This window comes from Nostoc sp. DedQUE05 (assembly GCF_034530955.1).
Taxonomy (GTDB): domain Bacteria; phylum Cyanobacteriota; class Cyanobacteriia; order Cyanobacteriales; family Nostocaceae; genus Nostoc.
Genome location: NZ_JAVRCB010000025.1, coordinates 1 through 57,671, shown reverse-complemented (window position 1 = coordinate 57,671; position 57,671 = coordinate 1). Strand labels below are relative to the sequence as shown.

Below are 57,671 nucleotides of genomic sequence, written 5' to 3'. Positions count from 1 at the left end.
AATGCTTTACCAAGTGACGCACAAAGACGGGGAAAATATTCGACCAGTTTTATACCGCGCTAGCCTTTCAGAAATGGTAGTACCTTATGGCGATCCTCAGCCTACTTGGTCGTTCAGAAATGCCTTTGATGTTGGAGAATACAACTTAGGTTTACTAGCAAATACGATGGAATTAGGTAAAGAAATTCCCGAAAATGGCTTGTTGTTAAATGCTGTATTTGCTAATGAGCAGGGAGAACCTTATCAAATGCCAAAGGTTATCGGTATCTACGAGCGCGACAACGGAATGCTGTGGAAACATTATGAATATAATACTCAGCGTAATGATGTCCGTCGCAGTCGAGAATTAGTGATGAAGATGACGGTAGCCATTGACAACTATGATTACAGCATCAATTGGATCTTTCACCAAGATGGGACTTTGGAAGTCCAAAATGAATTAACGGGTATTGTATTGGCGCAGGGAACGGCTGCCCAAAAGCAATCTGAGGATGATTCTTATGGTCGGTTAATTGCTAAGAATATCTTTGGAGTAAATCATCAGCACTTTTTCAATTATCGCCTAGATTTCGATGTCGATGGTCAGGCTAATTCTGTGATGGAAATGAATGTGAAAGCTTTGCCGATGGATGAGAAAAATCCTTTAGGAAATGCGATCGCACTTGCAGAAATCCCACTAGTCAAAGAAACGGCTGCTGTGCGCGATTTGGATATGAAAAGCAGTCGAGAATGGATGATTGTTAGTGCAGACAAAAAGAATGCTCTCGGTGCTGCACCTGGATATATGCTGATGCCTGGTGGAAACTCGATATTTTTCCCTGTGGAAGGCTCAAAAATCCGGGAAAGGGCAGAATTTGCGACTCATCACCTCTGGGTAACAAAATATAAACCTACTGAACTTTATGCTGGCGGCGATTATCCCAACCAAACTCAACCCGAACAGGGTTTACCAAAATATATTGCAGACGATGAAGCCTTGATGGGTGAAGATATCGTACTGTGGTACACAATGGGCGTAACTCATATTCCGCGATCGGAAGATTGGCCGGTGATGCCTGTTCACGAAGTTGGCTTTAAGCTAGTCCCTAGAGGATTCTTTAGCCGGAATCCAGCGATAAATTTACCAGAGTAAAATATTTGTTGGCTCAAGTTTCCTTACTAAAAGGCAGGAGTTAGGAGGCAGGGGGCAGGAGGTTAGGAGTATCAATTAAAACTTTAGTTCTGGGTTTAGAGCCACGTTTAAAGAAAGAATTATACTCAGACGTGCAGCGCGTTCGCGCAGCGTCTCGCAGAAAAGTATAAAGCGTCCTTGCTTCAATTCCACTATAAGGGTGGGTTCCTCCTGCCTCCTGTTTCCTGCCTTCGACCTCCTGCTTCTTGAATTCAGGTTTTTTTTCATGTCTAAAGGCGGTAACTTGAATGCTGATAAACTTGTATAGTTCAAATACTGGCACTGGTTAAAATAGGATATCTAATGAACTTTCCAGAAATTAATATTCCCGGTGATGGAACACTGCACGCTCGTTTAATTACTTCCTTGGGTGAAATTGTAGTTCGTTTGGAAGAAGAGCGAACCCCCAACACTGTCAAAAATTTTGTCGGTCTAGCAACAGGAACAATCGACTGGAAAGACCCTAAAACTAATGCATCTGGTAAGGGAACTCCAGCTTACGATGGAGTTCGCTTTCACCGGGTCATCCCTGATTTTATGATTCAGTGTGGCGATCCTCTGAGTCGTTATCTAGATACAGCTAGCCGATGGGGTACTGGTGGCCCAGGATATCAATTTGAAGATGAGTTTCATCCTGAATTGAGACACACTCGTGCAGGTATCTTGTCGATGGCTAATGCCGGACGCGGTACTAATGGTTCGCAATGGTTCATTACAGAAGCACCAACGCCTCACCTTGACAACAATCACAGTGTTTTTGGTGAAGTTGTCCAAGGTCTAGATATAGTCAGCAAGATTGCTAATGTGCCTACAACTAGAGATCGTCCAAATCAAGAAGTGGTGTTACAAAAAGTAGAAATTTTTCGGCAGTAATTAACACTTCGATTTGTAGTAAGCACTTTAGTGTTTAGAAAATAAGGACTAAAGTCCTTACTACAAACTTGCTTATCCATCAAGATTTTGCAGCCCCATCGCAATCTTACTGTGTTTTTCAATTTGCCCCATGACTTGTTTTGCCCGTTGAATAACTACGGCTGGTAAACCTGCCAATCTCCCCGCTTCAATTCCATAAGATTTATCAGCACCTCCTGGTTGAACTTGGTGCAAAAAGATAATTTGGTCGGGTAATTCTTTCACTGTCACTTGATAGTTAGCCACATTCGGGATAATGCTAGCCAGTTCATTTAACTCGTGGTAATGGGTGGCAAAAATTGTGCGCGATCGAATATCCACTGCTATATATTCTGCCACCGCCCAAGCTATGGAAAGACCATCAAATGTTGCTGTCCCGCGACCAATTTCATCTAACAGTACCAGCGATCTAGATGTGGCATGATTGAGAATATTTGCCGTTTCATTCATTTCTACCATGAAGGTAGATTGACCAGTTGCTAAATCATCTACTGCACCGACACGGGTAAAAATGCGATCGCATATTCCCAACCTGGCAAATCTTGCTGGTACAAAACTACCAATTTGTGCCATTAACTGAATCAATCCCACCTGACGCAAATAACAACTTTTGCCACTGGCGTTTGGCCCGGTAAGAATAATTAAATCGGGATAGTCATTTGTCATTTGTCCTTTGTCACTTGTACTGAGCGTAGTCGTTGGCGCAGCCTCTCCAAGAGTTGTATTTGTTATTTGTTCTTGGTCATCTACTAATGACAAATGACTAATGACTAATGACTCTTGACCCAATTGCGTTGAATTTGGCACAAAGAACCCCGCAGGTAAAGACTGTTCCACTACCGGATGACGACCATCAACAATATTTATCTCCCTCCCTGGCAATATTTCGGGACGACAGTAACCTTGATGTACCGCCAATTCAGCCAAACCACACAACACATCCGCCGCCGCCACTGCACGAGACAGATTGCGAATTACTTCCGCCTCTTGTGCTACCTCTTCTCGCAATGCTGTAAAAATCTCATATTCCAACTGATTTAAATCATCCCGCGCCGTCAAAATTCGGGCTTCTCGTTCCTTCAAATCTGGGGTGATATAACGTTCCTCATTAGTCAGAGTTTGCTTGCGGATATAGTTAGCGGGTACTTGGTCGGCTTTGGTGCGAGAAATACTGATGTAATAACCAAAGGTTTTGTTAAATCCTACCTTGAGGGTGGAAATTCCTGTTTTAGCTCTTTCATCAACTTCCAAATTGGCAATCCATTGCTGGTCTGCTTCTACAGTCGCTTTTCTTTCATCCAATAGGGGATTTACACTAGGGCGAATCAATCCACCTTCTTTAATTAGTATAGGTGGTGACTCTACAAGATGTGCGTGTAACTTTTGTGCTAATTCTTCCAACACACTTGGGACTTTCTGCAAAGCTTTGAGAAATGGAGAACGCGTCTCAACTACTAAGTTGGATAATTCCGGTAAACGTGAGAGGGAATCTGCCAAAGCTACTAAATCTCTAGCATTAGCTGTACCAGAACCCGCCCTTCCTGTAAGGCGTTCTAGATCGTAAATTTGCCTTAATAAATGCCGCAAATCTTGACGCAGGGGCGTATTTTCCATCAATTCTTGGATGGTATCTTGTCGTGCCCGAATGCCTTTAATATCGAGTAGAGGTTGCAACAACCACCGCCGCAGAGCACGCCCACCCATTGCTGTACTAGTTTTATCTAACGCCCAAAGTAGGGAACCGTGAAAAGTGCCATCTCGAACGGTTTGGGTAATTTCTAGGTTACGGCGGGTTTGATTGTCAACAATTAGGTAGTCGGTGACAGTGTAGCTGCGGAGTCTCTGAAGGGTGACAGGGTTTTCTTTTTGAGTATCTTCCAGGTATTCCAGAAGACCACCAGCCGCACGGACGGCGAGAGGAAGACGATCGCAACCGAGTCCTTCGAGCGATCGCACCTTAAATTTCTGCAATAATCTCGGTCTAGCTTCACCTTGGGAAAAGGGAAGTTGCGATCGCAAACTATAACAAAATGATGGTGGCAAACACTCAGGAAGATGTGGCGAAGTTTCTCCCGGACGCAGCAAACTACCCAAATCGGGCGCATTTGTCGGAACTAACACCTCTGAAGGTTGCAAGCGCATTAATTCTTGGGTCAAATGTTCTAAATCGCTACCTTGAGTGGTAAGAAATTCCCCTGTGGAGATGTCTGCATAGGCTAAACCCCAATGATTTGCGGCAATTACTACTGCTGCTAAGTAATTATTGCGACTGGATTTGAGCATTCCTTCTTCTAGCAAAGTACCGGGGGTAAGAATGCGCGTTACTTCCCGCCGCACCAATCTCCCAGCAGCTTCAGAAGCATCTTCAACTTGATCGCAAATTACTACTGCATAGCCTTTTTCTACTAGCATTGTCGCGTAGCGTTCCCAAGCGTGATGTGGAACACCAGACATCGCCACCCGTCCTTGTTCCCCAGCTTGCTTACTAGTGAGAACTAATTCCAATTCTTGCGCTAGTTTTACAGCATCTTGGAAATAGCATTCAAAGAAATCTCCTACCCGATACAGCAATACCGCGTGAGGATATTTATCCTTCGTCTCGACATAATGCAAGTACATTTGACTTAGCTTACTGCGATCCACCTGTAGATGGTCAGAAATAAAAGTACTTGCATCGGGCTTGGTAGATGGAGTTTCGGAGTGAGAGGCAGTCATAGATGCTATCGAGTTATGCACGGAAATTCCCCAAGATCCGATGATAACGTGATGTGAAAGTTGAATGGCGATCGCTCAAGGATATTTTACTTTTATCTGACAAATGTTAATTTTGATACAATGCAAAATTCCCAACTTCTTCATGAAGCCGGGAATCTGAACAACTTAACCCAAACAAAATTATTTCATATTCTAAATTAGCAACCTCAAATTAAAGATAGTAGATGACTGAGGTTGCAAGTCAATAAATATTACTCCTCTTCCTCTTCTTCTTCTCCGAACACTGCGTCTATGAGTTCTTGTGCGCGTTCGTCTGAAATATTTAAGGCTTCTTGAAGTTCAGAAATATAATCTTGTTCGTGTTCGGGTACTTCTTCATCAATCCCTACTACTAAGATAGCTGTGATGTATGCAGCTTCGCGATAATTTCTATTGGGTAAGGATTCGATAGACTGGGCGATTAAATCTTCTGGTTCTTCTTCTTCAATCAAACTGACGACTTTTTCGGTCAATTCTTCAAAGTCTTCTTCAGAGTAATCTTCAAATAAGTCAACCCGACCGAGAAATTCACTCAAAGCATATTCTTCTGTGGAAGAAATACCCTCACCATCAGCCGCAGCAGAAAATAACCCAAGAATTGCGATCGCAACTTCTGGTTCTATAGCAACTGAACTAACACTACGGCCTTTGGGCAACTTGCGTTTAGACATAATTATCCTCTAAAAGTTACGTGATATTTCAGGAAGTCATATTTTGCGGTTTATCATGCTTCCTCGATTTATGATTCCCAAAATAATGCGGAAATATACATTGGGATGAATCTTTTTTTCATAAAAAATACGCAGAGAATATATTCATCTGCGTATAAAAACGGTTAATTTTCTTTAAGCGATAAGATTTTTAGTACTTGTGTACCCTGCGTAGCCTAAAAGGATACTGTGTACACACAAGTCTGAAATAGCTGAAAAACCCAAGGTTTTACCCCACCCTAACCCTCCCCTTATAAAGGGGAGGGAACTAGATTTTTCCCCTTTCTAAGGGGGGATTAAGGGGGTAATTCGACTTGTGTGTACACATAATGTTATTTTGGCGATCGCATTTATTGATTTAGCGATCGCATTTGCTGATTTCATTTATTCTCAAATAACAAATAGATATGAAAAATGAGTAAAAATACAGACAAACTCGTAATTATTTCGTTGAAGTTTTAATGAAATAAATCTACAAAACTGCTGTAAACGCTAGGATTAAAATTTCTGGCTTACAGTGGAATGTTAAGAGTGTCAACCAAATTGTTTCTATTTGTTGTTGCCAAAACCGGATGCTCCTCATTCACACCCCCTATTTTTCTTGAAAATATCTGAAAATATATGAAATTTAGAGCCTGCAAATATCCTTTCGCACTCATCCTAGTCAGCTTCGGTTTTGTGCAGATAGCTGATGCTCAAACTCCTGTAGCTGAAACCTCCAAGCTATCTCAAGAAGTTTCTGTACTTCGGAAACAGGGCCCAAAAGGGTTAGAAGTATTTCTTAAATCCCATGCTAATACGTTAAATACCGCTTCTTCAGGAGCAGTTCTACCTTCCCCTGCACTTCGGCTAGCTTTAGACGAACTTTGTCAACAACGCGACTGTTACGCCTCTCGTTTGTATTGGTACACTGATATAGAACAAGCCAAAGCTGCTGCTAGAACCAGTGGTAAACCTATTCTATCTCTGCGGTTATTGGGTAGGCTGGATCAAGATTTGAGTTGTGCTAATAGTAGGTTCTTCAGGGTAGCACTGTATCCGAATGTGGAAATTTCTAAACTGCTTCAAGACCGTTTCATTTTGCATTGGCAATCAGTGCGTCCTGTACCCAAAGTAACTATTGATTTTGGCGACGGACGCAAGTTGGAGCGAACGATTACAGGCAATAGCATTCATTATGTATTGGATGCATCAGGTCGTCCAATCGATGCTATTCCAGGGTTGTATAGTCCCAAAGCATTTTTGCGTCAGCTAGAGCAAGCTGAATTAGCAGTAAAAAATTACAGTAAACTTACACCAAGCGATCGCGAGTCTTATTTAAGAAAATACCACAGCGATCGCTTAAATTCTATTCAAGGCCAATGGGTTGCAGATTTATCCCGCCTGGGTATCCAGTCTCCCCCTAAGTTGGTAGAAATTCCGAACAATCGCAGTCAACCACCGACAGCAGAAATAGCAAGCTCTCTAGCAGTTTCTAAAATGAGAGTTGAAACGCCAATGTTAACTGCTCTCCAGTCTGATGCTGAACGGAATCAAAACGCCTTAGCTGAAATTACTGACCAGAAAGTTTGGGACAAAATTGCTCAACTTTATGCCGCCGATGTCAAGCTAGATCGAAACAGCATCTCTCTAATTAGAGCTAAAAAATCTCAATCTGCCAACACTGAAGAAGATAATTTGCCGATAATAGTGAAAAATTTTGAAGCCACAATGGCTTTAGATACAGTTAGAAATGAATATATGCTGCATAGCCAAATTCATCAATGGTTTATGCAGGGTAAGCAAACAAGGAGTGTGGAAGCGCTCAATGAACAAGTATACGGACAACTATTTTTAACTCCTAGTTCTGACCCTTGGTTGGGGCTTTTCCCTAGCGACAGTTACAGCGCCATTGATAATGATGGTATTCGTTAGTAGCTCATAAACCAATACAGTTCAGTTAAGAAAAATTGTAGTGGCGTGGCAAGCAAAAAAATTGTGCATTAAAGGTAGGTTGGGTGGAGCAAAGCGCAACCCAATATATATCAGAATGTTGGCTTTGGCAAAGCCTCCACCCAACCTACTAGCGCTACTACATAGTTTAAGGTTTTTGGGGCTAACCCAAGCCTATTGGCTCATAAACTGATGTAAGTAAAAAGGAGTGATGAGATTTTATTGCATTGACACCTCACTCATCACTCCTTGTAACTTGCGCGTTGATTAGCTGTTACGCATTGTTAAATTACACCAGCTTACTACTTCATTTATCCTCTAACTAAAGAGACGGATAATTATTAAGTTCAGATGTGATTGGCTATACAAACCTTTTTAACTTATTAATATTTATCTTTGCAATTCTAGATATAGAAGTTCGACCATTGCTTGTTCTCAATAGTTTTACTCTTACCCGTGTCAGATAGTTTTATAATGAATTTGAAGATGGAAAGGCTTGGATTCCCAACTTTTTAAAGAAATTGGAAGGTCTTCGCTAAAGGAGAAGTACCTAGCGTAGACATGAAATCTAACCCCTACAAAGGAGTAAGGTTTAGATTTCTAAGCTTTTGGTGTTAGCAATAATACTTTTAAAACATCCTCTTAAAGAAGTTGGGAATCTTGTTATGAATTTTATTAATAGGCAAAGTATTCAGAATCACCCACAAACTTAACTTAGATTCTATATCTTTGGTAGTAGTTGCTTAATTCTTGTGATGGAAGTTGGGGAAAGTCTTATCAGTTATTCTTAGAGGATGTTTGAAAAGTGTCGTATAGCATATTAAATTTTGACATTACCCCCCAACCCCCCTTATAAAAGGAGGCTTTGAGAGACTATTTCCCCCCCCCAATACATCGGGGGGTTAGGGGTGATATTAGATACTTTGGATAACAAACATAGCTTTCCAAACATCCTCTTAGTAATAAACGGAAACAATTATTATTAGCACTAAATTATTTATTGGGGGAATTACAAAGCGGATTCAACAATAATAGTCAAAAATTAAAGTTGAAATGTAGGGTTTTCCGAGTGTAGTATCTGCTCTTTGCTAGTCATTATTTTGACTTACTTATCAGTTTAGTCAAAAATTAGCATAATCTTAGATGGCAGATTTGGTACTCGTATTTAGCTAAGTTAACAGAATTTTACCACCAATGGTAGAAGTAATACTTAACAAAAGCCAGTAAAATTTTGGCTAAATAAATATATAAGTGGATGCTTTGTAATTTGCTAGATTCAATTTACTTTAAGCATTTAGGTTGAATGGTATATGTGTCATTTAAAAACTGGCTCATTTGTAGCGACTATATGATAAAAATTGTCAAAAACCCAAAATAAATCTAACTTTATTACTTCAATTACGTGAAAATTGCAATTTACAACCTATTAAATTTATAACTCAATAAAATTAAGTATACTGCAATTTTCTCAAAGATTTACTTACTAGGTTTTTTTGCTTAACTTTTGCAAGCAAATAGCGGGAATTTAAAGTGAACATAGAAAAATTTGTCCAACGTACAGAAATATTGCACAAGCGTTTAGCAGATTTATACCAAACTGCTAGTTTATTACCTTGGATTTCCCCTGATTTGTTGCCAGAAGCTTTTAAGGAACTCCATAATACCTCAAAGGTAGCACAGTTAGCGGCAGATGAACTTTATCAGCAAAACGAGGAACTAATAAAAACACGGAATTGGTTAGAAGCAGAGCGCCATTACTACCAAGATTTATTCGAGTTAGCGCCAGACGGCTATTTAGTGACTAATACAGAAGGAATTATCCAAGAAGCTAACCTCACCGCAGCTAAGTTGTTGAATGTTTCCAAGCATTTTTTACTGGGAAAACCAATAGTTAACTTTGTCCTTCTAGAAGAACGTCAGCAAGTTCGCAACGAACTGATACAGCTATCGCAATCAGACAAAGTTCAAGAGTTATTGGTACGTTTGCAACAACGTTATGGCGAGTTATTTTATGCAGCTTTGACAGTAACAGTTGTCCGCAATCAGCAGGGTAAGGCAATTTCTCTGCGCTGGATGGTGCGTAATATAACCCAGCGTCAGCAATTAGAATCAGTAAAAGTTAAAGACAAGAATGACATTTTCAACAATCGCCCCCTACATAAATATGATAAAGGAGAAACTATTCCCCTCAACCCATTAGCAATTTGGTATGTTTCTCAGGGTTTGGTTAAACTCAGTACCTACTGTGAAACGGGTGAAGAAGTGCTGATTGGATTGGCAACACCAGGAATGGTTTTTGGTTCTAGTTTGACATCTTTAGACATTTACCAAGCAACAGCGCTTGCTGATGTTGAGTTAGTGTCAGTTTATGTAGCAGAAGTATCAGCTTCTGCAACACTGAGTCATACACTTCTACCAAAAATTAAGCAGCGATTACAGCAAACAGAATCTTTTTTAGCTATTTCTGGTAGACGGCGAGTACAAGATCGCTTACAGCATCTATTACAACTTTTGAAACGAGAAGTGGGTGAAACTGTACCAGAGGGAACTCGCCTAAATGTTCGCTTTACTCACGAAGATATTGCTAGCGCCTGCTGTACCACTAGAGTAACAATTACACGATTGATGGGGAAATTACAAGAAGAAGGTAGAATCAGTTTCGACTTAAAAAAACATATTATCTTGAGAGATGTTGATTGATTACATTTTTCTTAAGCAAAGATCAGTTGCCAGCCAATCAGGAAAATTGCTATATCTGCAAAAATATGGCTGATGTATCCAGGCCAAATCGAGCAATAATTTAAGTAGCACCATGACCAAACCGCCCCTGCTATAAATACTCCCAATGAGCATAATGTTGTCGCACGCCAGTCAAAGTAAGCTGCTAAACCAACAACATGATGAATCGTAAAAAATAGTGCAGACAGTACTACAGCTAAAGGACTTGATACCAAAATTTCACATTTACGATAAACAAACCAACGCCAGACAAATTCCTCAAGTAAAGAGTTAACAAATATCCAATACACTGCACCTACTAAGTAAATTGCAAAACTGTTCAATCCAACTTGTGTTGCGCGATCGCGAACATATTCAATATCTATCCATTTTGCGCCCAGCAGCCAATAAACAATCAAAATGATGCCTAGCATTAATAGCCCTAATCCAACTCCAGCGAATAAATCGCGTCTTTTAGGATATTCAAATTTTAAATTCTCTTTATCAACAAATAACAACCAAATAATGGGTACTAGCAATAACCAGATTTTAGCTAATAAAGCTACTAAATGTCCTTGGAAGCCAGGGAGTATATATAGCTGAGTTGCAATACCAATGCTTGGAACTGGCACAAGTAACAACAGAGCTAGTAGTGCATTTTGATTTTGGTTAGCTTTTAACATGGGGAGACTTTGTTATATTTTGATGGTTTTAACTTTTAAATCCATAGTTTTTAGATCGAGTTAGGATAATTAATTGTAATAAAATCTATATTCACCAGGTTTACTATCAATACTATTGGTTAAGGCAAGAGACGCGATTAATCGCCGTCGCTACAATAGACCTCTTGCATAAGTCGAATAGACCTCCCTTAATCCCCCCATATATTAGGGGGAAACTTAAAATCTTGCCCCCTCTCCTTCATAAGAGGAGAGGTGATTAAAGGATTTTTGTAAGAGGTCTAATAATTAGTCTTTTGTGAAGATGGCGATTTGTATTTTTATGATGATTTTTCACATCTTGGTGAACCGGATTGAGTTACTATGATTAATTTTTATATGCAAAATATAAAACATGAGTATCATAATCAGACTTGAATAAGGTGACACTTTGTATATTGCCACATAAATTTAATTCTAAAACTTCTATGAATTTGTGTGTAATATTCCTTTGAAAGCAGCATTTTGATAATTATTTACTGTGCCAATATACTTACTTAGACATAATTCAAATGCACAGCGTCTTGTAATGTTGTGAAGGTCTGGGATTTGAGACGGACATCAATACCCATTGTGCTAAGTACAAATTTGCATAAACCTGTAGCTTTTTAAACTTACAGAGACGTAACGCTATCCAAACAGGAAATTCAAAATGTACCCAAAATAATGTATATGTGATTGAAGGCGTATTGCTAAAATCGCGATGTCTAGGTTGGGCTACGCCTACGCAACATTAAAAGCGGTTATGCACACACTTGGCAAAAAAACTCTATCATCGGGCTATATCTTAGCACTAGATTTAGGTACGACAGGCAACCGCGCCTTTGTATTTGACGCAGACGGCAAGCTTGTTGGGCAGGCATATAAAGAATTAACTCAGTATTATCCTCAGCCAGGATGGTTAGAACATGACCCTCAACAAATCTGGGAAGATACCTGTTGGGTAATGCAAACCGCAATTGCAAATGCCCAGATTGTACCATCAGCGATCGCAGCCTTGGGACTAACTGTACAGCGCGAAACCTGTTTAATTTGGGACAAAACTACTGGTAAACCACTCCATAAAGCGATCGTCTGGCAAGATCGCCGCACTGCTCCCCTTTGCCACCAGTTACAAGAGCAAGGCTACGCTGATGAAATTTACGATCGCACCGGATTAATCATTGATGCTTACTTTTCAGCTACTAAGCTCAGATGGCTATTAGATAATGTTACTGGTATCGATATAAACAATGTCTTAGCAGGTACTATTGATAGCTGGGTGTTGTGGAATCTCACAGGTGGAAAAGTCCACGCCACTGACCACAGCAACGCCAGCCGGACAATGTTGATGAATCTCAAAACCTGTGAGTGGGATGAGATTTTACTGGATCTGTTTCAAATTCCAGCGCATATTTTGCCCCAGATTCAGCCGAGCTTAGGAGTATTTGGAGTTACCGATGCGACTTTGTTGGGTGCGGAAATTCCGATCGCGGCCATTTTGGGAGATCAGCAAGCGGCTCTATTTGGTCATGGCTGCGATCGCCCCGGTTTGGTAAAATGCACTTATGGTACTGGTAGCTTTTTAGTAGCTCACACAGACGCTCAAATTGTGCGAACGCATCATCAACTCATTTCGACAGTGGCATGGACACAAGCAAATACCAGCGATACTTTAGATGTCGGCTATGCTCTAGAAGGTAGTATGTTTACTAGTGGTGCTTGTATTCAATGGTTGCGCGATCGCCTGAAGTTGATAAAAACTGCTGCTGAAACTGAAGCGATGGCCAATCAGGTAAAAAATAATGGCGGAGTCTATTTTGTGCCAGCATTTAGTGGACTGGGCGCACCTTATTGGGATATGAGCGCCAGGGGAGCTTTTTTCGGCATTACCGCCAGTGTACAACCAGAGCATCTAGTTCGCGCCGTGTTGGAAGCGATCGCTTATCAAGTTCTGGAAGTGGTGCAAGCGATTAACGCATCTAGTAGTACTCCAGTTGGGCGATTAACCGTAGATGGTGGTGCTTGCGAGAATAATTTTTTGATGCAGTTCCAAGCTGATGTGTTAGGTATTCCAGTTGAACGCCCAATAATGCGCGATACGACCGTTCAGGGTGCAGCATTTGCGGCAGGTTTAGCTGTAGGATTTTGGCAGAGCTATGAAACACTAGTGGAACAACGGCAAATTGAGCGTGTGTTTGAGCCGAAGAGTGATTTCCCCTTATCCAAATTTGGTACTTGGCAAAAAGCAGTGAAACGTACTCTAGCTTGGGAGGAATAGCCAATCCAAAAACGAGTTAAAGCGAAATCCATATCCTGAAACGGGGAAGGCGAAGGAACAAATACTATTACAATCAAGCAAATGGATGGAGTATTGATTTATCATGCCCTACAGTCAATTTAACATTGACCGAGTGAAACAAGATTTTCATCTGAGTACTGTCGAAGGAGTCCGCTTTTTCCCAGACTCGATTGAACCCATTACTCCAAGCTTCAGACTGCAAGGTATTTTAGAGGATCTACCGTGGGCGATCGCAGTAGATACAGAAAAAGCTCGTTCAGAGGCGATAATTAATCCTATCTTACTGAAAGTGCGACGCATCTTCAATTCCACAATTAGCGTATTTTCAGGGGAAGAGTTTAACGTTGATCCGAGTATTGGACTCAACGATGTATGTGACTTCCTACTTTGCCGTTCACCTGAACAATTAACGGTGGAAGCACCTGCAATTGTCATAGTTGAAGCGAAAAAATCAGATTTAAAATCTGGATTGGGACAATGCATTGCAGAAATGGTAGCTGCACAGCGATTCAATCAAGCAAGAGAACAACCCTTAACAGCAGTTTACGGTACTGTAAGCAGTGGAACCCAATGGCGATTTCTGAAACTAGAGGGTCAAACAGTCACAATTGATTTAATGGATTATTCTCTTCCTCCTATCGAACTAATTCTGAGCTTTTTGGTGTGGATGGTGAAAGCAGGTTAATTTCATTCAAAAATCGCTCGTTAAAATAACTCTTACTTTGTCAAAATATCACTCTCACATAATAAAAAGCGCATGACTACTAAACCGAAGATTTTCATTGATGGGGAATCAGGAACCACAGGCTTACAAATATACTCACGCCTGAACCAACGGGATGATATCGAGTTAGTTAGCATTGAAGCATCTAAACGTAAAGATGCAAATGAGCGAACCAAACTAATCAATGCTGTTGATGTTATCATTCTCTGCCTGCCTGATGATGCGGCTCGTGAAGCTGTTAGCTTAGTCAGTAATAATAGGGTTAAGATCCTTGATGCTAGTAGTGCCCATCGCACAGCTAAAGACTGGGTATATGGTTTCCCTGAACTAAATCCAGGACAGCGAGAGAAAATCGCCAGCGCGCAGTTTGTCAGCAATCCGGGCTGTTATCCCACAGGATTTTTAGCTTGTATCCGTCCGTTAATTGCTAAAGGACTCCTGAACAGTAACTTTCCCATCACCGTTAATGCAGTGTCAGGTTACTCTGGTGGCGGAAAGAATCTGATTAAACAGTATCATAGCTTCCACGAGCAGCAAGCCGGAGCAGAATCACTCTATCCTTATGGAATCTACGGTTTGCAGTTTGGGCATAAGCACGTCAAAGAAATGCATGAGTATTCAGGGCTAGCATCACCGCCGCTGTTCGTACCAGCTGTGGGAGATTTTGAGCAGGGGATGCTAGTACAGATACCTTTACCACTGGCAACTTTGGATAATCCACCATCAGGTAAAGTTATCTATGAAGCGATCGCTGACTACTACCAAAGTGAAAAATTCGTACAGGTTGCTCCATTCCAAGATTCTACACTGCTCAGAGACGGAACATTTCTGGATGCAATCGCACTGAACGGGACTAATATTGTTCAGGTTTTTGTATTTGCCAATGACACCACCAAAGAAGTCTTGCTAGTTGCTCGTCTTGACAATCTGGGTAAAGGCGCATCAGGAGCCGCAGTCCAAAACCTAAACATCATGCTCGGTTTTCCAGAAGAGTTGGGATTGTCATGAAAAAGGGTTAAGGGTGGGGAGTGGGGAGCAGGAGAGCAGGGGAGCAGGGGAGCAGGGGAGCAGGGGAGCAGAGGAGAAGTTACAGTAAGTTTTTCCTCTGTGCCCCATGCCCAATGCCCATTATCTTGATTTTTCTTTCAGTTCTTCAAGCAATTGAATTACGTTATGCTCAAATGCTTTGTTCCGCTCTTGAACTGATTCAATTAACGGTTTATCAAAAAGATTAACGACATATTTAGCTAGCTGAATACCTAAAGGTCTTAAATGTCCACCTGCTACAGTGTTGCGAAAATTTTGCGGTGGCTTTTGCAGAATATTAGTAAACCATTCACAGGTTGATTTAGCAATATTGTCTGATTTAAAACAGACTAAACCCATAATATTAAATAGCCCACTATCCTTGATTAAATAATGAGTTTCTTCAACAGTTGGTTTCACACCCCAACCAAGATTGTCGATGATATCCGCTAAAAATTGAGGACGAATTGCACTCCCTGTGTCAGCAATAGCAGGTGCTAAGAGGATAGAAACCTGTCCTTTAATGAAGACACTGTTAATGTTGATATTCTTATGTACATAAGTGTAAATTAATGTTTTAACTTCATCCCTTTTCCGCGTTAGTTCATCAAAGAGAATGTTAATGTCTGCAATCACATTTTCTATCTGTGACTCATCGGAAGTTTTAAATAGTAGCTTCCGAATAAACTGCTCTCTATCTTGAGCATCTGGAGGTAGAGCAGTAAATCCTTCTAACAGCGAGATATATTTACAGCCAAGGCTATGCCCAATCCAAGAAAAGTTTTTATCATCTAGATAAGCTTCATAATCATATTCTGCAACACTTGCCATTTTCACAAGCTCTGGCAGAATTTCATACTGTTCTCTCATGAGAAAACCAGCTTCTACATAATGGTTAAAAGTAAAATTAAATGGCAAAAGAATAATTGTATATCCCTGCTCAAATAGAGATTGAAGCAGATAACGATAAAAAAGCATAGGGCCAAATGTACCAAAGAAAGCCCCAGCAATAAATTGAATTACCCCTTTAGGCTTTGGATGTAGAGCAACCCAACTGTGAGAAACTGGTTTAAATCTCAGTTTTAGATTCATATTTACCATGACTTATTTGTAGGTATATGCTGAATCTCCAAACTGAAGTTATTGCTTTTCGGATTATTCAAAGGATATTTTTACAAAACTGTGATCGCTTTGTTACCGTACAGCCAAAACTCTCCTAATGGCCTTAATTCCACTAGTTAGCCGTGGTTAAAACTATTTCACCTTAGCGCGGAAGCGGACAAAACCATAAGAATTCGCTGGTGTGCCAGATCCAGTAGCTGCGGGTAGATTGGGAAAACTTGGGACTGTAATATTGACCACTACTGCCCCATTGGTGTTAGTACCACAGTATGATGGTGTACCTGCTTCATTAACTGTATAAAAATGTCCGCGATCGCTATCTCCTACATTAGTGAGATAAAGGGTAGGTGTAGTAGAACCAATAGCTAGGGCAATTCCTCGATCTGCTCCTGGTAAGCCACCATCACTAGGAGTCATACCATTAAAAGCAGTAGGAATAAAATTAACATTAGTCGGAACTAAGTCACAGAATTTTACATTGGTTGCATTACTAAGACCATTGGAAAGGAAATATATAGTGTATTCCAATTCATCTCCCGGTTTGACAGTGCCAGCATTAATTAATCCTCGCAAGTAGCCAGCAGGCCATTTAGGATCGCTATCATCAGTAGCATAAGGTTCTGGTACATAGTTACTGGCATTAGTAGCAACGTCACTGCGACCATCCACAATATTAGTTAAATCTTGGTTATTGAGGCGGGTAATGCGTTTAATTAACAGCAATTTAGGATTAGAACTAACAGTATTTAATACTGTAAATAAAGTGGGGTCATCATCTGCCGTACTGGCAGGATTATTACCGATATTTACACCATTATCAGTAATTTGTAAGAACGAATTACCAAGAGTAGGTGGATTATTGGTAGCACCAGCAGAGTCTGCATCTGTGAACACTGTACCAACAGTTCCTGTAGGATTATCAGGTGTGTTAAAAGTAGCATTTGCTTGGTTACTAATTGGATTACCGCCATTGGCATTATTAATTGTGGCAGTAATTTTAATGGTAATCGTATCATTTACACGGAGAATTCCAGAATTTGTCACAGCAACAACACTAGCACCGTTGTAACTGGGATTGAGTGTAATGTTATTCCCTGAAGTTGCAGCAGTAATCACTGCACTCACAAAGGTTAATTGTGAGGATAATAAGTCGTTAATGGCAAAGTTAATTGCATTGCTATTACCTGGATTTAGGTTGGAGTAAGTGATGGTATATTCGATGCGATCGCCTACAGTCACTGTTCCACTAGTATCATTGTCTGCGAGGAAGCGAACAGATTTAGTTCCTATAACATTTGCTTGAGTGTTAGTAGTAATGACCAAGGGAGTAAGGATTGCTTGACTTGGGAAATATGTCCAAGTATCGATTCCCTTAAAGTCACCATAATTACTACTAAATTCATGCTCTCCCGTCGCACTATTGATCCCTCTAGCAGCATTACGCGGATTAGTAGCTCCCGTACCATTTAAGTTAATCGCCGTGCCGTTAGCGGTAGTATAGTTGTTGTCGTTGTAATAAACGGTAGTCGATCCAATCTGCTGTCCATTTTGATCTACAAGGTTAGGAAAAGCAGCAGGAGGGTTTTCCATTGTGATTTTAAACCCCAGTGGATTATTTTCAGCATCCAACATGGGAAAGTGATATTCACCCGATCGCGTTGTGATTATGGCATTGTATGCTGCATTTCCTGGTAGAGGTTGGAGATTTACCCCACTTGCATTCTTCCCATCCCAAAGCACCACATTTGATCCGACAGACAGCACATTTTGTATTACTCTATCGCTACTAGGGTCAAAAATGCCATCATTGTTGGTGTCAATAATTATTTGATAGCTACCAGTTGAGGCAGCATTGAAACTAAAATTGCCTCCCACACCCACAGAAGTTTGGTTCCCACTACCTCCATTACCCCCAGTGAATTTGAACGAAGTCGGTACTGTGGGAATCGTCGCGGCAATAGGAATACTCAAAGAATTGAGAGTTGCCGTGTCGGGTCGATTGAAGAAAACTAGGTGGGTAATGTCTGTTGTAGTATCAGAAACATTTGGATTTTGAACTTGCACATTGCCGGGAAAGATCAAACTATTATTACTAGCACCGCCAGCAGAATGATAAAGAGTGCTGTTATTTGTTGTGTCAATATATCCCCGGTTATTAGCAAAAAAGATGAAGCCAAAAGGATCGACTCCATTCATGTCAGTTTCGTAACGATACCCATCTTTGGTTTGAATATAAAGCTTAGAGTTGAGTCCTACGGGAGTACCACCACTGGCATTTGCCCCCATATTCATAGCAATATAGCTAGTAAATACTCGCCCTTTTTTGGCAACACCGTTACTATCTCGAACTGTGATATCCCAAGCAGCTACCCCCGAACGTTGGTTAATATCTGTAGGAAATGCCGCCGTTGTCGTTCTTGGTGGCGGATTATTTGCACCACTTGTATCTGGAGAATGAAACTCAACTTCGTAAATACCTGTTTCTATAGCGACGAAAGTACAAGGGGTATAGCCATTGGTATTAGGCAAAGGGCCGGCCGTTTCTTTGACAACAGTGTTAATCAGACCAAAGCCATTCGTTAGAACATCACAAGAGCCATTTTGACTACTAAAGGGACTGCGGTAAACAATATCTTGTGGGTCTGAAAAACTAGTAATCACACTAGAGCCAAGATTAACTGTTTCTCCTTGTTGAACATAAACTTTGAGTATGGTTTTCCGAACAATACCTGCCAGTAGTAAATCTGACCATTCCAGGTAAGGTCTGTATCCGCCATCAGAAACTAACTCTTTGCTGCCTTCAGCCCAGCTAGGTTGGATACTATTCCCTAAAATACATAAAAAAAAGCCCAAGCTACTGAGCCATCGTTTTTGGCGGCTGCTTGTTAATGACTTTTCCATAGTTTTTTTTACTGGGTTGTCCGCAGTCAGAGAAAATTTATCATTGTCATCAATATTTACTGTGGCGATCGCTCTTAATTTCTTAAATAAAGATTTCATTATTTAGTTCCAATAAAAATACATAATATGTAAGTAATGATATTGAGTTTATAAATATACAAATACCAGAATGAAAATCGAAACGTTTTTGCACTAGATTCAAAGCGGATAAAAATCGTTACGACAATAGTATTCCCACAAGAAAGGGTTAAATTCGTAACAGAGGTTCATTCAACGTCTTTACATCAAATAACCCTTTTATATTTCACGCTTTTGCATCCCCCTCATTGCAGCCTTGAGTTTACCGACCAAAGTTTTCATCGCTGATTCTTGTGGTTGGCGCGCTACAGGTTTTTGTTGTCCAAAGCCGTCAAACAATTCGTTGAGCTTAACCGTAAAGCCTAAGTACGCGCCTCCCGCAGAACGTGTGCCAGAAAAATCCTGGTCATCAACTTTCCCAAAAACGTAACCAGCCGAAACGCGCAGATTGGGCGTGAGGTAGTAGCCTGTTTCCAGAACAAAGCCTGTCTCACTGTAGCTAGACTGACTAATTACACGAGCCTCACCCACCAAATCCCAGCTATATCCCAAACGATAGGTAGCGCGTACTTGGGCCAGATTTACTGTGCTAGTACCGGCTAAATCGTTAGCTATGTAAGAGGTACTGTTACGCAAAGCATACTTCCCGTAGAATTCCCATTGCCAGTTAGGAGCGTAAATCGCTTCTAAAGCAAAGGTATGGTCTTGAGAACCCGTACCACTTCCTAACAGGATAGTGTCAGGGATGGTTGATGGATTTTGGCGATATTCATAACGCAATAAAGCATTAAATTTATCGCTATTGGGGTCGCGGTAGGCTAAACCCAGCTTGAGGTTAGCGGTATCTCCCAATCCTGAAAGCTTTTGATTGGAAGAACCGGCTTGTTGATAACGTACTAAAGCTGTGAGAGCCGGAGAAATTTTACCCGCAGCACCTGCGGTAATTACTGTATTACTACCACCAGAAGAAGAACGATGTTCATAACGGACGCTAGCTTGAAACTGCGGATTATCACTGTATTCCAGCCCGACACTGTAGCTATCGCCACCATCAAATCCGATCGCAGATGCAGCTTGACCAAAGGCGTAGGGTTGGGCATATTGTTGACCTGCCAAAGTGCGTCCGAAGAAGTTGCCAAATACGTGTTCGTAAGCAACGTTCAGTCGCAATCCCGAAGCAATAGTCCAACGGTTATTTATCCCAATTGCTCCTTGAGTAGTCATTTCGTTAGCACCACCCAAAATTGAGTAACGACCAGTCAAGGTAGTATCCGATCCGAGTTTGTGTTCGCCGTTGACACTCAAGCTAGTGATGGAATTACCCGAATATTGACCGCTACTGTAATACTGTTGGGCCAGACTGACGTTGACACCAGGAATTACTGCCCAATTCAACCCCAAAATGGTACGGTCTGGGTAAATAGCATTTTTTTGGGAAGATAAGCTGAGTTCATTTTGGGCTTGGAAGGTCAGGTTTTTAGCTAGAGGAACTGAAAAACGCGATCGCAGTTGATCGGAATTACTACTTAGGGTACTGTCGGGGATACGGTCTTCCAGACGACGGTGAATCCAATCCAGATCGATAGTGGCGCTACCCAGACGTTGTTGAATCCCAGCAGAAATCGTTGTCAGTGAATTATTAACCTTACTACCAGGTATCGCCTCATAACGCGGTGCAAATAGTTCTTCAAAAGTGTCTAGGGGTTGGGGAGCAATCCCAAAATTGTCTTCGCGATCGTATTGCGCTCTGACGTTGGTAGTTGAGGTGAGTTTAGCTGTAACCTGCGCTCCATAACGGGTTTGTCCTGGGACAAAACTGATAGTGGCATTATTGGCAAAACCTGTATCAGCAAAGCGATAATAGGCTCGACCTTGAATCCCATTAGCAATCTTTCCTTCAGCTTCTAAACGGTAAGCATCACCTCTAACTTTTCCCAAAACATCAGAATCATTAGTGGAATGAGCATATTCTGCGATTAACTTACCGTTGTCACCCAAAGCAATCAGCGCATCTGCGCCGTAGAGTTGAAAGTCGCGCACCCCGTGATTTTCTTGAATGTAAGTTGCTCCTATCCAACTTTCTTGGTTAAGTTTGCGGGAAAGATTATATTGCAAACGACCAGCATAGATGCTCCCGTCAGAGTCTTCGCTGTCATATTGATAGCTAACAACAATCCGACGCACCAATACTTGTCCGGTTCGATCGATATCGGTACGAAGAATCGGTTCGCGGAATAATAAAGTACCGCGATCGTAGTCGATTTCGTAGTCTGGGCCTCGGTTAAGTTGTTTGCGTTCTAATACAGTCCCAGGACGATTGAGTTCTTCTAACTCGATAAAGACATTTTCACTACCGGCTTGTAGTAGTCTGCGAGAGAGGAAGTAATAGCCACTAGTACCATCGGGAGCAATAGTATCTCGTTGAAACCCTTCTAAGTGGTCGCCATAGAAACCTGTAATTTGTAGATTTCCTAAGTTGTAATTAGCTTTAAAACCGTGGAGTTGACGAGTGATAGAAGTAAATTGCTGCGATCGCCGCGCAAATTCTTCTGTGTTATAGTCACCCCACATCGCATAATCAGGATCGGAGCCGGGGGTACGAGCTGAACGCTCAAAACGCAAAAATACACTGTCAATGGAAGGAGCGACTACATCAACTTTCGAGCTATCGCCGTAGACAGGATAGTTTTGCTCGCTGAATTGGTAAGTTCTAAACAGGCGATTATCGCAGTTGCAATCTTCATTGAGGCTACGAGAACTATTGTATGCGCCTGTAAACAACCATTCCCCGATCGCACCAGTGGCAAATATCGCTGAATGGAAATCTAATTGCGTTCCATTGTTTTTGTCAGGAGGGAGGAAATCACGGAAACTGCCGTAATAATTTGTACCTCTAGCACCCAAACGTAAATCTATGACTCCAGTAACTAAACTCGGACGCAGTGCCGTTTCAAATTGTAGTTGGGTGAAGGCTTCTAAATCATTAGCGATCGCGCGAATTGTGACAGTTTCGGCTTTTAGCTGCGATCGCAACGTCGCTGTAAATTGCCCCGCTTTCGCCTCCACTTGAAATCCGGGTTCATCGGGTTTAAAGTCTTTCCCAATCAACTCCCCAGCAGAGGGTATGAGGGTGACAACAGCATCACGATTCGAGCGATTGCCACTTGCATCGGTGAGTTGACCCCGGATTGTAGCCGTAGAACGCCCATCCGCCGGGATACGAGACTCAACTGTTTCTAAAGTTAATTGCTGTGGCGCTCCCCGCACTGCAACTTGCACTGTTATAGGGGGTTCTGTTCCCCCAACAACCTGTGCAGAAATGGTGTTTGTACCTTCTTTTAACGAGACACCATACCATGTCTGCGTTACTAAATTGGTGGTAGCATCAGTTTCCGTCCGTCCTACTAAAGAAGGGTCTACCAACGCACCATTTACCCGCAATTCTACTTGACTACCAGCAGGAAACTGCACAACCACCGTGCTAGCTTGGACATCTACAACACTGTCAGCCGTCGGAGTCAGGATTTTGATTGCTGTAGAGATAGGGACAGTGGGGGACACAGGAAGATTTTCATTTACTTCTTGTCCCTTTGTCCCCGCGTCCTCTACTCCAGCAATTTTGCGTAAGCCTCTAGGCAAATCTACATAAGTTGCTGGTTGAAATGGTTGTATTTCCGTTGGAGAAACATGAAACAGTGTCTCAGTATCTTTACCTCCGTCGTTCTTGATTCCTACTATTTTGCGTGAGCCACTGGACAAATCGATAGAAGTTTCTGGTTGAAATGGGTCTATTTCTGTTTCACTTGGCTGGATATCTGGAATTTCAGGAGCCGATGCTTTATGAGTTGAGGCAAATTCAAGAGGTGGAGAATCTTGCTCGGAACTTCCCAAGAGATCGGGAGAATTTGAATCTATACTTTTTTCAGCAACTTTATTCCGATCCGCTCGATCTTCAACACCTTTATCGGCTTGCAAATGGGAATCAGGGAAAAGAAGGTTTTCACTAGTGATTTCTGCTTTGACAATTGTCGGGTACAAAACAAGGCAGAGAGCTACTGGCATCGCCCCCATCAATCTCAGGTTAAATGTAGTTATACAGTGCAGTCTGGTTTTCATTTCTTGACTGGCTCCTGAAATGTCGGGGTGACAGCGAAGTTCATGCGTACTAAGCCACCAGGCTCTAAATGCACCAAGCGAGATTGGCTATTTCGTTCGCGGAATTTTTCGTTATGAGCTAGGGTGTAACCCGCTACACTGCTAAGGTCTAGTACACCTGTGTGGTAGCCAGGTAAGGCATTAGCTAAGGAAAACAAACCATTAGGATCTGTAGTGATGCGGTTTCCATCCTCCAGAAAAATCACTGCATTGGGTACTCCAGGTTCACCACGCTGTTGTTCCCCGTCAAAGTTTTTATCAATAAACACCCGACCGATAATCGTGCCACAGTCAGAAACGATCCCTGGACGAATTTTCAATTGGTGGGTTGCTGGGCCATCCTTAGTACTAAAACGGTTATCAGCTCGTTGAGCATTAACGATCGCAGTGTTGCGACCAGTACCACGCAGTGCATCAGCTGTTAATTGAGCAGCGTAGGCAATATTCAAGACTTTTTCTGGGGAAATTGTTACGTCTGTGCGGAATGTCACTGTGTTACCGTTGCGTTCTGAAGCGATCGCGACTGGTTGACCATCCAGCTCTCCCCGCACAGATTTCGGCAAGAATTGGAATCCTAAAGGTAAGTTGTCGGTGACAAATATATTACTCAAACCAGCATCAGCGAGATTTTTTACTGACAGGCGGTAGATTACCGTATCTCCAGGTTCAGCAGTAGCGCGATCGCCTGTTTTGATAATCTGTAACTGATTGGCTTGACACAAATTTGTAGTGAATTCAAAAGCTAATAAATCCAGTCCCACCGTTTCTGCATTGGGAACTAAAACAACTGTTTGCTCTACTCTGGTTTCACCCGTAATACTGATTGGTTGACCATCTAGAGAACTGGCGACATATCGCACAACACCATTACCTTGTGTTCCAGTGTTAGCAAGGATTTCAATCTTGACCCGTCGCTGTTTATAGATAGAATTTGGTGGTGGATTAACTACAAAAATGTAGGTTCTACCTGGAGCGGTTTGACCCTTATTCGGATCGAGTAGGAAATTGTAGACACCCGCAGGGTTATTCGTAACGAAGTAGGGATTACTATTCTCAGTATTCGGCGATTTCCCACCAGGAACGTTGTTATTAGGAATATCTGGTAACTCTGTTCGGGTCAAAGCAACCAAACTGCCCAATTCTGTCCCCGTTGGGTCGCTAGAGTTGGGTTCGTATACCCCAACTGAAAAACCTGTATAGTCAGGTAAAATTGTCCCAGCGCAACCTAAAATCCGTCCTAATGGATCGAGTAAGGGGATAGGACTAACATTAATTTGCTCAGAACTTCCTTGATATTGATCGTTGCTAGCAGAATCTGTATAAGTATAAGTAGCTTGATTTATTAATGGCACAGACGCAACCAGATTGTTAGTCTGTTGCGCGATCGCTGGCATAGATATAGTAGTATGCAAAAAACTTCCCAGAAGAACAGTAGCTGTTAACCGTCGCCACCAGCTACCGCTAGAAGTAATTTGCTTTTGGTTTTGAGGACGGCTCACCTCACACATCTCCTCTGAAATGTCAAGCTTGTTGTTAATAAAAGCACTAATTTATTTGGGGAAATCCAGTTAAGCTAAAACTCTTTTAAAATCTCTTTTCCAGATAGAATCTGAAAATATTTTTGATTGCAGTTCTTTTCCAAGTCAGCAAGGCGGCGTGTTAATCAGCGCACTTGGGTTTGATAAGTTGCCTTGACTGTTGTCTTCGCTGCAAGTGATGGAATCTGCAAACGGATATGAGTGTAAGCAATAGCTGGTGCTGGTTTTGTTTCCACTTTGCCGCCAGGAAGAGTAACTTTAACCGTAGGATTTTCAACAAAGCTACGCCCACCATCAATGCTGTAAATAACTTTGGCATTTTTGGCGACATTGGTAGAATTAAGCACGTAGACCATTCCTTTGGGAATAGGTTGATTAAAAATTAAATTTTTCACTGGGCGATCGCTCTGATTTTCGCCACTCAAGGTATATCGCAATACATCTCCTGGTCGCACCACAACTTGACCTTTCAAAGGTTCCCATTTCTGGCTTTGCTTACCCTGTTGATCTTGTGCCACCACTTGCTTTTCTGCTTCTAAACGCAATTGAATTTGCCCTTGAGTTTTGATATTCTGAGCAACAGCACTTTCTGAATGCCATACATTTGCGATTCCCGGAATTTGTCCGAAAAATGGAACTGTAGTAGTAATGAGAGCGAATGCTCCTAAACCTGCAAGAGAAACACGCTTCATATAAATAACCTCAAAAAACTTTCAGAATGTGAATTGTTGACTTATCTTTCCCAGCTTTTGCTAAGAAAAAGTCACTCTCCTATTTGCTTGCTGTTTGGGGTTGGGGATAAGGTCAAATGGTTCGCAGACTCTTCTGTACCAGAGTCTGCAAACTTCAAAGTCCCCAATCTCAACGAATTAGTTCACCTTGCGCTGGAAGGTAAATGTTCTTTGAATACCCGGTGCGATCGTGCCAGTGACAGTATCTATGTACTTAGCAACATCAGTGTTTGCCGTAGTTCCAGTCTGGTCAATACCAGAGTTAGTAGCTGGATTACCACTGAAAAATTGAATGGTTGCAGTCCCGGAATCCTTAGCTGAACCAACAATGTTGCTAGTATCAATTTGACCGCTGGCATCGTTGTCTAATGCCCAGTTATTTGGGAGTTTCGTACCATCTTCAGTAATTACAACTTTGTTAGCATTCAAAATCACATTCCCAGTTCCAGATTGAGGATCGGAAATATTTGTGTACTGAATTTGATACTCAATAATGTTTCCTGGTGCAGGCTTCTTCGGATCGATACTGAATGTGCCATCATTCCCCTGAACTACAGGCCCAGTTCCTTGTAAAACTCGTGACTGTTTCAGCAGTTTTAGGAAGCCAGTGTACACGCGATCGATAGTAGTGTTGGTTGAATCAAAGATATTATCGTTCCCAGTATCCTTAATTCCATCACCATTAGTATCCGTCGTATAGTTGTCAATCGAAGCAATGATGGGTACTGGAAAGCCTTTATTAATATCAGTGGATAACTGCGTACCTGGAGGTAAATCAACTTCTACACCATAGTTGACACTTGCACCAGGAGCAACGTTGGGGATTGTAATTGCTGTACCAGCAGTTAATGCAAACGCTCCGTTATTGTATGTATAGACAGCAGACTGACTATTATAAGTAATAGTTACCTTCGTATTATTCGGTAAATCTCCTGGAATTGCTGGTGGCGTTGGCTCTAGCTTCAAAACACCTGAGTCAGTACCACTGTTCTTAACTGTATTGGTGAAACCAACTGATTGAGGATCGAGTGTACTACCAGGTGCTGTACCAGCAGGAACGAGAGAAGATTTGTTAGTGAAATCATCGTTGGTTCCACCTGATGGCCCAGTAGCATCTGGGGCATTTTGCGGCCCGTTGAGTAACGCTGAAGCAACAGGTGCTTGCACCGTGAAAACGTTCGCCTCACCACCTGTACCAGTACCAGTGTTGTTATTACCTGCGTCAGTTCCAGTTTCTGGAGATGCTGGAGTATTAATATAGCCATCATCAACGTTGCCGGGTGGTAGAGTATCGGGAATACCATCACCATTGCTATCAGTACCCAGAGGAGGAGTCATACTGCCTGGGGAACCGTTGTAGTTGCTGGGGTTTTGGTCGCCAGATTCGTCGTATACTGGGAAATTGCTACTGGGTGTTTGACCAAACAATTGAGCGATATTAGCGACGGTTAAGGGTGAAGATGCAGTTGATTCAACAGCTAGCTGAATCGAGAAGCCATTTACCGTTGTACCAGGAGCGATGGAAGTAATAGTCGCTGGATTATTGATAAAACCAACGCGAGTGACTGAGGCCAAAGAGGCTGGTGCTGTCGTAGTCCAACTAGCTGTATTAGCATTAGTTGTAACTGGATTAGTGGTGTAGACAGTTTGCCAACCAGGAGGTGCAGTTGGTGCTACTGCTAAATCTGTACCCGCAGGAATTGCATCAGAAACCAAGATATAAGTACCGGCAGCACCATTAACATTGATGCTTGTACCCGTCAAAGCTGAGGGTGTAATTCCCTGTCCTGTGGGATCGTTGGACTCAACTCGCAAACTCAAATCGTAGGTCAATTTATCATCTGTAATCGCAGTTGTGCCAGCATTGTTATAACCACTGCGAATCTTCAGAATGGTGGCTAAAGCATAGGTCTTCACCGTTAAACCAACCTTAATTTGCTCGGTGGCGCTAGCTTCCCGTGTACCATTAACTGGTGTGCCAGATACCTCACCAGTACTACCATCGGGGTTATCTACGGTGAATACGTCACCACCATCAGGACTCCGCAGTTGGTTTTGGGCATCACCTGGAGTATTACCAAGAGTAACGGTAATGACATCATTGGTTTGAGCGCCAGCTTGTACAGTTACTGGCACACGTACTAACACAGTACCGTTAACCGGAATAGAAGGTGTGTCTACGCCACCTTGAGGAACGTTTATCCAAGTTTGACCACCATCAGTGCTATATTGCAGGCTATTAACTGTACCACCATTTGGTAATGTGCCCGAAACTGTACCCGGCCCAGTTGTTGTCGCTTGGTTGGGAATGTGGAATTTGGTGGGGTCATTACCTACGTTGGTTAAGGTGTAGGTGTAGATTAGTAAGTCGCCAACTGCAACATTACCGCCATTGTTATCTGTAACTCCAGACCCTGTAACGGTGATTCCAGCAACCTCTGCTACAGTGACAACGACAGTGTTAGAAGTGGCATTTATAGTTGTCCCTGGACTGTTAGGATCTTCGTAGGTTGCTGTTGCAGTGTTACTGATAGATGTACCCGCAGTCGTTCCGTCAGCTAATACGGGTGCGAGAAATTGGAAAAGGCTACCAGTTAATAATGCTGTTGCTACTAGAAATTGGTAAAGTTTACGCTGCTTATTTACGGATTGATTTCGATTTACCATATAAGTAGTTTGTTTGCTGAACTTGTATCTCGGATTTTGAAACAGGATAAAGTTCGGCAATTCCCTTTAAAGAATTACCGATTATGGCTGCCCAAAACGTTAAAGTTTTGGGAATGCATATTTAAGGAGTTAAATTATTGACACTCCTGGGAAATTATATTGAGACAATAACCAGAAATAACTTGTCTAGTGGTTTTACGCTTACCCTTGAGAATCAAGACTGGCAATCGCAAATATGTGTAATTTATTACTGTATTTTGCTTAGTTAGAGATGTAAATAGCAATGTAGCTTTTAAAGCAAAAAAAATCTTCCGTATAAATAAGTAACTTCTTGAGCTATGAATGAGTGCATCAAAGCTGAAAAATTAACTTTATTTTGGCAACACACATAGCAATTTTAGTGGCTTGATTCAGATGCTAAAAACACTAAAACTTATATATAAAAATGTTTTTGAGTCTTTGTTATCAGAAATATATACTGCCCTGGAGAGTCATTTAGATAAAAAAAATTGAAAATTAACTAAGCGTTCTAGATCGCTTAAATAGGATAGCAATTTCAACAAATGCAATTTTATCACAAAAAAATGCAATTTTATCATAGTATTTTTCAGTGTTAATGCTGGATAATGAAAGCCATTTTATTTTTTCATAACATTAACAATGTACGTGTAAATACTATAAATGGAGATTACTAGTATTAAAGTTTTACAAGAATCAATCCTATCAATACCAGACATATCCGATATTTTTAGTCGGGTATGTTTGACTGGTATTTTTGCTCGTGTTAATATCAGGCGACAAGTGACAGACAAACAGGGAAAGCTAGTTTATGACTCAGGCAATCAAAACCCAAACCCAAACCCAAACCAGCACTGCCTACTTTCAAGCCTTGAAGTGTAAAGAATGTGGTGCAGAATATGAACTCAAAGCCAGTAATGTTTGTGAGTTATGTTTTGGCCCTTTAGAAGTTAAATATGACTACAACGCCCTACGTCTGACTGTCACTCGTGAAACAATTCAAGCTGGGCCTAATTCAATTTGGCGCTACCGCCCCTTTTTGCCTGTCGCAACTGACAATGTTATAGATGTGGGAACTGGTATGACTCCCCTAGTTCGTTCTCACCGTCTTGCCCGTCGCCTGGGTCTAAATAAGCTTTATATAAAAAATGATGCCGTGAATATGCCCACCCTGAGCTTTAAGGATCGGGTGGTGTCAGTCGCTCTATCCAGAGCGCGGGAGTTAGGTTTCACTACTGTTTCTTGCGCTAGCACTGGTAATTTAGCAAATTCTACAGCTGCGATCGCAGCTCATGCCGGTTTAGACTGCTGTGTGTTCATCCCCGCAGATTTAGAAGCCGGTAAAATTCTCGGTAGCTTGATTTACAGTCCCACCCTCATGGCCGTCAAAGGCAACTACGATCAAGTCAATCGTCTCTGTTCGGAAGTTGCAAACACACATGGCTGGGGTTTTGTCAATATTAATCTGCGTCCTTATTACTCTGAAGGTTCTAAGACGCTAGGTTTTGAAGTTGCGGAACAACTAGGATGGGAATTACCCGATCATGTAGTTGCTCCTTTGGCATCTGGTTCACTCTTTACAAAAATTTATAAAGGGTTCCAAGAATTTGTCGAAGTTGGTTTAGTAGAAAACAAGAGCGTCCGTTTCAGTGGTGCTCAAGCTGAAGGTTGTTCGCCCATCGCCCAAGCCTTCAAAGAAGGACGCGACTTTATTAAACCAGTTAAACCGAATACAATTGCGAAATCGCTAGCAATAGGCAATCCAGCAGACGGTATTTATGCTGTGGAGCTAGCTCAGAAAACTGGTGGTAACATTGAATCAGTCAATGATGCCGAAATTATTGATGGCATCAAGTTGCTGGCAGAAACCGAAGGCATCTTCACAGAAACGGCTGGTGGTACAACCGTGGCCGTGCTGAAAAAACTGGTAGAAGCTGGCAAAATCGATCCAGATGAAACTACCGTGATTTACATCACAGGCAATGGTTTGAAAACCCAAGAAGCAGTCCAAGGCTACGTTGGTGAACCCTTGACTATTGATGCGAAACTCGATAGTTTTGAACGTGCGTTAGAGCGATCGCGTACTCTCGATCGCTTGGAATGGCAACAAGTTCTCGTTTAGTTAGGAGTTATGAGTTATGAGTTTTTTATTCATGACTACCTAACTCTTAAATTATACTCCTCACTTTTAACTCTTCACTTTGTACTTCTATGGCTGTAACAGTTTTAGTTCCTACAACTCTTCAGAATTTGACTAATAATCAAGCTAGTTTAGAATCCAACGGTAGCACCATTGCTGAATTGTTGGACTCCTTAGAACAAAGCTTTCCTGGTATTAAATCTCGGTTGTGCGATGAAGAAGGCAAACTACGTCGGTTTGTAAATTTTTACGTTGATAGCGAAGATATTCGCCATTTAGATGGTATTAACACAGCCTTGAAAGATGGTGATGAAGTCAGTATTGTTCCTGCTGTTGCTGGTGGTTAATCCTGAAAACATCTACTTTGATTTAGCAAATGAATACATTTAGGCTTGCCGCTAATGGCAGGCTTATTTTTATTGGTTTAAAATTCAGTATATCGAAAACTTTTGTAAATGACTTTAACAGCAACTATAAAAAAATTCCTGGGAATTTTTAGCTTTTGACTGACCTACTCTAGAACTCAAAATAAGAGGAGTCTGTACAGAGATCGTTTAAATTCACATTAGATTCTCAACAATCCTCCACCAGAGATCACCAAAGCATAATCTTGTTGCTCCTGTTGAACCTCAGCAATAACCTCAATTCTCCACTCACCAATCTCAGGAGTTTCAACAATAATCCCTTCTACGTTATTAACTGTATCTGGTATGCCCTCACCTTCAAAATCATTACCAAGGAGATATTTGCTGGTAGGACGGTAGAGAATTAAGTTTAAATTATTAATTAAATCTTCTCCTGGGTAGTCAGTGTAAACAAGAGTTACTTTTAAGGGAACCTGACTATCAGAAATTTGTAGCTTATACTCAGCTTTCTCACCTGTTTTTAGACCATTCGCTTCATCAATAAAAAGTACTTGCGTCGGTTCTGCTGGATTTAAAACTTGTTGCAGCTTGATCCTTCCCCACCCTTGCTCATTATCAGCGAAAGGTTGAGACGATGGATGGGCAAAGCGGTAGTTAATATAAGTTGCAGAATGAATTAGTGCAGCTTTGATTAGAGCAGCGCTTGGATTAATAATAGACGGCTGATGCCTCTCTCGCAGATATTGCCTCACCAATGCTGCACATCCAGCGACCATAGGAGTTGCCATTGAGGTTCCTCCCATGTACATGTAATGCTCTTTAGCAGAAGGATAAGCTCCCCAAGCAAAATGATTGCTGGCAATCTGAGAGGATCGAGTCGACAGGATAAATGTACCAGGAGCAATTACATCAGGGTGTCGGCGACCATTTTGACATGGCCCACGGCTACTAAAAGCTGCAATATCGTCTATTGAATCAACCATGCCATCAGATTTGAAGGGAAGATGAGGAAAATCGTCTGGCCACCAATTGCCATAAGCATCAGAAAATTGTCCACTACGATTATTTTCAGATGCTCCAACAGTCAAACAATTTTTAGCTGTTCCTGGAGAACTAACACTTCCTTGTTCTATTGCTGGTGTACCTGAAGAACGATGTTTGCCATCATTTCCAGCAGCTACCAGCACCAAAAAATTTTTGTGTTCCCAAACAAATAGATCCAGATCGTTACATCTGTTATCATAGCTTCCTGGTTCGCCCCCACCCCATGAATTTGAATGAATTCTTGCACCTTTCTCATAAGCATCCTCAAATAGTTGTTTGAGGTCGTCAGGAATACCGAATAACCCAGACTTAGGGGGATTCTGATGATAGAAATTTAGCCATAAGAGTTGACCTTCAAGATTCCACTTGGGTGTTTGCTCAATTGCTTGGAAAATCAATTGAGCATCTGTAGCCATACCAGCAGGAATAGAAGAAATCCCTAACTTTTTTGCTTGCTCTCCGTTTCCCAATGCAGTCCCAGCTACGTGAGTTCCATGTCCTGAATATGTATCAGATGCTCCGTCGTCAGCTCCAGGATTGAGAATATAGGAATTTAGAGATGATTGTATTGGGTAACTATTAATCCAATTAACTCTTTCACGAAAATCAAGATGAAGTGTTTCAGATTCTCCTGTATCTAATCCTGTATCGGCAATAGCAATTATCTCTCCTTTTCCAGTCAAACCAAGCGTTGGCCTAGGATTAGAGGGTATAATACCTTTGGCAATTACATGACAAGCTTCTTCGTTGAACAATTTTGGGATGACTTTTTCTTCTAAGGATTTTAATCCTATTTGATTAGCAATGATTTTCAGGGAATCTATTGCATTATTATCTGAACTAAGATCGAGTACCAGCTTAGTTGTTCCAGGTTGATCGGCAACGCGAATTCCTTGAGACTCTAAATTTTGAGCAGCAAGATCGCGATCTTCTTGAATAAAAAAATTGGCAATTAAGATACCTGGAAGAGGAGTGCCTCGATTTTGAGAACTAGGACGGTTTTGGGCTGCTTTTAATCTAGCTGTTGCGATCGCCTCTTTTGTAGCTGATTGACCTAGATTTTGAAGATATTGGGGTTGAACACGAATTTTCGGGACATAGGGTGTGACTTGAGAAACTTCCTCAAAGCTCCTGATGTGGTTAATAATATCTTCACTGGGAACAGACACGACAATTTCTAGTCGGCTTAAAGGCTGCAAAATCTTTGCACCTATCTCTTCTATTTTTTGCTTCCAGCTTTCGAGGACTGGATTCTTAAACCGCACTACTTGATCTCTCATATTGGAATATCCGGGGCTAGGGTTAGATCCTTCAGAAAACTTCAATCGCTCTACAGGAAAGAACGGCTTGATATTATTAATCGCCACCATCGAAGCTGAAATAATTGTGAATGCTGGATAGCTCTTAACAATTCGGACGTTTTGAAAACGTTCTAGCTCATTTTTAGAGCATAAAACTCGGTATTTTCCCTCCTTCCCCCAAAGTCTTTCTTCAATTCTTTGGCGAGCATACTTAAGTAAGTGCTGAATTTGGGGAGAATTATAGGGTAAATTTCCTTTTAATTTCTGTAGTTTATCTAACTCTACTTCTCCTCCCTGTTCAGCTGTCCACATAATAGCAGCCTGAAATTCCTGCTCATCAGTAGGGGTTATGAGAAGTGTTAATCTCCAGATTCTTTCACCCTTATTGCGTAAATCATGCAACTCACCAATGAGTTTTTCATTATTGCTGAAGTCAATCTTATTACTTAATTTTTCAAATGATTGGATATTCGATTCTACTAATGTCCCAATTCTATATATCAAATCTTTTTGTTCGCCGTCAGGAGGAAGTTGTCCAAGATCCTTTATTTTTTCAACCATTTCTTCAAGAACGCTGATATTTTTTTTGAAAGGCTCAAAATCACTGACAAGATCCTTTATTTTTTCAACTGTTTCTTCAATATCGCTAATATTTTCTTCAATATCGCTGATATTTTTTTCCAAAGGCTCAAAATCACTGAGTTGAGGGCTAATACCTTTGCTTAATTCTCCAATTGATTCAATTTTTTTAACTGGCTCCAACTCAACTTGTTTAATTAAACTTTTATTTCCACTTGCTTCAAGATCCGATTGAATTTTCTGAAGCTGATTTTTTGATTCTCTTTTAAAATTGCTGACACCTTCAATAAACATACTCAGAGTTCCCATTTTTTAATTTTCCTTTTCAACTTAATTTTTACTAACTGATAATGTTATACTTATAGGACTTACGTACTTCTGACGAAAAACCAAGCGTTGACGATTACTTTGCATCGTTCGTAATGACGTAAAATTATCGTCCGTGTGTCAGTCCTTATTTATTGAATATTTAGTATCTTTCTGACTTCTTTTTCAAGCTCAAAAGGGAGAAAATTATCTTTTTGAAAAAACAAAACATTGCTACCTCTACTGATTTTCTCTGCTAACTTTTCGTCAGAGACATTAGTAAATATTATGATTGGCAGAGAAGGATTTTGTTCTCTTATATTGTGATAGAAGGCAATCCCTGTTCTTAAACCATAATCTGTCTGAGTCTCATCAAAACTCTTTCCCGTTGGCATCATAATGTCTAAGATAAGAAGTTTGATTTGTGTCCGGTTCTCGGCGAAAAATTCTAAAGCAGAGTCTACATCGGACTTAAATTCAACCTTGTGTCCAGACAAAACTAAATCCTGAACATAACTATCCATTCTTCTTTTTTCATCATCAATGAAAAGAATCATTTGGAGCATCCTTAAATATTTTTGGTAGAATCAAATGAAACTCAGTTGGTTTAGAGTTATTGACTAACCTTAAACTTCCTCCTAATTGCTGGATAATCGCTATAGAAATGCTTAATCCTAATCCTGATCCTCCTACTTTCTTAATTGCGTCCAAAGAGCGAAATCCTTCTTCAAATATCTTATCTGCATCCTCTTCCGCAACTCCAATTCCCCAATCTTTGAATTTAATCATAAGGTTTTCTTTATACTCACTTGCTTCTAATAATATTTTGAATTGCTCTGGATCTTTTTCAGCATATTTAATTGCATTTATCAAGAGATTATAAATTACTTGATTTAGCATCACCTTATCTGTGAATATTGCCATTCTCGCAGCTTCACCAAATTCATATCTTACACCCTTTACATGTAAACCATACTCATTTAAAATAGGTTTAAGCTGGTTAACTGTTTTAACAACAATATCTCGAAAAACAATAACTGATTCAAATTTAGGCTTTTCGGAGTAACTCCTACCCAAAAAGTATTCAATTTGTCTAATTTGATAAAGAAGTAAATCACAATCAGTTAGTATATCTTCAAATTTTATTGCAATAGTACTAGGAGCTAAATTTATATCACTGAAGCGTCTCTGAAGAAAGCTAGCATGGCTTCTTATACCTACAACTGGAGATTTTAGCTCATGGGTAATTCTGTCAATCAGCCCTGATTTTCTACGTTCAATAGCATGAACTGCATGTTCAACAAACCCCTTCAGTATTTGAACGTCTTGCTCATAAATATACTGTCTATATTCTCTTTTGTAACCAGCTTCAACAGTCCCTATAACTAAGTTATTTAAAGGCTCAATCATTGGAATGAAGACTCTGATAAGATCCTTATGTCCAAACTTCTTAAATATTTCTTGATCTAGTCCTGGATCATCGTTATCAGGTACTTTAATTTGTTTATTTCGTATAATATTGGCTTGAATATCGTTACTATCTAGATTATGTAATGCCATTTTTTGAAAATCTTCTTTTTGATCTTTTGGAAGCCCAAATATAGAATGAGATATAATACTAGTTCGATCGGAATTAATTAGAGAAATATTAACCCAAGTGAATTCAAGAATTTCAGTAATACCTTTGACGACAATTTTTATAATTTCATCAAAATTTTGAGCTTTAGTAATTTCCCTTTCAATTTCTCGAATAGTTACCAATTTATTATAAAAATCAATTCTTTCAAGGCGTAAAGCTGTATGTCGTGCTAATAATAAGAGACGCTCTTGATATATCTCAGGAAAATTATTAACTTTTGAACTTTCAATGTTTAATATGCCAATCCACTTAGAACCTGCTTTGACGTCTAAATTTTCTCTAATTGGCACTTTATCTATTAATATAGGAACAGATATCTGAGATCGTGTATCTGGCCAATGTCGATGATAAGTTTTTGACCATTCATCACTCAGAACATCATTAGCTATAATTGGTTTTCCTTCGATGAGTGCTTTGCTAGCAATACCTGTGCCAAATTCAATCTCTGAAGTATTATTTTCCTCTACTGACTCCAGTTTGCCATTCTGATGGTTTAAACGACCAATCCATATTCGTGGCTTCGAGCCTACCAGCTTCAATGCTCCTTTTCTTAATAGGCTCCAAACTTGATCAGTTTCAGAAGTCGCTGTCATCTCAAGCATAATAGCTGTCAGATTCTGAAGTTTTTCCCTATCGTCAAAAATTTCCTTTTTGTCTTCGATAAATTCTTTTTTTTGAATACATAAAGAAGCAAAATTTGCCAGTATCTTAAATAAATCTTTTTCCTGCTTATTGAACTGTCGAGTGTCTTTTGTAAATACATCAATAATCCCAACAATTCTTGTTTCAATCTTTAATGGAATAGTTAGAAAAGAGATCCACTGTCTTTTGTTGAGTTCATCAATATCAGCCAACCTAAAAGTTGCTTCATTTACATTGAGCAAAGACAAGACTTTATCTCTATTAAAAATATACTGTACTCCTGGATGTCCCAAATCCATCTCAATTCTCTTGTACTTATCATCCACTTCTCCATAAGTAGCAATCACTTTAAACTTTGGCTTATTCTGTTCTTTGTTCCAGATAATGCATATCGGAACAGACAAAAGATCACAAACTTTCTCAGGAAGGACTTGAATCAATTCATCAGCAGAGGCTGAAATTAAGCTTTGTGACAAATCATTTAAAGCTCTCAGTGTTTTGCTATAAAAATTATTAGAATACTTCTTATCTTTGATGCTTGTCATTACCTTTTTTCCATTAGGAATTTATTTTTAGAGTGCATTCAAGTTTTTATGCATAAAATCAACAACCCGAAAATCATTCTTGAACAAAGATAAGACGTATGTATTACAGTTTATGTACCTATTCTACCTAATAAAATTTATACTAAAGAGCTTAAACATATTATCGAAAAATCAAGTTTGTAGGCACATTTACTCAAAAAATTAGGCATTTTTAGAATAGTGGCATAGGTTTATATAACTATAATGGAATGTAGGTACTTTACAACCAAGTAAGCCCAATTAGCGCTGCTTGCTCTACAAATAACATTGCAGCTACACCCTCATCAGTAACCTCAGCCATCTAACTATTTATTATGCGAAAACTTTTCGTATATTAAACTCAGCTATCCAAACAGAAAAATGTTTACAGGCATTTTAAGGCATTTTAATCATAAATATCAATATTTTTCGGGATTTTGACTAGATTCAAGGCTATGTTTTCTTTCATAATCAACGCCATCCAAGGGCAGAGTAAGTGCCGAAATAGATGCATTTTTAACGGATTAGTCAACCAAAAAGTTGCTGCTTCTACTCACTATCAGGCTTTAAATACAATTCTTTTTCTCTACAAAGAGGTAATAAAACAAGATTTAAATTTAAAGATTGATATAGTAAATGTCAAAAAATATAAGTTTTTACTAAAATTTATTACAAAAAAATAAGTTTTAGCAATACCTGACGAACTCTCCCGCTTATTGCGACTCTTTAGGCGATCGCTTAACCCTATTTTGTCACTCTAGCAGAGGAAAAGTAGAAATCAGGGTGAGTCAGGAAAATAAAAATTGAACTGGTGAGGTTATAAATAATAGATTGAAGTTTAGAAAAACTCAAGGACAATTGTGGAATAGGAAATAACTGTTAATACCATGATAAGCCGCAGAAGCTTCTTATTATGTGAAACTGAAATTAAAAACTAAAAGTACTCCGCAAAATGCCGATAGTAACTGAGTCACTATCTGGTGTATTACCAGGCTGGATAAGATGAATTATTCCTGGTGTAATGCTGATATTATCTGTTAATTGAAAACGATAAAATGCCTCAATTTGAGTAGTTGTGCCTGGTTGTCCACCTGCTCGTCCTAAACCTGTATTGATAAAATCAGGGACATTATTTCCTACAGGTAAGTCACTACTAGTGATTTTAGGAGGTTGACCGACATAAATTCCTCCTAAATTTCCTTTCTTCAATAAATCAGGGAAATTCAGAAACACCATATAATTTGTCGTTTCTACACTTCCTGATTGCCCAGGAATATAAGATTTAGTATAACCACCCCACGCGCCTGCACTAATACGGGGAGAAATTTGCCAAGTGAGAGTCGCACCCACAGCGTTAGTTTGTAGCGGTGCTGATTTTCCAGTAGTGGTATTAACTGTAGTTAAGCATTCATCACCAACAAAGGTTAGCAAACAACCATCTGAAGCGTAATTATTAACGTAATATAAACTTAAATCTAGAGTATCGGTTGGTGTCAGCAGTAATTGTACACCTGTTGTAGTGGTTCCATCAAATAAACCGCTACCTTTACCAGGATTTCCTGGTTGATAACTAGTATAAATTGCTTGCAAACTAGCGCGTTTAGCAAATTGCCAATCAATAGCTATACCACCGTGACCATATCCCATATTTAAAATTGGGTTTCTTTGGGCAAAATAAGATAATGGCCCTGTTGCAGCACTTTCTACCCGATTGGGGCCTCGGAAAGCAGCTGGCATACTTACGCCCTCTGTTCCTACCATTACTGCTAATTTATCTGTCACCAGCCAATGAAAATTGAGGTCACTTACAATCAAATTATCTGTAGGAAATTCGTAGCCAAGTAAAACATCATTCCGAGAAACACTATTGGTAAATCTAGGGCCACTAGTACCGTTACCATCTAAAAGACCTGTAAACAAGTAACTGCTAGGAGTGATTTGACTAGTTAAATACAGTTGCGCCAAGGATATAACATCAATATTTGTCCCTCTATCATCTGTATCTTTTTGTCCATCTCTAGGATTAACATCACCACGATTATTAGTCCGTCCTTGAATGCCAACTATCAGTAGTCCACTGAGTTTAGTTGTTGTTGAGAATTGGTTGGCTTCGATTTCAGCAGTTTTGGCTTCTAAATTATCGACACGACCCCGCAAAGTTGCTAATTCAGGGGCAAATTCTAACTGCAATTTTTGTAATATTGCTAAATCTTCACGAGTAACTAAATCACTGGTGGCTGTAGTGATTAATTCGTTGACTCTATCTAAACAAGCGTTTACACCCGCAGCAAATTCATATCGAGTTAAGGCGCGATTACCGCGATAGCTGCTATCTGGATAGCCGGCTATACAACCATAACGTTCTACTAAAGACTGCAAGGCTTGGAATGCCCAATCGTTGGGTTGTACGTCCTTGAGTTGAGATACCGATGTAACTTGCGCCATCGGTTCTTTTGGAGAGAGGGAGGGGGATGAGGAAATAATATTATCGTCCTTGACTCCTATCTCCTGAGTAGTTTCTGGATTGATGTACTCTTGTGCTAATGCTTTTTGTGCAACTCCATTTACTCCCGCAATTAGTAACGATGCGAGCATCCAGGTTTTGCGATAACTGCGGCTAATAAGTCTACCTTTCAATTTTTTACACTCTGCTCACATACTTAAGTGAAGAGTGTATTCGCGATTATCTAGGGTTCACATGGGGACATTTACGGATTTTGTCCCAAATTAGACTTAATGCTTCTGGGCAACTTTTGAAAGGGCGAGTATAACAGGGTATTGGGTATTGGGGACTGGTTACTGGGGACTGGGTACTGGGGACTAGGTACTGGGGATTAGGAAAGAGTTTTCTTAATACCCAATCCCTAATCCCCAATCCCCAATCCCTAATCCCTAATCCCTAATCCCCAATCTATGGCAAATCGTTCACGCAAGCTGAAGCCAAAAGCCTCTAAACTAAATCAACCTCCTGCTGGTGCGATGAAACGCGTCGCTAAAAAACCCCAGAAAAAGCTAAAACGAGGAAGTTGGTTGTCATCAATATTAGCGATGCCTACGGCGGCAAGCTACGCAATTATCTTAAGTAGTGCTAGTCTAATTATGGCTTTTGCCTGGATTAGTGTTCTCTTCATCTTCAATCCAGACGAAGTAAGCTGGCTAAATAAAATTTTACCTGCATGGGCACAAATTCCCCTTGGTAAACACGAACGCCCCCAAACTCTCAAACAAATTCAACTGGATTTGAGTAAAAAAAACCAAATATTTGGGGAAACTCTGCCTTTAAATCAAGATGTGAAAACCTCATTTTTACTACCAGTTTTGCAACAACGTGCTAATTGTCAATCTGATTGTAAAGAACTGGTGGAACTCAGGGTTTACGAACGCTCAGAAGAGTTAGAGTTTAAATCTCAGTCAGAAAATTACTACTATTTAACGACTCAATTATCTGTAACTGGCCCAGATGAATCCTTTGTGATTTCTTCTTTGCTTGATGGAACTTCAGAACCCCAGGATATCAGTATTTCCCTACCTTTAACTGAAGTGCAACGCTTTGAAGGTAAGACACCATCATCAGGGGTTTGGTTTGATTTGCGGGGTAAACGCCAACAAGCAACTGATACGATCCGCTACGGTTACGTCGTATACTACAATCCAGAACGCACAAACTTACTACAAATGTTGTCTTGGACTAGTCCTAACGGACAATTGCCGAAATGGCAGCAGGTAACTGGTGATGGTACAAAAGAGTTAGTTATCGATCAAACAGTAGGTTTAGAACCGCATTTACAGGTTTACCAAGTCAAACCTCTGAAGTTATTCCTCAAACCAATTCAATTGGAGGCGATTAGCCTCCAATCATCGACCTTCAAGGATTCTGGATACCAAAGTGCCTTGTCAATTGCCCGTAGTGGATTGTGGACACCAGCTTTTGAATGGTTGAAATTTATCAAGAAACAGCACAAAGGAGTTTTACCAGAAACGGCGCAAGCACAAATGGATTTGATTCGCTTGCATTCTCAACTTACTAAAATTCAAGCCCAGAAAATTTGGGCAAGTCCTAGTCAAGAAGTGCTGGCAGATTTGATTGATGGTCGCTGGGAGAAAGCTTTACAGGTGTTTGAAACCTCGCCACATAATGCCCAAGAAATTGCCACTTTACTCAAAGCTGATGAAAAACGGTTGTGGAATCGCACAGTGGCAGCGTTGCAGGTAAACCCAAATAGACGAGAGGTGCAAGCTTGGTTCGCGTTGATTTTAGCAGTTCAGCGAGGAGAAGGACATGCTAATTCTTGGTTAAAGGCGCAACCAAAAATTACAAAAGAGAATCTTGACTATATTCAAGGTCTGTTGGCAAGACTCAATGGTAAGGGTACATCGCAAATATCCTCTACTCACCCTAGTCAGATTGTTGGTACGGTGCAACCAATCACTCAAGTTACTAATACCGAATGGCTGCAACCAAATTCCCCAGCAGATTTGAAACTTACGGATAACCAAGTTTGGTATCAGGTGGAGGTGAGTGCATTTAATGACGGGAAACGCTGGCTAAATTTCCCCTTTGATAATTTCAACCCACCGAAAACTGACGCCGCCAAATTTTTCTGGAAAACTTTGGGAATCACTTCTGACCCGGAAATCCAGATTGTAGTCTGGTTGCCAAATGGAGAACAAAAAATTACTATAGCCGCTATCAAAGCGGTGCAACTACGGGGTAAAGTTTTGCGCCTATTAGCTGCTGGCCCCAAAATTCCAGATAATCCAAACGATGTTCTCCAACCCAAACCTTTAGCTTTGACAAATGCAGCATTGGAATGGGTGCAACCATCTCCCATTACTTTACGAGAACTGCATCAACAAAATCCCCAAGGGGTGAAGATAATGTTATCGAGTTTGTGGCAATCTTTGCAGCAATCCGGTGAATTTCCGGTTGGTGCTATTCCTAGCTTTGAACAGATGCAGGAAAAATTGGGTGATTGGCCCGTTCAAGTGATTGATTTAACAAATAATGCTCAACCAGAAATAATCCTGACTATTTCACCAGAAGCAATAGCATCCTTGAATCAGGGCACACCTGAAATTCCAAGAGAAAACACAGAGCAGCGACGCGACCGGACTATAATTTTGTCTGATGTAAATAAAGTTATTTACACTGATTTTACAGGAAATTACTTACAAAGACTGTCTGCGATCGCCAAGCTTTCAGGGGTGCAATCCTTAGCTTTACTGGTAGAAAATGCTCATAACTACAGTTTGAGGCGCTGGTCAGAGAAAAATCAGCGCTTTGAATAACGCACCCCTGACTCAAATTTCCCCTTTACTCAAATTTAAATTAAAGAGGAGAAAAGCGACGCCGAATAGCCCGTCGTAGACATCGCTATCTAATCGCTATCTAGAAGACTGACTTATTCTTCTTTTTGGTTGGTTTCGGCTAAACGTTGGTGCTTCAGATTTTCCAATTGCTGCAACAGAGAGTCTACCTCTGCTTGTAAATGCATCAATTTAGCTTGCTGATCGTCTTGATAATAAGACTTGGTTAACTTACTGACCCAGGCAGTCTGGGACTCGCCATCGGAAACACTAGATAAATAAGTAGGCATCGCTAATTAAATCCACTATTTAACTCACACCATTAGAAATATTATAATAATGCTCTTTTAAGCTTTATTACATTATTGTATATTTTCAATCAATTACTCTAATGGATTTTGCGTTCAATCATAAAAGACGGTGATTATAATCGCTGTGTTCCAAAAAAACACTGACTCAAGTGTGTAAAGCTTCCTTCCGCTGGACGGTACTTAGGAGTAGTTAATTTATAGTCTGTCAATTATGGTTGTACTAATGATTATCGCCGTTTTTAGGGAATTTACGCAAGAAATTATATGTAGACTATATCAAGAATTATGCTAAATCATGAAAAAACCTAGGGCGAAGCACTTGCATTTGGTGCAATCTCTCGTAGAAAGGGAGGTGGAAGGCTAACATCAAAAAGAGACAGCCTCTTAAGTATTTTCCTATCTTCACTGAAACGTATAGGGTGTGAAAATACATAGATAAGTTTGAATAAAATAATTCACTAAACGCAACTTTAAACACGGATAAATAAGAGTTTCAGAGAGTTATGACATAAGTCTGATATGGGAATTAGGCTTGATTTCTAAATTTACTTCTATAGACAGAGAAGAGGGAATAAACAATAGGATAAATACGTACTCAGTCTTGTTAAAAAATAAAATAAGAGTCCTATAGATTTACAGATGATTTTTCATCTCGTCATTCTCCTCTAAGGTAATTTGTTGAACCGAAGGTCGCCGTGGCGGTTTATGATAAATTAACGTTCTAAATAAAAATAGCAAGTGAAACGCCTGCACCACAAAAAATAATATTCTTAACAAGATTATTTTGGATTAGGGAACTCTGAATAGGCAACTGGTAACGAAAAATCTACTTTCTTCCTCTTTCCGATTTTGCGCTTCCCGATCCCACCCTTTCTAAATATCCAATCCTTACATTAAGAAATTTTAAATCCCGTGACTTTGAGCCTGTCTGTTGCTACATCTCATCGCCAACCCTGGCCCGGACTGATAGAAGCCTATCGCGAATACTTGCCTGTCAGCGAAAAAACCCCGATTGTGACTCTATTGGAGGGCAATACACCTCTAATACCAGCGCCAGCGATCGCAGAACGCATTGGCAGACAAGTACGGGTTTTTGTAAAATATGACGGTCTCAATCCCACCGGCAGCTTCAAAGACCGGGGGATGACTATGGCAATTTCCAAGGCCAAGGAAGCAGGGGCAAAAGCAGTAATTTGTGCTAGCACGGGCAATACCTCAGCCGCCGCCGCCGCTTATGCTAGACGGGGAGGCATGAATGCCTTTGTACTGATTCCCGACGGTTATGTAGCGCTGGGCAAGTTAGCTCAAGCGTTGTTGTACGGCGCAGAAGTATTGGCAATTAAAGGTAATTTTGACCAAGCCCTAGAAATTGTCCGCGAGATGGCCGAAAGCTATCCGATCACTTTGGTGAATTCGGTCAATCCCTACAGGTTAGAAGGACAAAAAACAGCAGCCTTTGAAATTGTCGATGCATTGGGTGACGCACCAGACTGGTTGTGTATTCCTGTGGGAAATGCGGGGAATATCACAGCATATTGGATGGGATTTTGTCAATATCATCAAGCCAGAAAGTGCGATCGCCTACCCCGGATGATGGGATTCCAAGCCGCAGGAGCAGCGCCCTTAGTCCACGGTCAGCCAGTGGCGCATCCCGAAACCCTAGCGACAGCAATTCGCATTGGCAATCCTGCAAGTTGGGAGTTAGCGATCGCCGCCCAAACCGCCAGCCAGGGAAATTTCCACGCCGTTACCGATGCCGAAATTCTCGACGCCTATCGACTTTTGGCAGCATCAGAAGGTATCTTCTGCGAACCTGCTAGCGCCGCTTCTGTAGCCGGGTTGTTGCAGGTGAAAGACCAAGTTCCCACAGGGGCGACAGTAGTTTGTGTCCTCACAGGCAATGGACTAAAAGACCCAGATACAGCCATTAAACACAATCACAGTCAATTTCAACAAGGTATCGCGGCGGAACTGGGCGCAGTAGCTAAGGCAATGGGATTTTAGGGCATTGGGCATTGGGAAAGAGGAGGCAGAAGTTCTTTAATTTTGAATTTTGAATTTTGAATTTTGAATTGATTTCTCCCCCTGCTCCTCTGCTCCTCTGCTCCTCTGCTCCCCTACCCCTGCTCGTTCGTGTGTCAAGCTATCAATAGCATCACCCAAGGCAGTAGTCAGGCTATTGCGGGTTTGGGCGTGATTATCCTGCTCAGTTTTCAAAGCTTGCAAGAGGCGATCGCGTTCTTTAATTGCGGCGATCAGTTTAGCTTGCAAGTCTTCCACAGATTTTAGCTGTTCTATTTCTTGTTGGATAGCTACTGGTGTCCCAGCAGCTAGTGTTTCTATTTCAAAACCTTGGAGTTTATGCAGTTCTGCCTTGAGGGAGGCGATCGTCTGTTGGGAAAGTTGAGTATCTGTACGGCGTTGTTCTGCTTCTGTATTGTAAAGCTGACGCCATTTTTGGGCACTTTCCCAAGCTGTATCGCGCTCGTGTTGCAGCTGTGCCATCTGCTCTTTGATTACCTGGATTTCTGTCAACCACTGTTGTGTTAAATCTTGATTCATACATTAATAGTCATTAGTCATTAGTCATTGGTCAATGGTCATTAGTTAGAAACTCTTGAATCGGTATTCTTGCGATAGAAAGACAGATGCGATCGCTACGCAAAATTTAGCACAGTAGTTAATCAACCCAACCAGTTTTAACTCTAAATTATGCCAAAGCTTCGTTTTTTTCGCTTCTTTGGCCACCTCAATTGGCGCACGATTAAAAAAACTTTTTCCCGAACAATCGAAAGGCGACTTTTTGGACTCGCCTCGGAAATCGCCTTTAATGCCATGCTATCGCTGTTTCCAGCAATTCTTGCTATCATCACAGCCATTGGCTTATTGGCAGAATCTTTACAAAATACCTTTAAACAGCTGGCGGCACAACTAAGTCAAGTCCTACCCGATCAAGCCTTGGAGCTGATTCGTGATTTTGCTACTACAGAAATTACTAACTCCAAAAACAGTGGTTTATTTTCTCTAAGCTTTGTATTAGCAATTTGGACTGCTTCTGGGGCGGTGAGTACCGCAATGACAGCCCTCGATCAAATCCATCAAATTCCCTCAGAAAACATCCGTCCCTTTTGGAAAGCCAAGCTTGTCTCTCTGGGATTAACAGTCGGTACTATGTTGCTTTTAGTCTTGGCTTCTTTCTCAGTGTTTACTAGCGACTGGCTTTTGGGAATAGTAGTGCGCGAAAATAGTTCTTTGATCTTTTTGTTGCATATTTGGCTACTGTTACGCTGGCCTTTAGCTTTAAGTATTGTTGCTGTCGCCTTTGGCTTTGTCTATCGCTATGGCCCAAGCAAGTGGAACTCAGGCACGCCAATGATGCCTGGAGCAATTTTAGCAGCTGTTTTTTGGGCAATGTTGTCTGCCCTATTTCGGCTGTATGTGGCGAATTTTGGCAATTATAATAAAGTATATGGTGCTGTAGGAGCAGTGATAGTTTTAATGCTCTGGCTGTCAATGAGTGCTGCTGTTCTGTTAATCGGCGATCAGTTAAACGTGACTGTCGGCGAAGATATGCGCTTAAAAGCCCAGCCGCAATCGAAAGTAAAATATTAATTCGTAAATCCCTGAGAAAATGATTTCAAAAGCTCAGTAGGGGAGTAAAATATCTAACGATTCAATACAAAGTAAGCGATCGCCTCCATGCCTGATTCTCCTCCTCGATTTCCGATGATTGAACCTGATGCCAAAGCACCCACCTTGAAGCGCCTGCGTCAGCTAAGTCGGCTGCTGGATAATGTTATTACCATTCCTGGCACAAAGATTGGTTTTGGTTTAGATCCAATTTTAGGATTCATACCGATTGGTGGTGATTTTTTGGGAATAATGTTTTCTAGCTACATCATTCTAGAAGCAGCACGGCTAGGCGTATCTAGAGCGACTCTAGGTAAAATGGTTTTGAATGTAATCATTGATGGCTTGGTAGGAGCTGTCCCAGTTTTGGGAGACTTTTTTGATTTTGCCTGGAGAGCTAACACTAATAATATCAAGCTCTTGGAAGAATACTTAAAGTTTCCTAGCGAACAAAAGAGTGCAGACAGATGGTTTATATTTGCCGTTTTGGTTGGATTATTGCTCATCTCCATTGTCTTAGTAGCATTGCCTGTGATCTTAATTAGAATCCTGTGGAACGCCTTTACAGGCGGTTAAATTGTTTATTGATAATAAGAATGAAAGATTGGTGGCAAGCTACTTTTCCCAAAGGGCGGCAAAGTTTAGTTATTACTGATGCTAAAGGGTATCCTGTACAAATTGCTTATGGCGAAAGAGGTAGAGGTAAACCGCTAATTTTATTACATGGTATGGGGAGTTGGAGCTACAATTGGCGGCACAGCGTAGCAGCATTATCTAAATATTACCGAGTAATTTGTTTTGATGCCAAAGGTTTTGGTTTTTCTGAAAAACCATTGTCTCGTAAAGAACACAACGGTCATCAAGTTATTGAGTTTCAAAGAATTATTCAGGCATTATGTGATGAACCCGCAGTCATTGTGGCCGAATCTCTAGGGGGATTAGTTGCCCTTGCTCTTGCTCAAGAAAACCCGCAGTTAATCGGACGGCTTATAGTAGTAAACGTACCTGTTTTTGCCGAACAGCTACCCCATTGGTCTATGTGGTTGCTTGCCCAAATGCCTTTAGAAATAATGCAAACAATTGATTCTTTACGTCTGACATATTTGTTTGCACCTCTATTTAGAGAAGTTATGGCAATAGAAAGACGTAGAGTATTATTCGATCCCTCAATTTTAACGCAGGAAGATATCTATTGGATAACTTACCCGTTTACTGAATTGCCTGGTACAATCGCAAAAGTTGCCGAAGAGTTACAAATAGCCGCGCGAGAAATTGAGAATTGGCAAGCAAATAAGCCCAATATGCTCACCAAAATTCAAAATAACCTGAGTGCAATTAAGTGTCCCACACTAGTTTTGTGGGGTGAGCAAGATAGTTGGTTTCCTGCTAGTCATGGTAAAAAATTACATCAACATATCCCCAATTCAAAATTACAGATTTTATCTAACTGCTGTCATGATGCCTCAACTGGGGCTTCTGCGGTGTTGAATAAAACGATTCTTGAGTTTTTACAAGATACTAACTTTTAAAGAAGAATTCTGACTCCTGAATTCTGTTTCGATAAAAAGAGAGTGGGAGGAAGCATATCAGTCAGCTTTCAAACTCCCACTCTACCATTTGCTGCTGAAGTGAACAGGAATGTATACAGACGTTACCCATTAGGGGGCTAATGCGTAGTTCAACAACAACGCCTGCACGCATTGAATATTCCTGTTGCAGCAAATGCCAAACCTGATTATTGAATTTATTTACTGAGATAAATACTCTGCAAATAATTCTTAGAGATAGCTTTTTGTTTTTGTAAATCACTCAATAAATAGTGTTTTACAAAAGGAATTTGCTTAGGTGGTAGTCCCTGATAATCAAACCCTTGAAGTCGTTTATCTTCATACAATTTAACTTGAATCATCAAAAGCTAGTTGCCATTTTGGCAAGTTTTTAAATTTCCTAATTGCTCATATCTAACTTTTTAAAAGCAGTTAAACCGCTATATAGCAAATAAATTATTCCTACATAACAAGATTCCCGACTTCTTAGAGAAAGTCGGGAATCTAAGCCAAGCTAATTGGCAAAAAGTATTAATTTAACGGGGTTTTACTTTACGGTAGTATTAATACTGGCGTAAAATAGCAGACAATGAACTATTTTTACGAAGATCCATCAATTCTGCTAAGGATTCTGTGCGCGTATCCAGGTGGTGCTTGTGTTCTGCTGGGAGAACAGTTACCAGATGCTTTGTTTTAGGTTGCATCTGCATTAGGGGCATTAGTTGTGGCTGTGGCACAAAAATTGGCTGACTCTTGGGAAGATTTGGTTCCAATTTTTGGTAATGCTTCTGTGCCAAGCGTACCTGCTGGCGATTAACCTGTTTTTGAACTTTTTGCGGTTGCTTTGTGCGGTTAAGCATTCGGAAAATCAGCAAAGAACCACCACCACAGCTGAGAACGATCGCAGCAACCATCCATAAAGGTGTAGGATTACTACTCTCAGAGGGCACACCGATTGGTTCTTCAACGATAACTGGGATTTTTTCTGGTTCTTCTTGTGCTACCGGGCCAGCATTACCTAAGCTGTATAAGGCAAAGGCACCACCACCTAGAAACATGGCTAAACACCCGGTTAACAATAGCCAAGGATGATGTGCAACCAGATATATCAGAACATTCGAGCTGTTTTTTAGTCTCGATTTCCTGTTTGTCAGCTCTGGAGTAGCCCTTTTAAATTGGGTTCGCTCGCGCTGTACACTCTGACTTTTTTCCATGATTACTTTCAGATTTGTACCCCTCTAGTGAATAAATTGTACTGGAGGAGTCAAGCATCAGGTATCCGTAACAAATTTCAGATTTTAGTAGCTTTTTTGTAAAACATCAGCTACAAAATCTGGCTAAATTTTGCCAAAGTTCTGTATTTATTGTGACTTTTTACCGTACTAATCTGAAATCAGTTTGCTGATTTATTCTGTCAGCTAGGAGAATGTCTTTCAAGAGCAAGTTGAATTAACCGATCGACTAATTCTGGAAAGGAGACTCCACTATGTGCCCAGAGTTGAGGATACATACTTGTCGCAGTAAAGCCTGGTAAGGTATTGATTTCGTTAATAAATACTTCTTGTGTTGCTTCCACATAGAAAAAATCTACCCTTGCTAACCCAGCAGCGTCAACAGCGGCAAAAGCTTGTAAAGCCATGTCCTGAATTTGACGGGCGATCGCCTCTGGAAGCTGTGCGGGGATCAGTAAATCTGCCCGACCTTCAGTATATTTAGTTTCATAATCATAAAAATCGCTGTCATAAGTAATCTCTCCAATGACAGAGGCTTGGGGTCGATCGTTACCTAAAACGGCACACTCAACTTCTCTAGCGACTACTCCAGCTTCTACAACTAGTCGGCGATCGTAACTGGCAGCACTATCTAAAGCAGCTTCTAATTCTGGGCGCGATCGCACTTTGGCAATACCCACTGATGAACCCAAATTAGCAGGCTTGACAAAAGCTGGATAACCTAATGTTGCCTCAATTTCATCACACAGTTTCGGAAATACGCACGGATTAGACCAAACCTGCGATCTAGTTACCGCCTTGTATTTTACCTGTGGTAATCCCGCTTGCTCAAAAGCCATTTTCATGGCAATTTTATCCATTCCCATAGCCGAACCTAACACCCCAGAACCGACAAAGGGGACTTGCATCAAAGTCAGTAACCCTTGAATTGTTCCATCTTCACCGTTAGGGCCGTGGAGGATGGGAAACCAAATATCCACTTGGGCAACTTGAGAGGGAGATTGCCAATTGCTCAGAGTTTGGGCTTGAAGGTTGGATGTCAGATTTCCAACAGAAGTTGATGCCGATTCCAGTAGCGGACTGCCGGTTGCTAAAACCTTTTCGGGTGCTTCTCCTGCTAGCCAGCGGCCATCTTTTTGGATGTAAAAAGGCAATATTTCGTACTTACTAGCATTTTCCCCTGCACTCAAGGCGTTAGCGATCGCCCGTGCTGATTTGATCGAAACTTCATGTTCTCCCGAACGACCGCCAAACAGTAACCCCACCCGCAGCTTAGTCATTTTCGGCTCCTCCACACTTCTCAAGCAGATAGCGTATCACAACCTACAAAAATTGCCATATTTTTCTAGATTATTTTATCGAGGAAGGCAGGGGGAGCAGGAGAGAAGTTGCAGTAAGTTTTTCCCTCTGCCCCCTCCCTGCTGCCCTCCTGCCTCCTGCCCCCTGCCTTCTGCCTCCAATTAAAACAATCGTGTTGTCAGCTACAGTAATATTCCAGGAAAATGGGCAACAATATTGATAACTAACTAGAAATGCAGCCCTACCTGTAAAAGATGCTGCCGTTTCATGAAACCCAGAATTATTGTTTGTGGCTTAGGACGTACCGGATATAAAACCTTTCGTCTGCTGAGACATCAGGGAGCCTTCGTTGTTGGCATTCATCACCAATCTATCCCCGGCGAAACCGCAGGAGATGTGATTGTTGGAGATTTACAAGCAGCTTCTACCCTGACAGCAGCAGGAATTCAACAGGCACACACTTTAGTCATCGCTGGATCTAAAGATGCTCTGAATTTATCTATTATGATGCAAGCGCGGGTGCTGAATCCCCAGATTCGGATTATCAACCGTTTTTATAATACAAATTTAGGAGAGCGCCTAGATCAAAGTTTGCCAGACCATTTGAGTATGAGTGTTGTCGGATTAGCAGCACCCGTATTCACCTTTGCAGCACTGGGAAACCGAGCGATCGGACAAATTAAATTATTTCAGCAAACTTGGCCAATTCACGAAGAATACATCGATCAAAACCACTTCTGGAAAGGTCGAAAGCTGAGTGAATTGTGGTCAGACCGATCGCGGATGCTAATTTATTACTTACCAGTCAAAGGTGAGATGGATTTGGTATCAGCTGTCATAGCTGGCCAAGAAATCCAAGTAGGCGATCGCATAATTATTGGTACACAACCCCGCATCCGTTCTCCCCGGAGATCGTTGATTAGAAAACTGCTGAAAGTTATGACTAATTTTAGGCAGTTTCAGGAACACGGGCGATCGGTAGTGGTGGGTGCTATTGCACTATTGACGGTTATTGCGATCGCTACATTCACTTATATGTCGGCTGAGTTGAGTTTGTCTCCTGTGGATGCTCTATATTTTTCTGTCGGCATGATTACCGGAGCCGGTGGTAATGACAAAGTAGTAGAAAATGCTCCTAACAGTATTAAGTTATTTACTGTTGTGATGATGCTGATTGGAGCAGTAGTGATTGGTATTTGGTATGCCATGCTCACCGATTTTGTCTTAGGAAGCCGCTTTAAGCAATTTTGGGATGCAGCCCGAATTCCTCAGCGATCGCACTACATTGTCTGTGGCTTGAGTGGTATTGGGGTGAGAATTGTTCAGCAACTCCACGCCAGCGGACATGAAGTTGTCGTCGTTGAACCCGACTCCAACAGTAAATATATCAACACCGCCCGCGAACTCGGTATCCCTGTGATTCAGGGTGATGCCAGCTTCCGCACAATACTCAAAGCTAGCAATATAAACTCTGCCGCCGCAGTGATTACTGTTACTAGCAATGATGCTACCAATTTGGAAATTGCCCTCAAAGCCAAAGGTTTGGCACCCAGTATTCCGGTGATTGTTCATTATGGCGATCCTGATTTTGCTGGCATAGCCCAACAGCTATTTGGCTTCGATGCAGTGCTGAGTCCGGCTGAATTAGCAGCGCCAGCTTTTGCTGCTGCTGCGCTAGGGGGACGTATCCTGGGCAATGGCATCACAGCCGATAGTCTTTGGGTAGCTTTTGCCACTGTAATTACAGCTTCACACGTCTTTTGCGGTCAATGGGTGAAAGATGTAGCAATGTCTGCTGACTGTGTACCTTTGTACGTAGAAACAAACCACCAAACTCTTCACGGCTGGGATTTATTAGAAACTAATCTCAGTGATGGTGACGTTCTATATATGACAATGCCAGCGACGCGGCTATATCAATTGTGGCGGGGCGAGCAAGTTTGTGAAGCACATGCTTAAGACAATAGACCTCTTGGCATTTGTGCTTTTTGCACTCTTGTGGGAAAAGGGACTCATCTTTATTGGGGAAAGGGAAAATACCAAACCTTTCCCCTTCCCCTTTTCCCGATTTCTGCAAAAAGTCTAATTCTCACAGTCATTGCACCCTCATGCGTGACATTGATGTAAACTTAAGCCAAAAGCCTTTTCAAACCTCGTTTCTAGCGAATTATTAAAATCCAAAAAGGATCTGTTGTGAAAGCTGCAATTAGACTAGCTAACGAAAGTGATGCTTTAAAAATGCTGGCAATTTATGCGCCAGTTGTGTGGGAAACTTCAATTTCCTTTGAGATAGAGCCTCCCAGCAAAACGGAATTTGAAAAACGCATCAATAACTATCAACAGCAGATGCCTTGGCTAGTGTGTGAAATTAACGGTGAGATTCTAGGTTATGCCTATGCTACTCCCTACCGGACTCGTGCTGCTTACCAATGGTCTGTAGAATCATCCGTGTATGTAAATGTTGAATATCGCAGAAAAGGAGTTGCTAAAGCTTTGTACACTTCTCTTTTTGGCTTGCTGCAACTCCAAGGATTTTATAACGTTTTTGCTGCGATCGCTTTACCCAACCCAGCAAGTGTAGCTATGCATGAGGCTGTCGGTTTTTCGCCTCTAGGTGTTTTTTACAGAGTTGGGTATAAATTTAGTAAGTGGCACGATGTTGGCTGGTGGCAATTATCTCTGCAACAAGAGCCACCGTTATCAGTAAATCAGCCTCTTTCTTTGCCAGAAGTGCAAAAATCATCTCTGTGGAATCAAGCTTTAAGAAGTGGACTCTTGCTACTTCGCGTTTAACTTGGTGTTGCCCTTAGCTATTTAACATTTGTACACAATTTCCCGTAAATTTATTTGCAATAGAACATACTGATACTAACCATAGACAGAAAACTTGTCTTAGAAGTGTTATTATATTTGCCGCTTAATTCTTACAGAAGCGCTTTTTTAATTAAATAGGTTTGTGATCATTTAACATTGAGTTGAGTGGCGGCTGCAAAGCGCAGCGCAGCAGACGTTCGTCTTGAACGATTTGTTATGAGCGAACCTTTGCAAATAGATGACAATTAAAATATGAGCCATTTTTAAACAATGCCTTTTGTAAGACTGCCTCTTGTTTATAGCCACATTTCTCAAGCACTCGCATCGACGCTATATTCGGACCAAAAACTGGCGCAAATAACCTAACAACCTCTGTGCTAGAGAAAACAGATGTTGTGACCTTTTTTACTGCTTTAGTAGCTATGCCTTTGCCCCAATATTTTTGAGCAAGCCAATAACCTATTTCTGCCGAACGCTGATACTCATATTCGCCCACAGCAGCTCCAACCACACCAACAAAAACATCCTCTACTACAATAGCTTTGTTCATTTTCTCCTTGCTGCCAATATCTACCCACCATTCAGCATTTTCAAGTGTATATGGCGTAGGTATTCGAGAAGTAAGAAATTTTGTAACCTCATCATTATTCAAATATTCAATGAGATATTCTACATCCTGTTTTATAAAATCTCTAAGTACTACCATGCACGATTTCTCATAACTATTTAACCTCACTTCTATTTCTCTCTCTTTCGAGGAGATAAACTTTGAATTTTCCCGCTTCGAGTAACAAAAGTTTTTCCGCTTCCCTCTCTTCGTAGGAGAGGATTAGGGAGAGGTCGGGAAGGGAGTTAGGGGGTTAGGTTAATCGTTAGCTTTTTCACCACCACTCCCCACTCCCATTTATTTGTTAACTACTCGTTGTTGGTATTCCTGCTCAGTAATCATATCAAGAGTGTTCTCTAGACGATCTACAAATACAATACCGTCGAGATGATCGTATTCGTGTTGAAAAATCCGAGCGATAAAATCGGTTAATTCTTGCTTTTGTAAGTTGCCTTGAGAGTCAGTGTATTCGACTTCAATAGATTTATACCGAGGAACTAAGCCCCTAATTCCTGGAACACTTAAACAACCTTCCCAATCTTTGACAACTTCAGTTGAATGAGCAATGATTTTGGGATTTATCATGGCAGTAGGTTCCATTTCTGGCGCATTGGGATACCTGGCATTAGGACGGGAAGCCACAATAAATAAACGATAGGATTGTGCTACTTGAGGCGCAGCGATTCCCACGCCGTTAGCCTTGGCAACAGTGGCGATTAAATCTTCAATTAATTTTTGAATCTGCTCATCTTGAATATTTTCAACCCAAGCAGCTTTTTGGCGCAATGTTGGATTGCCTAATTGAATTATTGGCGCTAATTCAGTCATGATAAAACTCCTTTTAAGAATGGGGAATTGGGCATGGGGCATTGGAGAGTGGAGTATGTCAGTTATTTTTCAAATGAACAATGACAAATGACTAATGACTAATGACAAATGACAAATGACAAACATCATCCTTCACGTCTAACTGGCAAAGGAGCAGGTTGAACTCCTACTTGGACAATTTGCCCATTGCGTTCCACTTCTATGGGTAATTTAGTACCGATTTTGCTCTTTTCTACTAGCTTTTGTACTTCTTCAATTTTAGTAACAGGCTGGCTGTTAATGCTTTTAATCACATCACCGACTCTTAGTCCAGCTACAGATGCAGGCGATCGCGGCACAATCTCAACCAGCAAAACGCCGTCATCTGCTGTAATATTTAAGCGATCGCCTGCGACATTTTTGATTCTTTCTTTATTTTCTGGTGTCAATGTCACCATCTGCACACCCAAATAAGGATGATCCACCTTGCCTTTAGCAATTAATTCTTGGGCAATCCTTTGCACAGTATTAATGGGTATAGCAAATCCCAAGCCTTGAGCGCCTCGGATAATCGCTGTATTCATTGCAATCACTTGACCGCGAGCATTGAGCAATGGCCCACCAGAATTACCAGGGTTAATCGCAGCATCCGTTTGGATGTAATCAACCCGCTTGTCACTTGCACCGATATCGCTACTAGAACGCCCTGTAGCACTAATAATTCCAGATGTGACGGTATTATTCAAGCCTAATGGATTACCAATGGCAATTACAGCCTCTCCTGGTTGCAAAGCATCAGAGTTACCCACAGCTAGAGTTGGCAGATTATTCGCATTAATTTTGATCGTTGCCACATCTGTTACTGGGTCTTCACCCAAAACTTTCCCATCAAAAGTCCGGCCATCTTTGAGTATAACAGTGACTCTATCAGCACCATCTACCACATGGGCATTGGTAACAATTTGACCGGAAGAATTAATAATAAATCCAGAGCCACTACCGCGTTCTACGCGTTGTCTAGGCTGTGGCGCTCCTTCTCCAAAAAACCGCCGGAAAAATGGATCGTTGTTAAATTCGTCTGGTACGCGAGAAGTAATTGTTCGGGAAGAATCAATCCGAACTACCGCAGGCCCCACCTGTTGCACTACTTTCACGACAAAATTAGGATCTCCAGACGAAGAGAAAATCTGCGGGGGGACAATTACCGGATTAGGTTGTGTTGTGTTTTGGGCTTGAGTATCGCTTTGCTGATTATCAACAGTCCTAGCAGGTAGAAGAGAGCAGCTCCCCAGGAACACCACTGCTACCCCGTATGAGAGCATCCACAACCTATGGGGTAAGCCCCTGGTTTCAATCTTTTTGGGTGCTGAGTGATGGTTTGTTATCTTCATGTGTCGTTGCTTCTCCGTGTCAATGAGAGTGCTGAGTTAAAAGTGCAAAGTGCTGAGTTAAAACCGCTCATTAGGGACGATGCATATATTGGGTACAAAAGCTGTGAGAAATTTTATTTTACTCACCACTTAGCACTCAGCACTCGGTTTGGTCAGTGGGTGTTAGGATCTTGCCTACTGGGTAGATCCCAAAATGGTTACAACTTAAAAGCTTATTTTAGGTCTAGCGTGTCTCAATGCTAAATTAGTGCTTTCTCTTCTATTGTGACGATTAGCAGCAAAGGTGGTGGATAATGGAAATTCCCATAGAAAGTCTGTGGATTCAGGTACTAGAGCGCCTAAAGCTTGAACTATCCCGACCTACCTTTGAAACTTGGATCAAAACTGCTAGTGCAGAGCGATTAGAAAATAATTGTTTGATTATCCGCACTCCTAACCCATTTGCTCGTAATTGGTTACAGAAGTATTACATCAATACGATTGCTCATGTAGTCCAAGATATTCTCGGTCATCCCGTAGGAATTTACATTACTGTTGCTCAAGGCGATCAAGTTTCTCATTTTAGTGAACGAGAGGTTGCTTGGGAATCACCAAATTCCAGCAGTATTTCTGAAGCTGTTCTCGATCGCAATCATCAAACTACTGACTTAAACTCTAAATATGTCTTTTCGCGGTTTGTAGTTGGTGCTAACAATCGCATGGCTCATGCTGCTTCTTTAGCAGTTGCAGAATCTCCAGGTAAAGAGTTTAATCCTTTATTTTTATGCGGTGGTGTCGGCTTGGGTAAAACTCATCTGATGCAAGCTATTGGTCATTATCGCTATGCAATTTTTCCTAATTGTAAAATATTTTATGTTTCTACTGAGCAGTTTACTAATGATTTAATTACAGCCATCCGTAAGGATAGTATGCAAAGTTTCCGAGAGCATTACCGAGCGGCTGATGTTTTATTAGTGGATGATATTCAGTTTCTTGAAGGGAAAGAGTATACCCAAGAAGAATTCTTTTATACTTTTAATACTCTACATGAAGCTGGTAAACAAGTTGTCATTGCTTCCGATCGTCCGCCCAACCAAATTCCTAGCTTGCAAGAACGTCTTTGTTCTCGGTTTTCTATGGGTTTAATTGCAGATATCCAAAAGCCCGATTTAGAAACGAGAATGGCAATTTTACAGAAAAAAGCCGAGGATGAAAATATTAGTCTTCCCCGCGATGTAATTGAGTATATTGCTTCTAACTATACTTCTAATATTCGAGAATTAGAAGGAGCTTTAATTCGGGCGGTAGCTTATATTTCTATTTGGGGTTTACCGATGACGGTGGAAAATATCACGCCAGTTTTAGAACCGCCTAACGAAAAAATGGCAGCTACCCCAGAAGCAATTTTAAAGGTGGTGGCGGATAATTTTGATGTTTCAATAGATGACCTCAAAGGTAACTCGCGACGAAGAGAGATTAGCTGGGCGCGTCAATTAGGAATGTATCTCATGCGCCAACACACGGCTTTGAGTTTGCCGAGAATTGGCGAGGAATTTGGTGGTAAAGACCATACAACGGTAATCTATAGTTGCGATAAAATTACCCAACTTCAAGAGAGCGATCGCACCTTAGTACAAACTCTACGTGAATTGAGCGATCGCATCAATATGACTAGCCGTTCTCAAAAACCATCTTGAAGATGTATTGTAAGTTTTCCACAAGCAGCAGTCTGAATTATGAGCTTTGACGGCTGAAGAATTAGTCAAGAATATTAAGTAACGTCTAAAAATTGATTAAATTTAACTTAGATTGTGGAAAAAACTGGGGAAAACTTGATATTCTACAGTTAACATTTAATTGAGTATAATTACCTTGTGGAAAAACTCAAGTACTTTTCCACAAGTTTTCCACAAGGTAAACTTGCCTAACTATGATTGCAATAGAAATTGTGGAATTTTCGGCGTTGCATAATAGAGGGATGAATTGAGGTCATCTACTGTGCAATGTCCAT

Annotated in this window: 37 protein-coding genes (1 of these 37 running past the window's edge); 17 read left to right on the top strand and 20 right to left on the bottom strand. The window is 41.0% G+C overall.

What is annotated here, in order from left to right:
* Together RMZ42_RS19130 and RMZ42_RS19125 are read left to right on the top strand one after the other, a co-directional pair.
* On the top strand, window positions 1-1,132 hold the 3' portion of the coding sequence (locus RMZ42_RS19130) for a primary-amine oxidase (RefSeq protein WP_322672877.1). 851 nt of this gene lie to the left of the window's left edge; 1,132 of the gene's 1,983 nt are visible here — the last part of the coding sequence; the start codon falls outside the window, past its left edge; the stop codon is at window positions 1,130-1,132.
* 342 nt (window positions 1,133-1,474) lie between these two features.
* Complete coding sequence (locus RMZ42_RS19125; protein ID WP_322672876.1) at window positions 1,475-2,044, top strand: peptidylprolyl isomerase; 570 nt, start codon at window positions 1,475-1,477, stop codon at window positions 2,042-2,044.
* A 72-nt stretch (window positions 2,045-2,116) separates the two neighbouring features.
* On the opposite strand, the gene mutS is transcribed toward RMZ42_RS19125, so the two are convergent.
* The gene (gene mutS, locus RMZ42_RS19120; protein WP_322672927.1) at window positions 2,117-4,798 is read right to left on the bottom strand and encodes a DNA mismatch repair protein MutS; all 2,682 of its coding nucleotides are present in this window, start codon (window positions 4,796-4,798) and stop codon (window positions 2,117-2,119) included.
* Between the two features lie 251 nt (window positions 4,799-5,049).
* The gene (locus RMZ42_RS19115) at window positions 5,050-5,508 is read right to left on the bottom strand and encodes a tellurite resistance TerB family protein (RefSeq protein ID WP_322672875.1); all 459 of its coding nucleotides are present in this window, start codon (window positions 5,506-5,508) and stop codon (window positions 5,050-5,052) included.
* A gap of 660 nt (window positions 5,509-6,168) precedes the next feature.
* On the opposite strand from RMZ42_RS19115, the gene RMZ42_RS19110 reads away from it, so the two are divergent.
* Both RMZ42_RS19110 and RMZ42_RS19105 read left to right on the top strand, forming a co-directional pair.
* Window positions 6,169-7,461 (top strand): hypothetical protein, encoded by a 1,293-nt coding sequence (locus RMZ42_RS19110; RefSeq protein ID WP_322672874.1) that lies wholly within the window; start codon window positions 6,169-6,171, stop codon window positions 7,459-7,461.
* Between the two features lie 1,548 nt (window positions 7,462-9,009).
* On the top strand, window positions 9,010-10,179 hold the full coding sequence (locus RMZ42_RS19105; protein WP_322672873.1) for a PAS domain S-box protein: 1,170 nt from the start codon (window positions 9,010-9,012) through the stop codon (window positions 10,177-10,179).
* Window positions 10,180-10,190: 11 nt separating this feature from the next.
* Here RMZ42_RS19105 and RMZ42_RS19100 read toward each other — a convergent pair whose 3' ends face one another.
* On the bottom strand, window positions 10,191-10,880 hold the full coding sequence (locus RMZ42_RS19100; protein WP_322672872.1) for a type II CAAX endopeptidase family protein: 690 nt from the start codon (window positions 10,878-10,880) through the stop codon (window positions 10,191-10,193).
* A gap of 781 nt (window positions 10,881-11,661) precedes the next feature.
* Here RMZ42_RS19100 and glpK point away from each other — a divergent pair.
* The 3 genes from glpK (at window position 11,662) to argC (ending at window position 14,929) form a co-directional block, all read left to right on the top strand.
* Window positions 11,662-13,176: a glycerol kinase GlpK gene (gene glpK, locus RMZ42_RS19095; protein WP_322672926.1), complete on the top strand. Its 1,515-nt coding sequence runs from the start codon at window positions 11,662-11,664 to the stop codon at window positions 13,174-13,176.
* Window positions 13,177-13,279: 103 nt separating this feature from the next.
* On the top strand, window positions 13,280-13,882 hold the full coding sequence (locus RMZ42_RS19090) for a hypothetical protein (RefSeq protein ID WP_322672871.1): 603 nt from the start codon (window positions 13,280-13,282) through the stop codon (window positions 13,880-13,882).
* 72 nt (window positions 13,883-13,954) lie between these two features.
* Entirely contained in the window at window positions 13,955-14,929 is a 975-nt protein-coding gene (gene argC, locus RMZ42_RS19085; protein ID WP_322672870.1) for an N-acetyl-gamma-glutamyl-phosphate reductase, read from the top strand.
* Between the two features lie 120 nt (window positions 14,930-15,049).
* On the opposite strand, the gene RMZ42_RS19080 is transcribed toward argC, so the two are convergent.
* The 6 genes from RMZ42_RS19080 to RMZ42_RS19055 form a co-directional block, all read right to left on the bottom strand.
* A complete protein-coding gene (locus RMZ42_RS19080) occupies window positions 15,050-16,039 on the bottom strand; it encodes a DUF1350 family protein (RefSeq protein ID WP_322672869.1) in 990 nt (329 codons plus the stop codon).
* A 162-nt stretch (window positions 16,040-16,201) separates the two neighbouring features.
* Window positions 16,202-19,069, bottom strand: coding sequence for a hypothetical protein (locus RMZ42_RS19075; protein ID WP_322672868.1), 2,868 nt, complete (start codon window positions 19,067-19,069; stop codon window positions 16,202-16,204).
* Window positions 19,070-19,267: 198 nt separating this feature from the next.
* A complete protein-coding gene (locus tag RMZ42_RS19070; protein ID WP_322672867.1) occupies window positions 19,268-23,164 on the bottom strand; it encodes a TonB-dependent receptor in 3,897 nt (1,298 codons plus the stop codon).
* The gene (locus RMZ42_RS19065) at window positions 23,161-24,711 is read right to left on the bottom strand and encodes a hypothetical protein (RefSeq protein WP_322672866.1); all 1,551 of its coding nucleotides are present in this window, start codon (window positions 24,709-24,711) and stop codon (window positions 23,161-23,163) included. The genes RMZ42_RS19070 and RMZ42_RS19065 overlap by 4 nt, the downstream gene beginning before the upstream one ends.
* A 155-nt stretch (window positions 24,712-24,866) precedes the next feature.
* On the bottom strand, window positions 24,867-25,433 hold the full coding sequence (locus tag RMZ42_RS19060; protein WP_322672865.1) for a hypothetical protein: 567 nt from the start codon (window positions 25,431-25,433) through the stop codon (window positions 24,867-24,869).
* A 177-nt stretch (window positions 25,434-25,610) separates the two neighbouring features.
* On the bottom strand, window positions 25,611-28,139 hold the full coding sequence (locus RMZ42_RS19055) for a hypothetical protein (RefSeq protein WP_322672864.1): 2,529 nt from the start codon (window positions 28,137-28,139) through the stop codon (window positions 25,611-25,613).
* Window positions 28,140-28,968: 829 nt separating this feature from the next.
* On the opposite strand from RMZ42_RS19055, the gene thrC (RMZ42_RS19050) reads away from it, so the two are divergent.
* Window positions 28,969-30,279: a threonine synthase gene (gene thrC, locus RMZ42_RS19050; RefSeq protein ID WP_322672863.1), complete on the top strand. Its 1,311-nt coding sequence runs from the start codon at window positions 28,969-28,971 to the stop codon at window positions 30,277-30,279.
* An 89-nt stretch (window positions 30,280-30,368) separates the two neighbouring features.
* Window positions 30,369-30,644, top strand: a complete 276-nt coding sequence (locus tag RMZ42_RS19045) for a ubiquitin-like small modifier protein 1 (protein WP_322672862.1) — start codon at window positions 30,369-30,371, stop codon at window positions 30,642-30,644.
* A 218-nt stretch (window positions 30,645-30,862) separates the two neighbouring features.
* Here the strand turns inward: RMZ42_RS19045 and RMZ42_RS19040 are convergent, their stop codons facing one another.
* The 4 genes from RMZ42_RS19040 to RMZ42_RS19025 all read right to left on the bottom strand — a co-directional run bounded on the left by RMZ42_RS19040 (window position 30,863) and on the right by RMZ42_RS19025 (window position 39,331).
* Window positions 30,863-33,895 (bottom strand): S8 family serine peptidase, encoded by a 3,033-nt coding sequence (locus RMZ42_RS19040; protein WP_322672861.1) that lies wholly within the window; start codon window positions 33,893-33,895, stop codon window positions 30,863-30,865.
* Between the two features lie 149 nt (window positions 33,896-34,044).
* Window positions 34,045-34,449 carry a response regulator gene (locus RMZ42_RS19035; protein WP_322672860.1) on the bottom strand — a complete coding sequence of 135 codons (405 nt, stop codon included), beginning with the start codon at window positions 34,447-34,449 and terminating at the stop codon, window positions 34,045-34,047.
* Window positions 34,433-36,718, bottom strand: coding sequence for a GAF domain-containing sensor histidine kinase (locus RMZ42_RS19030; RefSeq protein ID WP_322672859.1), 2,286 nt, complete (start codon window positions 36,716-36,718; stop codon window positions 34,433-34,435). The genes RMZ42_RS19035 and RMZ42_RS19030 overlap by 17 nt, the downstream gene beginning before the upstream one ends.
* A 945-nt stretch (window positions 36,719-37,663) precedes the next feature.
* Window positions 37,664-39,331, bottom strand: a complete 1,668-nt coding sequence (locus RMZ42_RS19025; RefSeq protein ID WP_322672858.1) for an iron uptake porin — start codon at window positions 39,329-39,331, stop codon at window positions 37,664-37,666.
* Between the two features lie 318 nt (window positions 39,332-39,649).
* Here RMZ42_RS19025 and RMZ42_RS19020 point away from each other — a divergent pair, with 318 nt between their 5' ends.
* A complete protein-coding gene (locus RMZ42_RS19020; protein WP_322672857.1) occupies window positions 39,650-42,025 on the top strand; it encodes a hypothetical protein in 2,376 nt (791 codons plus the stop codon).
* A 113-nt stretch (window positions 42,026-42,138) separates the two neighbouring features.
* On the opposite strand, the gene RMZ42_RS19015 is transcribed toward RMZ42_RS19020, so the two are convergent.
* Window positions 42,139-42,333: a hypothetical protein gene (locus RMZ42_RS19015; RefSeq protein ID WP_322672856.1), complete on the bottom strand. Its 195-nt coding sequence runs from the start codon at window positions 42,331-42,333 to the stop codon at window positions 42,139-42,141.
* Between the two features lie 933 nt (window positions 42,334-43,266).
* Between RMZ42_RS19015 and thrC (RMZ42_RS19010) the strand changes: the two genes are divergently transcribed.
* A complete protein-coding gene (gene thrC, locus RMZ42_RS19010; RefSeq protein WP_322672855.1) occupies window positions 43,267-44,358 on the top strand; it encodes a threonine synthase in 1,092 nt (363 codons plus the stop codon).
* 36 nt (window positions 44,359-44,394) lie between these two features.
* Here thrC (RMZ42_RS19010) and RMZ42_RS19005 read toward each other — a convergent pair whose 3' ends face one another.
* Window positions 44,395-44,916, bottom strand: a complete 522-nt coding sequence (locus RMZ42_RS19005; RefSeq protein ID WP_322672854.1) for a hypothetical protein — start codon at window positions 44,914-44,916, stop codon at window positions 44,395-44,397.
* Window positions 44,917-45,066: 150 nt separating this feature from the next.
* On the opposite strand from RMZ42_RS19005, the gene RMZ42_RS19000 reads away from it, so the two are divergent.
* The 3 genes from RMZ42_RS19000 to RMZ42_RS18990 all read left to right on the top strand — a co-directional run bounded on the left by RMZ42_RS19000 (window position 45,067) and on the right by RMZ42_RS18990 (window position 47,513).
* A complete protein-coding gene (locus RMZ42_RS19000; protein WP_322672853.1) occupies window positions 45,067-45,966 on the top strand; it encodes a YihY/virulence factor BrkB family protein in 900 nt (299 codons plus the stop codon).
* Window positions 45,967-46,053: 87 nt separating this feature from the next.
* Entirely contained in the window at window positions 46,054-46,560 is a 507-nt protein-coding gene (locus RMZ42_RS18995; protein WP_322672852.1) for a DUF4112 domain-containing protein, read from the top strand.
* A 20-nt stretch (window positions 46,561-46,580) separates the two neighbouring features.
* The gene (locus RMZ42_RS18990; RefSeq protein WP_322672851.1) at window positions 46,581-47,513 is read left to right on the top strand and encodes an alpha/beta hydrolase; all 933 of its coding nucleotides are present in this window, start codon (window positions 46,581-46,583) and stop codon (window positions 47,511-47,513) included.
* Between the two features lie 581 nt (window positions 47,514-48,094).
* Here RMZ42_RS18990 and RMZ42_RS18985 read toward each other — a convergent pair.
* Together RMZ42_RS18985 and RMZ42_RS18980 are read right to left on the bottom strand one after the other, a co-directional pair.
* Entirely contained in the window at window positions 48,095-48,589 is a 495-nt protein-coding gene (locus RMZ42_RS18985) for a hypothetical protein (RefSeq protein WP_322672850.1), read from the bottom strand.
* 356 nt (window positions 48,590-48,945) lie between these two features.
* Window positions 48,946-50,043, bottom strand: a complete 1,098-nt coding sequence (locus RMZ42_RS18980) for a D-alanine--D-alanine ligase family protein (protein ID WP_322672849.1) — start codon at window positions 50,041-50,043, stop codon at window positions 48,946-48,948.
* Window positions 50,044-50,329: 286 nt separating this feature from the next.
* Between RMZ42_RS18980 and RMZ42_RS18975 the strand changes: the two genes are divergently transcribed.
* Window positions 50,330-52,021, top strand: a complete 1,692-nt coding sequence (locus RMZ42_RS18975; protein ID WP_322672848.1) for an NAD-binding protein — start codon at window positions 50,330-50,332, stop codon at window positions 52,019-52,021.
* Between the two features lie 234 nt (window positions 52,022-52,255).
* Complete coding sequence (locus RMZ42_RS18970) at window positions 52,256-52,855, top strand: arsinothricin resistance N-acetyltransferase ArsN1 family B (RefSeq protein ID WP_322672847.1); 600 nt, start codon at window positions 52,256-52,258, stop codon at window positions 52,853-52,855.
* A 235-nt stretch (window positions 52,856-53,090) separates the two neighbouring features.
* Here RMZ42_RS18970 and RMZ42_RS18965 read toward each other — a convergent pair whose 3' ends face one another.
* From RMZ42_RS18965 to RMZ42_RS18955, 3 genes are all read right to left on the bottom strand, one after another.
* Window positions 53,091-53,582: a GNAT family protein gene (locus tag RMZ42_RS18965; protein WP_322672846.1), complete on the bottom strand. Its 492-nt coding sequence runs from the start codon at window positions 53,580-53,582 to the stop codon at window positions 53,091-53,093.
* A gap of 198 nt (window positions 53,583-53,780) precedes the next feature.
* The gene (gene def, locus RMZ42_RS18960) at window positions 53,781-54,311 is read right to left on the bottom strand and encodes a peptide deformylase (protein ID WP_179068956.1); all 531 of its coding nucleotides are present in this window, start codon (window positions 54,309-54,311) and stop codon (window positions 53,781-53,783) included.
* A 125-nt stretch (window positions 54,312-54,436) separates the two neighbouring features.
* Window positions 54,437-55,681, bottom strand: a complete 1,245-nt coding sequence (locus RMZ42_RS18955) for an HhoA/HhoB/HtrA family serine endopeptidase (RefSeq protein ID WP_322672845.1) — start codon at window positions 55,679-55,681, stop codon at window positions 54,437-54,439.
* 293 nt (window positions 55,682-55,974) lie between these two features.
* Between RMZ42_RS18955 and dnaA the strand changes: the two genes are divergently transcribed.
* Window positions 55,975-57,357, top strand: coding sequence for a chromosomal replication initiator protein DnaA (dnaA, locus tag RMZ42_RS18950; RefSeq protein WP_322672844.1), 1,383 nt, complete (start codon window positions 55,975-55,977; stop codon window positions 57,355-57,357).
* The last annotated feature ends 314 nt before the right edge of the window (window positions 57,358-57,671 follow it).

What these genes read in the sequence shown, in the direction of transcription:
- RMZ42_RS19125 (WP_322672876.1), top strand. Translation starts at nt 1,475, where the DNA reads ATGAACTTTCCAGAAATTAATATTCCCGGTGATGGAACACTGCACGCT.
- mutS (WP_322672927.1), bottom strand. Translation starts at nt 4,798, where the DNA reads ATGACTGCCTCTCACTCCGAAACTCCATCTACCAAGCCCGATGCAAGT.
- RMZ42_RS19115 (WP_322672875.1), bottom strand. Translation starts at nt 5,508, where the DNA reads ATGTCTAAACGCAAGTTGCCCAAAGGCCGTAGTGTTAGTTCAGTTGCT.
- RMZ42_RS19110 (WP_322672874.1), top strand. Translation starts at nt 6,169, where the DNA reads ATGAAATTTAGAGCCTGCAAATATCCTTTCGCACTCATCCTAGTCAGC.
- RMZ42_RS19100 (WP_322672872.1), bottom strand. Translation starts at nt 10,880, where the DNA reads ATGTTAAAAGCTAACCAAAATCAAAATGCACTACTAGCTCTGTTGTTA.
- glpK (WP_322672926.1), top strand. Translation starts at nt 11,662, where the DNA reads ATGCACACACTTGGCAAAAAAACTCTATCATCGGGCTATATCTTAGCA.
- RMZ42_RS19090 (WP_322672871.1), top strand. Translation starts at nt 13,280, where the DNA reads ATGCCCTACAGTCAATTTAACATTGACCGAGTGAAACAAGATTTTCAT.
- argC (WP_322672870.1), top strand. Translation starts at nt 13,955, where the DNA reads ATGACTACTAAACCGAAGATTTTCATTGATGGGGAATCAGGAACCACA.
- RMZ42_RS19080 (WP_322672869.1), bottom strand. Translation starts at nt 16,039, where the DNA reads ATGAATCTAAAACTGAGATTTAAACCAGTTTCTCACAGTTGGGTTGCT.
- RMZ42_RS19075 (WP_322672868.1), bottom strand. Translation starts at nt 19,069, where the DNA reads ATGAAATCTTTATTTAAGAAATTAAGAGCGATCGCCACAGTAAATATT.
- RMZ42_RS19070 (WP_322672867.1), bottom strand. Translation starts at nt 23,164, where the DNA reads ATGAAAACCAGACTGCACTGTATAACTACATTTAACCTGAGATTGATG.
- RMZ42_RS19065 (WP_322672866.1), bottom strand. Translation starts at nt 24,711, where the DNA reads ATGTGTGAGGTGAGCCGTCCTCAAAACCAAAAGCAAATTACTTCTAGC.
- RMZ42_RS19060 (WP_322672865.1), bottom strand. Translation starts at nt 25,433, where the DNA reads ATGAAGCGTGTTTCTCTTGCAGGTTTAGGAGCATTCGCTCTCATTACT.
- RMZ42_RS19055 (WP_322672864.1), bottom strand. Translation starts at nt 28,139, where the DNA reads ATGGTAAATCGAAATCAATCCGTAAATAAGCAGCGTAAACTTTACCAA.
- thrC (WP_322672863.1), top strand. Translation starts at nt 28,969, where the DNA reads ATGACTCAGGCAATCAAAACCCAAACCCAAACCCAAACCAGCACTGCC.
- RMZ42_RS19045 (WP_322672862.1), top strand. Translation starts at nt 30,369, where the DNA reads ATGGCTGTAACAGTTTTAGTTCCTACAACTCTTCAGAATTTGACTAAT.
- RMZ42_RS19040 (WP_322672861.1), bottom strand. Translation starts at nt 33,895, where the DNA reads ATGGGAACTCTGAGTATGTTTATTGAAGGTGTCAGCAATTTTAAAAGA.
- RMZ42_RS19035 (WP_322672860.1), bottom strand. Translation starts at nt 34,449, where the DNA reads ATGATTCTTTTCATTGATGATGAAAAAAGAAGAATGGATAGTTATGTT.
- RMZ42_RS19030 (WP_322672859.1), bottom strand. Translation starts at nt 36,718, where the DNA reads ATGACAAGCATCAAAGATAAGAAGTATTCTAATAATTTTTATAGCAAA.
- RMZ42_RS19025 (WP_322672858.1), bottom strand. Translation starts at nt 39,331, where the DNA reads ATGCTCGCATCGTTACTAATTGCGGGAGTAAATGGAGTTGCACAAAAA.
- RMZ42_RS19020 (WP_322672857.1), top strand. Translation starts at nt 39,650, where the DNA reads ATGGCAAATCGTTCACGCAAGCTGAAGCCAAAAGCCTCTAAACTAAAT.
- RMZ42_RS19015 (WP_322672856.1), bottom strand. Translation starts at nt 42,333, where the DNA reads ATGCCTACTTATTTATCTAGTGTTTCCGATGGCGAGTCCCAGACTGCC.
- RMZ42_RS19005 (WP_322672854.1), bottom strand. Translation starts at nt 44,916, where the DNA reads ATGAATCAAGATTTAACACAACAGTGGTTGACAGAAATCCAGGTAATC.
- RMZ42_RS19000 (WP_322672853.1), top strand. Translation starts at nt 45,067, where the DNA reads ATGCCAAAGCTTCGTTTTTTTCGCTTCTTTGGCCACCTCAATTGGCGC.
- RMZ42_RS18995 (WP_322672852.1), top strand. Translation starts at nt 46,054, where the DNA reads ATGCCTGATTCTCCTCCTCGATTTCCGATGATTGAACCTGATGCCAAA.
- RMZ42_RS18990 (WP_322672851.1), top strand. Translation starts at nt 46,581, where the DNA reads ATGAAAGATTGGTGGCAAGCTACTTTTCCCAAAGGGCGGCAAAGTTTA.
- RMZ42_RS18985 (WP_322672850.1), bottom strand. Translation starts at nt 48,589, where the DNA reads ATGTTTCTAGGTGGTGGTGCCTTTGCCTTATACAGCTTAGGTAATGCT.
- RMZ42_RS18980 (WP_322672849.1), bottom strand. Translation starts at nt 50,043, where the DNA reads ATGACTAAGCTGCGGGTGGGGTTACTGTTTGGCGGTCGTTCGGGAGAA.
- RMZ42_RS18975 (WP_322672848.1), top strand. Translation starts at nt 50,330, where the DNA reads ATGAAACCCAGAATTATTGTTTGTGGCTTAGGACGTACCGGATATAAA.
- RMZ42_RS18965 (WP_322672846.1), bottom strand. Translation starts at nt 53,582, where the DNA reads ATGGTAGTACTTAGAGATTTTATAAAACAGGATGTAGAATATCTCATT.
- def (WP_179068956.1), bottom strand. Translation starts at nt 54,311, where the DNA reads ATGACTGAATTAGCGCCAATAATTCAATTAGGCAATCCAACATTGCGC.
- RMZ42_RS18955 (WP_322672845.1), bottom strand. Translation starts at nt 55,681, where the DNA reads ATGAAGATAACAAACCATCACTCAGCACCCAAAAAGATTGAAACCAGG.
- dnaA (WP_322672844.1), top strand. Translation starts at nt 55,975, where the DNA reads ATGGAAATTCCCATAGAAAGTCTGTGGATTCAGGTACTAGAGCGCCTA.